Annotated in this window: 56 protein-coding genes and 1 tRNA gene (2 of these 57 cut by a window edge); 20 read left to right on the forward strand and 37 right to left on the reverse strand. The window is 62.1% G+C overall.

The window, feature by feature from the left end; genetic code table 11:
- The 4 genes in view from purC to dapA are tightly spaced (at most 17 nt apart) and all read right to left on the reverse strand, a layout consistent with a single transcriptional unit that may run on beyond the window.
- Positions 1 to 370: the 5' portion of a phosphoribosylaminoimidazolesuccinocarboxamide synthase gene (gene purC, locus UCMB321_RS21325; RefSeq protein WP_040070449.1), read on the reverse strand. 341 nt of this gene lie to the left of the window's left edge; only the first 370 of its 711 coding nucleotides appear in the window; the start codon lies at positions 368 to 370; the stop codon falls past the left edge of the window.
- The gene (locus UCMB321_RS21330) at positions 357 to 1,157 is read right to left on the reverse strand and encodes an MBL fold metallo-hydrolase (protein WP_040070451.1); all 801 of its coding nucleotides are present in this window, start codon (positions 1,155 to 1,157) and stop codon (positions 357 to 359) included. The genes purC and UCMB321_RS21330 overlap by 14 nt, the downstream gene beginning before the upstream one ends.
- A 4-nt stretch (positions 1,158 to 1,161) precedes the next feature.
- Positions 1,162 to 2,265 carry an outer membrane protein assembly factor BamC gene (gene bamC / locus UCMB321_RS21335; protein ID WP_040070452.1) on the reverse strand — a complete coding sequence of 368 codons (1,104 nt, stop codon included), beginning with the start codon at positions 2,263 to 2,265 and terminating at the stop codon, positions 1,162 to 1,164.
- Positions 2,266 to 2,282: 17 nt separating this feature from the next.
- Positions 2,283 to 3,161: a 4-hydroxy-tetrahydrodipicolinate synthase gene (gene dapA / locus UCMB321_RS21340; RefSeq protein ID WP_040070453.1), complete on the reverse strand. Its 879-nt coding sequence runs from the start codon at positions 3,159 to 3,161 to the stop codon at positions 2,283 to 2,285.
- Positions 3,162 to 3,487: 326 nt separating this feature from the next.
- On the opposite strand from dapA, the gene UCMB321_RS21345 reads away from it, so the two are divergent.
- Together UCMB321_RS21345 and UCMB321_RS21350 are read left to right on the forward strand one after the other, a co-directional pair.
- Complete coding sequence (locus UCMB321_RS21345; RefSeq protein ID WP_040070454.1) at positions 3,488 to 4,048, forward strand: glycine cleavage system transcriptional repressor; 561 nt, start codon at positions 3,488 to 3,490, stop codon at positions 4,046 to 4,048.
- Positions 4,049 to 4,058: 10 nt separating this feature from the next.
- Complete coding sequence (locus UCMB321_RS21350; RefSeq protein ID WP_040070456.1) at positions 4,059 to 4,532, forward strand: peroxiredoxin; 474 nt, start codon at positions 4,059 to 4,061, stop codon at positions 4,530 to 4,532.
- A 14-nt stretch (positions 4,533 to 4,546) separates the two neighbouring features.
- Here UCMB321_RS21350 and UCMB321_RS21355 read toward each other — a convergent pair whose 3' ends face one another.
- Positions 4,547 to 4,786: a sulfurtransferase TusA family protein gene (locus UCMB321_RS21355; RefSeq protein WP_040070458.1), complete on the reverse strand. Its 240-nt coding sequence runs from the start codon at positions 4,784 to 4,786 to the stop codon at positions 4,547 to 4,549.
- Positions 4,787 to 4,913: 127 nt separating this feature from the next.
- Here UCMB321_RS21355 and UCMB321_RS21360 point away from each other — a divergent pair, with 127 nt between their 5' ends.
- Positions 4,914 to 6,347, forward strand: coding sequence for a M48 family metalloprotease (locus tag UCMB321_RS21360; RefSeq protein ID WP_040070459.1), 1,434 nt, complete (start codon positions 4,914 to 4,916; stop codon positions 6,345 to 6,347).
- 146 nt (positions 6,348 to 6,493) lie between these two features.
- On the opposite strand, the gene nadA is transcribed toward UCMB321_RS21360, so the two are convergent.
- Positions 6,494 to 7,552: a quinolinate synthase NadA gene (gene nadA / locus UCMB321_RS21365; protein ID WP_040070460.1), complete on the reverse strand. Its 1,059-nt coding sequence runs from the start codon at positions 7,550 to 7,552 to the stop codon at positions 6,494 to 6,496.
- A 278-nt stretch (positions 7,553 to 7,830) separates the two neighbouring features.
- On the opposite strand from nadA, the gene coaA reads away from it, so the two are divergent.
- Positions 7,831 to 8,733 carry a type I pantothenate kinase gene (gene coaA, locus UCMB321_RS21370; protein ID WP_245220836.1) on the forward strand — a complete coding sequence of 301 codons (903 nt, stop codon included), beginning with the start codon at positions 7,831 to 7,833 and terminating at the stop codon, positions 8,731 to 8,733.
- Positions 8,734 to 8,735: 2 nt separating this feature from the next.
- Positions 8,736 to 8,978, forward strand: coding sequence for a co-regulatory protein PtrA N-terminal domain-containing protein (locus UCMB321_RS21375; RefSeq protein ID WP_040070463.1), 243 nt, complete (start codon positions 8,736 to 8,738; stop codon positions 8,976 to 8,978).
- 25 nt (positions 8,979 to 9,003) lie between these two features.
- Here the strand turns inward: UCMB321_RS21375 and UCMB321_RS21380 are convergent, their stop codons facing one another.
- The 19 genes from UCMB321_RS21380 to UCMB321_RS21470 all read right to left on the reverse strand — a co-directional run bounded on the left by UCMB321_RS21380 (position 9,004) and on the right by UCMB321_RS21470 (position 25,475).
- Entirely contained in the window at positions 9,004 to 10,977 is a 1,974-nt protein-coding gene (locus UCMB321_RS21380) for a putative bifunctional diguanylate cyclase/phosphodiesterase (RefSeq protein WP_052451331.1), read from the reverse strand.
- 183 nt (positions 10,978 to 11,160) lie between these two features.
- Positions 11,161 to 12,381, reverse strand: a complete 1,221-nt coding sequence (locus tag UCMB321_RS21385; protein WP_084615124.1) for a serine hydrolase domain-containing protein — start codon at positions 12,379 to 12,381, stop codon at positions 11,161 to 11,163.
- Positions 12,382 to 12,517: 136 nt separating this feature from the next.
- Positions 12,518 to 12,593 (reverse strand) — tRNA-Lys (locus UCMB321_RS21390).
- Between the two features lie 63 nt (positions 12,594 to 12,656).
- On the reverse strand, positions 12,657 to 13,346 hold the full coding sequence (queC, locus tag UCMB321_RS21395; RefSeq protein ID WP_040070464.1) for a 7-cyano-7-deazaguanine synthase QueC: 690 nt from the start codon (positions 13,344 to 13,346) through the stop codon (positions 12,657 to 12,659).
- A 1-nt stretch (position 13,347) separates the two neighbouring features.
- The gene (queE, locus tag UCMB321_RS21400) at positions 13,348 to 13,995 is read right to left on the reverse strand and encodes a 7-carboxy-7-deazaguanine synthase QueE (protein ID WP_040070465.1); all 648 of its coding nucleotides are present in this window, start codon (positions 13,993 to 13,995) and stop codon (positions 13,348 to 13,350) included.
- Between the two features lie 166 nt (positions 13,996 to 14,161).
- A complete protein-coding gene (ybgF, locus tag UCMB321_RS21405; protein WP_040070466.1) occupies positions 14,162 to 14,995 on the reverse strand; it encodes a tol-pal system protein YbgF in 834 nt (277 codons plus the stop codon).
- A gap of 6 nt (positions 14,996 to 15,001) precedes the next feature.
- A complete protein-coding gene (pal, locus tag UCMB321_RS21410) occupies positions 15,002 to 15,499 on the reverse strand; it encodes a peptidoglycan-associated lipoprotein Pal (protein ID WP_040070467.1) in 498 nt (165 codons plus the stop codon).
- A 54-nt stretch (positions 15,500 to 15,553) separates the two neighbouring features.
- The gene (gene tolB, locus UCMB321_RS21415; RefSeq protein ID WP_425338595.1) at positions 15,554 to 16,804 is read right to left on the reverse strand and encodes a Tol-Pal system beta propeller repeat protein TolB; all 1,251 of its coding nucleotides are present in this window, start codon (positions 16,802 to 16,804) and stop codon (positions 15,554 to 15,556) included.
- A 47-nt stretch (positions 16,805 to 16,851) separates the two neighbouring features.
- Positions 16,852 to 17,916: a cell envelope integrity protein TolA gene (gene tolA / locus UCMB321_RS21420; RefSeq protein ID WP_040070471.1), complete on the reverse strand. Its 1,065-nt coding sequence runs from the start codon at positions 17,914 to 17,916 to the stop codon at positions 16,852 to 16,854.
- On the reverse strand, positions 17,916 to 18,368 hold the full coding sequence (tolR, locus tag UCMB321_RS21425; RefSeq protein ID WP_040070472.1) for a protein TolR: 453 nt from the start codon (positions 18,366 to 18,368) through the stop codon (positions 17,916 to 17,918). Before tolR ends, tolA begins: the two co-directional genes overlap by 1 nt.
- A gap of 14 nt (positions 18,369 to 18,382) precedes the next feature.
- Positions 18,383 to 19,078, reverse strand: coding sequence for a protein TolQ (gene tolQ / locus UCMB321_RS21430; RefSeq protein ID WP_040070473.1), 696 nt, complete (start codon positions 19,076 to 19,078; stop codon positions 18,383 to 18,385).
- A complete protein-coding gene (ybgC, locus tag UCMB321_RS21435) occupies positions 19,068 to 19,535 on the reverse strand; it encodes a tol-pal system-associated acyl-CoA thioesterase (protein ID WP_040070474.1) in 468 nt (155 codons plus the stop codon). The genes tolQ and ybgC overlap by 11 nt, the downstream gene beginning before the upstream one ends.
- Before the next feature lie 137 nt (positions 19,536 to 19,672).
- Positions 19,673 to 20,731, reverse strand: coding sequence for a Holliday junction branch migration DNA helicase RuvB (gene ruvB / locus UCMB321_RS21440; RefSeq protein WP_040070475.1), 1,059 nt, complete (start codon positions 20,729 to 20,731; stop codon positions 19,673 to 19,675).
- Positions 20,732 to 21,346 carry a Holliday junction branch migration protein RuvA gene (ruvA, locus tag UCMB321_RS21445; RefSeq protein ID WP_040070476.1) on the reverse strand — a complete coding sequence of 205 codons (615 nt, stop codon included), beginning with the start codon at positions 21,344 to 21,346 and terminating at the stop codon, positions 20,732 to 20,734. It abuts the gene before it with no gap.
- 114 nt (positions 21,347 to 21,460) lie between these two features.
- Positions 21,461 to 21,985, reverse strand: a complete 525-nt coding sequence (gene ruvC, locus UCMB321_RS21450) for a crossover junction endodeoxyribonuclease RuvC (RefSeq protein WP_040070478.1) — start codon at positions 21,983 to 21,985, stop codon at positions 21,461 to 21,463.
- A gap of 16 nt (positions 21,986 to 22,001) precedes the next feature.
- Positions 22,002 to 22,748 (reverse strand): YebC/PmpR family DNA-binding transcriptional regulator, encoded by a 747-nt coding sequence (locus UCMB321_RS21455; protein ID WP_040070479.1) that lies wholly within the window; start codon positions 22,746 to 22,748, stop codon positions 22,002 to 22,004.
- 143 nt (positions 22,749 to 22,891) lie between these two features.
- Positions 22,892 to 24,667: an aspartate--tRNA ligase gene (gene aspS, locus UCMB321_RS21460; protein WP_040070480.1), complete on the reverse strand. Its 1,776-nt coding sequence runs from the start codon at positions 24,665 to 24,667 to the stop codon at positions 22,892 to 22,894.
- Positions 24,668 to 24,750: 83 nt separating this feature from the next.
- Positions 24,751 to 24,972, reverse strand: a complete 222-nt coding sequence (locus tag UCMB321_RS21465) for an FmdB family zinc ribbon protein (RefSeq protein ID WP_040070481.1) — start codon at positions 24,970 to 24,972, stop codon at positions 24,751 to 24,753.
- Positions 24,973 to 25,136: 164 nt separating this feature from the next.
- On the reverse strand, positions 25,137 to 25,475 hold the full coding sequence (locus UCMB321_RS21470) for a ribbon-helix-helix domain-containing protein (protein ID WP_040070534.1): 339 nt from the start codon (positions 25,473 to 25,475) through the stop codon (positions 25,137 to 25,139).
- A gap of 429 nt (positions 25,476 to 25,904) precedes the next feature.
- Between UCMB321_RS21470 and UCMB321_RS31625 the strand changes: the two genes are divergently transcribed.
- Positions 25,905 to 26,510 carry a cold-shock protein gene (locus UCMB321_RS31625; protein WP_040070483.1) on the forward strand — a complete coding sequence of 202 codons (606 nt, stop codon included), beginning with the start codon at positions 25,905 to 25,907 and terminating at the stop codon, positions 26,508 to 26,510.
- 63 nt (positions 26,511 to 26,573) lie between these two features.
- On the opposite strand, the gene UCMB321_RS21480 is transcribed toward UCMB321_RS31625, so the two are convergent.
- Both UCMB321_RS21480 and UCMB321_RS21485 read right to left on the reverse strand, forming a co-directional pair.
- The gene (locus UCMB321_RS21480) at positions 26,574 to 26,780 is read right to left on the reverse strand and encodes a SlyX family protein (RefSeq protein WP_040070485.1); all 207 of its coding nucleotides are present in this window, start codon (positions 26,778 to 26,780) and stop codon (positions 26,574 to 26,576) included.
- Positions 26,777 to 27,208, reverse strand: a complete 432-nt coding sequence (locus tag UCMB321_RS21485; RefSeq protein ID WP_040070486.1) for an HIT domain-containing protein — start codon at positions 27,206 to 27,208, stop codon at positions 26,777 to 26,779. The genes UCMB321_RS21480 and UCMB321_RS21485 overlap by 4 nt, the downstream gene beginning before the upstream one ends.
- Before the next feature lie 945 nt (positions 27,209 to 28,153).
- Between UCMB321_RS21485 and UCMB321_RS21490 the strand changes: the two genes are divergently transcribed.
- On the forward strand, positions 28,154 to 29,497 hold the full coding sequence (locus tag UCMB321_RS21490) for an OprD family porin (RefSeq protein WP_040070487.1): 1,344 nt from the start codon (positions 28,154 to 28,156) through the stop codon (positions 29,495 to 29,497).
- Positions 29,498 to 29,903: 406 nt separating this feature from the next.
- Here the strand turns inward: UCMB321_RS21490 and UCMB321_RS21495 are convergent, their stop codons facing one another.
- Positions 29,904 to 30,746, reverse strand: coding sequence for a mechanosensitive ion channel family protein (locus UCMB321_RS21495; RefSeq protein WP_040070488.1), 843 nt, complete (start codon positions 30,744 to 30,746; stop codon positions 29,904 to 29,906).
- Between the two features lie 122 nt (positions 30,747 to 30,868).
- Positions 30,869 to 31,354 (reverse strand): YajQ family cyclic di-GMP-binding protein, encoded by a 486-nt coding sequence (locus tag UCMB321_RS21500; RefSeq protein ID WP_040070490.1) that lies wholly within the window; start codon positions 31,352 to 31,354, stop codon positions 30,869 to 30,871.
- A gap of 118 nt (positions 31,355 to 31,472) precedes the next feature.
- Here UCMB321_RS21500 and UCMB321_RS21505 point away from each other — a divergent pair, with 118 nt between their 5' ends.
- From UCMB321_RS21505 to UCMB321_RS21520, 4 genes are all read left to right on the forward strand, one after another.
- Positions 31,473 to 32,426, forward strand: a complete 954-nt coding sequence (locus UCMB321_RS21505) for a diguanylate cyclase domain-containing protein (protein ID WP_040070492.1) — start codon at positions 31,473 to 31,475, stop codon at positions 32,424 to 32,426.
- Positions 32,426 to 33,343, forward strand: a complete 918-nt coding sequence (locus UCMB321_RS21510) for a putative 2-dehydropantoate 2-reductase (protein ID WP_040070493.1) — start codon at positions 32,426 to 32,428, stop codon at positions 33,341 to 33,343. Before UCMB321_RS21505 ends, UCMB321_RS21510 begins: the two co-directional genes overlap by 1 nt.
- A 137-nt stretch (positions 33,344 to 33,480) precedes the next feature.
- Positions 33,481 to 35,517: a sensor histidine kinase gene (locus UCMB321_RS21515; RefSeq protein WP_040070494.1), complete on the forward strand. Its 2,037-nt coding sequence runs from the start codon at positions 33,481 to 33,483 to the stop codon at positions 35,515 to 35,517.
- 2 nt (positions 35,518 to 35,519) lie between these two features.
- Positions 35,520 to 36,104, forward strand: a complete 585-nt coding sequence (locus UCMB321_RS21520) for a cob(I)yrinic acid a,c-diamide adenosyltransferase (RefSeq protein WP_040070495.1) — start codon at positions 35,520 to 35,522, stop codon at positions 36,102 to 36,104.
- A gap of 236 nt (positions 36,105 to 36,340) precedes the next feature.
- Here UCMB321_RS21520 and UCMB321_RS21525 read toward each other — a convergent pair whose 3' ends face one another.
- The 3 genes from UCMB321_RS21525 to secA form a co-directional block, all read right to left on the reverse strand.
- Complete coding sequence (locus UCMB321_RS21525; RefSeq protein ID WP_040070496.1) at positions 36,341 to 37,282, reverse strand: Nudix family hydrolase; 942 nt, start codon at positions 37,280 to 37,282, stop codon at positions 36,341 to 36,343.
- 26 nt (positions 37,283 to 37,308) lie between these two features.
- Positions 37,309 to 38,526, reverse strand: a complete 1,218-nt coding sequence (argJ, locus tag UCMB321_RS21530) for a bifunctional glutamate N-acetyltransferase/amino-acid acetyltransferase ArgJ (protein ID WP_040070497.1) — start codon at positions 38,524 to 38,526, stop codon at positions 37,309 to 37,311.
- A gap of 125 nt (positions 38,527 to 38,651) precedes the next feature.
- Positions 38,652 to 41,387: a preprotein translocase subunit SecA gene (secA, locus tag UCMB321_RS21535; RefSeq protein ID WP_040070498.1), complete on the reverse strand. Its 2,736-nt coding sequence runs from the start codon at positions 41,385 to 41,387 to the stop codon at positions 38,652 to 38,654.
- Positions 41,388 to 41,695: 308 nt separating this feature from the next.
- Between secA and UCMB321_RS21540 the strand changes: the two genes are divergently transcribed.
- Complete coding sequence (locus UCMB321_RS21540; RefSeq protein WP_040070500.1) at positions 41,696 to 42,151, forward strand: DUF721 domain-containing protein; 456 nt, start codon at positions 41,696 to 41,698, stop codon at positions 42,149 to 42,151.
- Between the two features lie 353 nt (positions 42,152 to 42,504).
- Positions 42,505 to 44,394 (forward strand): methyl-accepting chemotaxis protein, encoded by a 1,890-nt coding sequence (locus UCMB321_RS21545; RefSeq protein ID WP_040070501.1) that lies wholly within the window; start codon positions 42,505 to 42,507, stop codon positions 44,392 to 44,394.
- On the opposite strand, the gene UCMB321_RS21550 is transcribed toward UCMB321_RS21545, so the two are convergent.
- Together UCMB321_RS21550 and purU are read right to left on the reverse strand one after the other, a co-directional pair.
- Positions 44,384 to 44,581 carry a hypothetical protein gene (locus UCMB321_RS21550; protein WP_040070503.1) on the reverse strand — a complete coding sequence of 66 codons (198 nt, stop codon included), beginning with the start codon at positions 44,579 to 44,581 and terminating at the stop codon, positions 44,384 to 44,386. The two genes, UCMB321_RS21545 and UCMB321_RS21550, sit on opposite strands and share 11 nt — an antisense overlap.
- A 30-nt stretch (positions 44,582 to 44,611) precedes the next feature.
- A complete protein-coding gene (gene purU, locus UCMB321_RS21555; RefSeq protein WP_040070504.1) occupies positions 44,612 to 45,460 on the reverse strand; it encodes a formyltetrahydrofolate deformylase in 849 nt (282 codons plus the stop codon).
- Positions 45,461 to 45,807: 347 nt separating this feature from the next.
- Between purU and mvaT the strand changes: the two genes are divergently transcribed.
- Entirely contained in the window at positions 45,808 to 46,185 is a 378-nt protein-coding gene (gene mvaT, locus UCMB321_RS21560) for a histone-like nucleoid-structuring protein MvaT (RefSeq protein WP_040070505.1), read from the forward strand.
- Positions 46,186 to 46,276: 91 nt separating this feature from the next.
- On the opposite strand, the gene sbcB is transcribed toward mvaT, so the two are convergent.
- Positions 46,277 to 47,713: an exodeoxyribonuclease I gene (sbcB, locus tag UCMB321_RS21565; protein ID WP_040070507.1), complete on the reverse strand. Its 1,437-nt coding sequence runs from the start codon at positions 47,711 to 47,713 to the stop codon at positions 46,277 to 46,279.
- A 171-nt stretch (positions 47,714 to 47,884) separates the two neighbouring features.
- Between sbcB and UCMB321_RS21570 the strand changes: the two genes are divergently transcribed.
- The 6 genes from UCMB321_RS21570 to UCMB321_RS21595 are packed head-to-tail and all read left to right on the forward strand — an operon-like array spanning position 47,885 to position 54,627.
- Positions 47,885 to 48,610, forward strand: coding sequence for an RDD family protein (locus tag UCMB321_RS21570; protein ID WP_040070509.1), 726 nt, complete (start codon positions 47,885 to 47,887; stop codon positions 48,608 to 48,610).
- Positions 48,607 to 49,587 carry a stage II sporulation protein M gene (locus tag UCMB321_RS21575; RefSeq protein ID WP_040070536.1) on the forward strand — a complete coding sequence of 327 codons (981 nt, stop codon included), beginning with the start codon at positions 48,607 to 48,609 and terminating at the stop codon, positions 49,585 to 49,587. The genes UCMB321_RS21570 and UCMB321_RS21575 overlap by 4 nt, the downstream gene beginning before the upstream one ends.
- Positions 49,574 to 51,109 (forward strand): DUF4129 domain-containing protein, encoded by a 1,536-nt coding sequence (locus UCMB321_RS21580; RefSeq protein WP_040070510.1) that lies wholly within the window; start codon positions 49,574 to 49,576, stop codon positions 51,107 to 51,109. Before UCMB321_RS21575 ends, UCMB321_RS21580 begins: the two co-directional genes overlap by 14 nt.
- Complete coding sequence (locus tag UCMB321_RS21585; protein WP_040070512.1) at positions 51,106 to 52,269, forward strand: DUF4350 domain-containing protein; 1,164 nt, start codon at positions 51,106 to 51,108, stop codon at positions 52,267 to 52,269. Before UCMB321_RS21580 ends, UCMB321_RS21585 begins: the two co-directional genes overlap by 4 nt.
- Entirely contained in the window at positions 52,266 to 53,282 is a 1,017-nt protein-coding gene (locus UCMB321_RS21590) for an AAA family ATPase (protein ID WP_040070513.1), read from the forward strand. Before UCMB321_RS21585 ends, UCMB321_RS21590 begins: the two co-directional genes overlap by 4 nt.
- Positions 53,283 to 53,295: 13 nt before the next feature.
- Positions 53,296 to 54,627 carry a DUF58 domain-containing protein gene (locus tag UCMB321_RS21595; protein ID WP_040070515.1) on the forward strand — a complete coding sequence of 444 codons (1,332 nt, stop codon included), beginning with the start codon at positions 53,296 to 53,298 and terminating at the stop codon, positions 54,625 to 54,627.
- A 7-nt stretch (positions 54,628 to 54,634) separates the two neighbouring features.
- Here UCMB321_RS21595 and UCMB321_RS21600 read toward each other — a convergent pair whose 3' ends face one another.
- Together UCMB321_RS21600 and UCMB321_RS21605 are read right to left on the reverse strand one after the other, a co-directional pair.
- Positions 54,635 to 54,994: a PilZ domain-containing protein gene (locus UCMB321_RS21600; RefSeq protein WP_040070538.1), complete on the reverse strand. Its 360-nt coding sequence runs from the start codon at positions 54,992 to 54,994 to the stop codon at positions 54,635 to 54,637.
- A 224-nt stretch (positions 54,995 to 55,218) separates the two neighbouring features.
- Positions 55,219 to 55,512, reverse strand: the 3' portion of a protein-coding gene (locus UCMB321_RS21605) for a tetratricopeptide repeat protein (RefSeq protein ID WP_040070516.1). The gene runs 81 nt beyond the window's last position; the window shows 294 of its 375 coding nt (coding positions 82-375); the start codon falls outside the window, past its right edge; the stop codon is at positions 55,219 to 55,221.

Below are 55,512 nucleotides of genomic sequence, written 5' to 3' on the forward strand. Positions count from 1 at the left end.
CCTTGAGGAACAGTTCGAAGGTGTAGGGGTTGAGCTTCAAGCCCTCTTCCACGCCCAGGCGCTTGACCAGGCTGCCGGCCGCGTAGTTGCGCACCACGCATTCCACCGGGATCATGTCGAGCTTCTTCACCAGGCATTCGTTGTCGCCCAGCAGCTTGTCGAACTGGGTCGGGATACCGGCCGCTTCGAGCTTCTGCATGATGAAGGCGTTGAACTTGTTGTTCACCATGCCCTTGCGGTCCAGCTGCTCGATACGCTTGCCGTCGAACGCCGAGGTGTCGTTGCGAAACAGCAGGATCAAGCGGTCGGCGTCGTCGGTCTTGTACACCGACTTGGCTTTGCCGCGGTAGAGTTCTTCACGTTTTTCCATGATGGGCTCCGCTTGTTAAGTTGTTGGGCCAGGCGATATGTCGCCAGTCGAGCCCTGAATCTTGATCGGCCAGTTGCAGCCAGTCCGGGTCGCACCCGAGGGTGTCGACAAAACATTGCCGGGCCAGCCGCGGCAGGTTGTTCTTGCTACTGAGGTGGGCCAATACCAGGTGTTGCAGGTCTTGCCAGCCCAACTCGGCCACCAGGCTCGCGGCCTGGTGGTTGTTCAAATGTCCCTCTTCCCCGCCCACCCGCTGCTTGAGAAAGGCCGGGTAATGTCCACGGGCAAGCAGGTCGCGGCAATGATTGGCTTCGATCATCAAGGCATCGAGACCACTGTAGCTGTTCATGACCCTGCCACAATAGGAACCCAGGTCGGTGAGCAGGCCGAAACGCCGCCGACCGTCGCTGAACACGTACTGCGTCGGCTCCAGGGCATCGTGGGCCACCGACACCACCTCGATACTCAAGGCCCCGACCTGCAAGGTCTCGCCGCCCGCCACGAAGCCCGCGGGCTCGATGGGCTTGCGCAGGCCGCGCAAGGTGCCACGGCTCAGGTACACCGGTAGATTGTAACGCCGAGACAGCAAACCCACGCCATGCACGTGGTCGGCATGTTCGTGGGTCACCAGAATCGCGCTCAACTGCGCCGGACTCACCCCAAGGCGCGCCAGGCGTCGCTCGGTTTCCCGTAGCGAGAAACCACAATCGACCAGGACCAGCGTGTCTTCACTGGCGACCAGCGTGCCGTTCCCTTGGCTACCACTGCCGAGAACGGCAAACCGCACCGGATCAGCCCAGGTTGTCTTGAATCACACCCAACACCCGACGGGCCACGTCGGCCGGCGCCACGGTGTTGATGTCCTTCTCGACGGTGACCTGGACGCTGTCGCCCACCTTGCTCAGGCGAACCTGATAACGCACGGCACGGGTCTCGATCTCTGCCTTGGTCGGCTTGCTGCCGAACAGGCTGCCGAAGAAACCGGGCTCGTCGCCCTTCTTCTCGGCTTTTTCCGCCAGGTTGATGTAGTACAGGCCCAGGCTGCGGTTGATGTCCTCGACACGCCAGTCGCCCCGCTCCAGCGCACGGCCGACGCTCGACCAGGCGCGGTCCAGGTCTTCGCCGACGTTGAGCACCGGGTTGCCGCTGCCGTCCTGGCTCAGGCTGACGCGGTTCGGGGTATCAAAATCACGCGCAGCCAGCAACGACACCGAACCGCCCTTCTCGGCGCTGCGACTCATGCTGGAAAGCATCTCGTCGACCAGGGCCGCATCCACGCCGGTATTGACCGAACGTGGCGTGAAATCGACGTTGGCGGTGCTGCCGGCCGGGCGCTGGGCGCTGACCACATAGACTTCACTGGTATTGCGCTGCACGCCCGGTTCGATACGGACCCGCACGCGGGTTTCGTTGTCACCGACCGCCAGGCGCTTGCCCATGGCCGTCGACAGTTCGTCGGAACGCTGCCAGGCGGTGGTGAATTCACCGGTCTGCGGGCGTTGCGCGTCGATACGGAAACCGTTGTCCTGGAAGAACTGCAAGGCCACCGGCCAGACTTCGGCCGGCGCATGCTGGGCCATCACCCAACTCGAATCGCCGGTTTTCTGCAGGCTGTAGTCGCTGGCGCTGGCCGCGGCCTGCAACGGCTGCGGACGCGGTACTTCGAACTCGCCCTTGGCGGTACTGTCGGCGACGTTGCGCGGAATCGGCAACAAGGGGTCAAGACGCTTGCCGGTGGCGACATCCGGCGGCAACTGCATGGCCGGCGTCTGTTTCGAATCCAGGTAGTCGCTGCCGCGGTCGCGGAAATAACCTTCCGGGCCCCACAGCCAGGCGCAGCCACTGGTGCTGGAGATAATCAAGGCAAGTGCGGAAAGTCCGGCCAATCGCTTCATGCGGGGTATTTCCTCAATTAAACCAGGACGCCGGACTGGCGCATGGCCTGCCGCAGCGGTTCGTGACAGGCAGCGCTGAGCCAGGTGAGCGGCAGACGGATACCGTCCGGCATCAAGCCCATCTCATGCAGCGCCCATTTCACGGGGATAGGGTTGGATTCGATGAACAGGGTCTTGTTCAGCGGCATCAGTTTTTCGTGAATCGCCCGGGCCTCGTCGGCCTTGCCGGCCATGGCGGCGGCGCACAGGTCGCTCATCTGCCGTGGCGCGACGTTGGCGGTCACCGAGATGTTGCCCTTGCCGCCGAGCAGGATCAGCTCGACCGCCGTGGCGTCGTCACCGGAATACACCAGGAAATCGCTGCTCACGCCGGCCAGAATCGCCTTGGCCCGCTCCAGGTCGCCGGTGGCTTCCTTGATCCCGATGATGTTCGGCACGCTCGACAGGCGGATCACGGTCTCGGCCTGCATGTCGCACGCGGTGCGGCCCGGCACGTTGTAGAGGATCTGCGGGATGTCGACGGCTTCGGCGATAGCGCGGAAATGCTGGTACAGGCCTTCCTGGGTCGGCTTGTTGTAATAAGGGGTCACCAGCAGGCACGCGTCGGCACCGGCAGTTTTCGCATTGGTGGTCAGTTCGATCGCTTCGCGCGTCGAATTGGCGCCCGTACCGGCAATCACCGGGATACGCCCCGCCACCTGGTCGACCACGCGACGGATCACTTCGATATGTTCGTTCACATCGAGGGTGGCCGACTCACCTGTAGTGCCGACCGCGACAATGGCGTTGGTGCCGTTTTGCAGGTGGAAGTCCACCAGTTTGCTCAGGCTGTCCCAGTCAAGACGCCCCTGTGCATCCATGGGTGTGACCAGTGCCACCATACTGCCCGCAATCATGCAACCGCTCCTGCCGGAAAAAGAGAGCGGTAATGGTACTGGCGCCATCAGGCTTGTACAAGCGAAGTACTGCCTATGAGCATTCCCCTGAGCGCAGGTTTTCGCTACCCTTCAGACTTTGATCGGTACTGAGTCGCTCACGTGCCGGGTTCCAGCCTCCATTTTCGCTGCCCGAAGCCCGCTCCGGCCTGGCCGCCGCCCGTCCTCTGCGAGGCGGCACCCGGCGCCAGCGCTCGATTCCAGGCCTCGCCATCCGCATCCGGACACCCGAACCCAGCTCGCCAGCGCCCCAAGCTACCGACCGCTCATCGCTTTAGGAATGCTGCATGTCCACCCCCACAGTCCGCGAACAATTCCTTGTCATCAGTGCCCTCGGCGCCAACCCCATGGAGCTGACCAACGTCCTGTGCCGCGCCAGCCATGAAAACCGCTGCGCCGTCGTGACCTCGCGCCTGACCCGCCATGGCGAGTACAGCGCGCTGGTCCTGCAGATTTCCGGCAGCTGGGATGCCCTGGCGCGCCTTGAAGCCGGCCTGCCGAACCTGGCGAAGAAGCATGCCTTCATCGTCAACGTGGTGCGCAGCGGCGCTCTGGAGAACCGTCCCCAGGCACTGCCGTACGTCGCTTATGTCAGCTCGGCCTACCGCTCGGACATCATCAACGAGCTGTGCCAGTTCTTCATCGACCATAACGTCGAGCTGGAAAACCTGACCTGCGACACGTACCTGGCGCCCCAGACCGGCGGCACCATGCTCAACGCCACCTTCACCGTGACCCTGCCTGCCGGCGTGCAGATCAGTTGGTTGCGCGATCAGTTCCTGGACTTCGCCGACGCGATGAACCTCGACGCCCTGATCGAACCGTGGCGCCCACAGAACCCAATGTAAGGAAACATCCATGGCCGTCGTCATCGATCAACCCGTCGCCGATTTCCAGGCTCCGGCCACCAGCGGGCAGACCGTCAGCCTCGCGGGCCTCAAGGGCAAGCAGGTGGTGATCTACTTCTACCCCAAGGACAGCACCCCGGGCTGCACCACCGAGGGCCAGGGCTTTCGTGACCAGTACGCCGCCTTCCAGGCCGCCAACACCGAAGTCTTCGGTGTGTCCCGCGACAGCCTGAAGTCCCACGAGAACTTCAGGTGCAAGCAGGAATTTCCGTTCGAGCTGATCAGCGACAAGGACGAAGCCGTCTGCCAGCTGTTCGACGTGATCAAGCTGAAGAAGCTCTACGGCAAGGAATACCTGGGCGTTGACCGCAGTACCTTCCTGATCGATGCCCAGGGCGTTCTGCGCCAGGAATGGCGTGGCGTGAAGGTCCCCGGTCATGTGGATGCCGTGCTGGCGGCGGCCCAGGCGCTGAACAAGGCCTGAGCCGGCGCTGTACGTCAGGCCTTGCGCAACCAGTAGCGATACACGCCGGACGCTTCCTCTTCATGGATCAACGCATGTCCGGCGAGCCTGGCGAACGTGCGAAAGTCACGCTGCGATCCGGCATCGGTGGCAATCACCTTGAGCACCGCGCCGCTGGCCAGGCGATTGAGCTCCAGCTTGGCCTTGAGCAGCGGCAGCGGGCAGTTCAGGCCACTGGCATCCAGCTCGGCGTCGTGCTCTACAACTTCGGTCATTGCTTCACTCCTGGCGTTGCGCCGGATGGTCGGTTCGGAGCCTCTAGGATACCCCAAGTGAGAGCGGCTCTGGTCGCCAGCCCAGTGTCCGGCTACAGTAAGGACTTTGCCGACCAGAGCCCTGTGCATGACCTTTCTGCGCCCCACCCTGTTGACGCTCGCTTGCTTGCTCGCCTCCCCTGGCTTCGCCAACGACCTGCCGTCACTCGGTGACGCCAGTTCCGCCATCGTCTCCCCGCAACAGGAGTTCCAGCTGGGCCGGGCCTGGCTGAGCCTGTTGCGCAGCGAGGTCAAGCAACTCAATGACCCGCAGCTCAAGGATTACGTCGAGACCACCGTCTACAAGCTGGCCGAGACCAGCCAGGTCCAGGACCGTCGGCTGGTGTTCATCCTGATCGACAGCAACCAGCTCAACGCCTTCGCCGCCCCCGGCGGGATTGTCGGGATCAACGGCGGGCTGTTCCTCAACGCCCAGACCGAGGGCGAATACGCCGCGGTACTGGCCCACGAACTGGCGCACTTGTCGCAACGCCACTTCGCCCGTGGCGTGGAAGCCCAGCAACGCATGCAAGTGCCGATGATGGCGGCGCTGCTGACCGGGATCGTCATCGCGGCGGCGGGCGGCGGTGACGCCGGTATCGCCACCATCGCCGGTACCCAGGCCGCGGCCTTCCAGGAGAAACAGCGCTTCTCCCGCCAGAACGAACAGGAAGCCGACCGCATCGGCATCCTCAACCTGGAAAAAGCCGGTTACGACCCACGGGCCATGCCGACCATGTTCGAGCGCCTGATGCGCATCTACCGCTTCGACGCCAAGCCGCCGGAATTCCTGCTGACCCACCCGGTCACCGAATCGCGGATCGCCGATACCCGCAACCGGGCCGAGCAATCCAAGCCCGGCGGTATCGAGGACAGCCTGCGTTATCAGCTGATCCGGGCCCGCGTGATGCTGTCCTATGAGGACTCCCCGGGCCTGGCGGCCAAGCGCTTCCGTGCACAGCTGGACGAGAATCCCAAGTCCGACGTGGCCCGCTATGGCCTGGCCATCGCGCAGCTCAAGGGTGCCCAGTTGAACGAGGCGCGCGCGACCCTCAAGCCGCTGCTGGACAAGTCGCCCAACGACATCACCTACAACCTGGCCCAGATCGACCTGGACTCGGCGGCCAGTCGTTTTCCCGAAGCGCTGCAACGGGCCGACAAGATGCTGCTGCAATTCCCCGCCAGCTACCCGCTCAAGCAGGCACGCATCGACCTGCTGATCAAGCAGAATCGCCCCGCCGAGGCGGAAAAGGCGCTGGATGCCTTGTTGAAGATCCGTCCGGAGGATCCGGACGTCTGGTATCAGCTCGCCGAAACCCGTGGACAGTCCGGCAATATCATCGGCTTGCACCAGGCGCGGGCCGAGTACTTTGCACTGGTGGGCGACTTCAAGCAGGCGATCCAGCAACTGGACTTCGCCAAGCGCCGCGCGCCGAACTTCCAACTGGCCTCACGCATCGATGCGCGTCAGAAGGAGTTGATCGATCAGGAACGCATGGTCAAAGAGATGATGGGTGGCTGAAAACACCGCTTCTCCTGTAGGAGCCGGCTTGCCGGCGATGAGGCCCTTGAGCCTTGCGGCGCACGTTCGGCCGCCATCGCCGGCAAGCCGGCTCCCACAGTGGTATGTCGTCGGATACAGATTTCGCGTACGACACAAACCCTGTGTCAGGCATTACCCGCCAGTTTCAAGCGCGCCGCCTGGGTGAAATCCAGCATGCGCTTGAGCGGGCGAACGGCGCGGGGAATCACCGCCGGGTCGACGAAGATCTCGTTGCTGCCCTCACGCAGGCACTGCAAGGTGCGCTCCAGGGTATTCATCGCCATCCACGGGCAATGCGCGCAACTGCGGCACGCCGCGCCGTTACCGGCAGTCGGTGCCTCGATGAACACCTTGTCCGGGCACAGCTGCTGCATCTTGTAGAAAATGCCGCGGTCGGTCGCCACGATGAACGTCTTGTTCGGCAGACGCTGCGCCGCCGCGATCAACTGGCTGGTGGAACCCACCGCATCGGCCAGTTCGATCACCGACTCCGGCGATTCGGGGTGCACCAGGATCGCCGCCTCGGGATACAGCGCCTTCATGTCCTCCAGCTGCTTGGACTTGAATTCCTCATGGACGATGCAAGCGCCGTCCCAGAGCAGCATGTCGGCGCCGGTTTCCCTCTGGATATAGCGCCCCAGGTGCTTGTCCGGCGCCCAGATGATGGTCTCGCCGTTGTCCATCAGGCTCTCGACGATCTCCAGTGCGCAACTGGAGGTCACCACCCAGTCGGCCCGCGCCTTCACCGCCGCCGAGGTGTTGGCGTACACCACCACCGTACGCTCGGGATGCTGGTCGCAGAACGCGGAAAACTCATCCACCGGGCAGCCCAGGTCCAGCGAACAGGTGGCTTCCAGGGTCGGCATCAGGATGCGTTTTTCCGGGGTGAGGATCTTGGCGGTTTCGCCCATGAAGCGCACGCCGGCCACCAGCACGGTCTTGGCCGGGTGCGCGGCACCGAAGCGGGCCATTTCCAGGGAATCGGACACACAGCCGCCGGTTTCCTCGGCCAGCGCCTGGATCACCGGATCGCAATAGAAATGGGCCACCAGCACCGCGTCCTGGGCCTTCAGCTCGGCGGCGATAGCCGCACGCAGCTGCGCCTCTTCGGCGGCACTCAGGGGTTTGGGTTGCTTGGCGTCAAGGTGGGCTTGAACCAGAAGGCGTTCGGAAATCTGCGTCATGTTCGCAAGACCTGCAGGCGCGAGAGCGCGAAAGTCAAGTATACCCCGGCCGCCGTCCCTTTCCGAGACCGGATAGAGGGTCTGCCTAGGTGCAACGTACGGACCGGGAGAGTTAATCCATCAGGCATGGACTGCTTTACAGCCGCGCAAGGCTACAGAATATCCAATGAATTCAAAAGATTATTCTGATCTTCGGACAAGTGGGGGCAAAGCGTTGGATAATCGACCCATTGAAGAGGCCTGGACGGCAACCGATGATATCCGATGACTACCTCGTAATGACCCGCAACGAGTGGGCAGAACTGCGTGCCAGCACGCCTCTGACCCTCTCGGAAGACGATCTGTCGGCATTACGCGGCGTGAACGAAGACGTCTCCCTGGAAGATGTCGCCAACGTCTACCTGCCGCTGTCGCGGCTGATCAACCTGCACATCGGCGCCGCCCGCCAACTGACGGGCATCCGCGATACCTTCCTGGGGCGCCCGACCCACCGGGGCCCTTACATCGTGGCCATCGCCGGCAGCGTCGCCGTCGGCAAGAGTACCTTCGCCCGCGTCCTGCAGGCCGTGATGGCGCGCTGGCCGGATCACCCGAACGTCGCCCTGGTCACCACCGACGGCTTCCTCTACCCCAACAGCAAGCTGGTGGCCGATGGCATCATGCACCGCAAGGGCTTTCCGGAGAGCTACGATCGCAAGCACATGGTCAAGTTCCTCGCCGCCGTGAAGGCCGGCGAGCGCAACATCAAGGCGCCGATCTACTCCCACGTCAGCTACGACATCGTGCCCGACCAGTACCAACTGATCGACCAGCCGGATATCCTGATCTTCGAAGGCCTCAACGTCCTGCAGACCGATGGCGTCGACGGGCAGAAGCCCTCCACCATCGTCTCCGACTTCTTCGATTTTTCGGTGTACCTGGATGCCGATGAACAAGACATCGAGCAGTGGTACGTGGCACGCTTTCTCATGCTGCAGAAAACCTCGTTCCGCGCACGCGGGGCGTACTTCCGCAAACTCGCCGACCTGACGCCCGAAGAGGCGCCCGAAGCCGCGCGCCAGATCTGGCGGGATATCAACCGGGTCAACCTGTTGGAAAACATCCTGCCGACCCGTGAGCGTGCGGACCTCGTACTGCGCAAGGCGGCGGATCATTCAGTGAGCGAGATCTGGCTACGTTGATCATGAAGCCCTTCAACCTGTTGTTGAGCCTCACCCTGTTGAGCGTACCCGTAACCACCCTCGCCGAAGGCGGTGGGGGCCGGGTCATCGCCCGCATGCAAGCCCGGCGTGACGAGTCCATGGCACGCTTTCTGGAGCGTGAAGATGCCAAGGCGATCGTCAACGCCCAGGAAGCCGCCAAAACCCTTTCAAGAGCCCAGGCGTCGAACTCGGGACAGGTCGAAAGGTCCGTAGACCAGCCCTGAGGCCCCCCATGGGCGCGTGATCGGGTCACGCTCGACTCAACATCTCCCCGGCCTCCCATTGCCCTCTCCGCGCCTCGGTCTGCGCCAACCAGGCCAGGGTGTCGGCGAAAGCCACGGGACGGCTGAAGAAAAAGCCCTGCACCTGCATAGCCCCCAGGCTACGCAAGGCATTGAGCTCCTCCTGGGTCTCGACCCCCTCGACCACGCACTCCAGCTCCATGTCGAGGCTCAGGGTCACCAGCGACTTGACGATCTTGTAGCTCGCGGGGTTGAGATGAATGTCGGTGATAAAGCTGCGATCGATCTTGAGTTTCGTCAGCGCCAGGGCATGCAACTGGCTCAGGCTTGAATAGCCCGTACCGAAATCGTCCAGCGAGATACCGCAGCCCAGCCTGCGAAACTGTCCGATCGCCCATTGCACCTGGGAGATGTCCTGCATCACGACGGTTTCGGTAATTTCCAGGTCCAGATACGCCGGGTTGAAGCCGCTGACCCTGATCACATCGATGATCGACTGCACGCTATCGGCGGAGCCGCAGTCATGGACCGACAGATTGAATGAAAGCCGCATGCCTTCCGGCCAGAGCCGCGCCATACCCAGCGCCTGCCTCAACAAAGGCAACGTGAGGCGACCGATCAGACCGATACGCTCGGCAATCGGAATGAACTGCCCCGGGGAAACCAGGCCCAGCTCCGGGCTGTCCCAGCGGGCCAATGCCTCGAAGGCGACCGTCTCTCGACTGCCGCTGTCGAGAATCGGCTGGAACAGCACGAAAAACTCCTTGTCCAGCACCGCCCTGCGCAACGCCTGCTCGGTGATGGCGTCGCGATGCAACTGCTCGCGATGGCCGCTCGAAAACAGGCACATCGACCCCGGGTTATGGCGCTTGCCTTGGTAAAGCGCATAGTCCGCGTATTCGAAAAGCTGCATGGCACTGGTGGCGCCTTGGGGAAACGTGGCCATGCCCAGGGTGGCGCCGATCTGGATCGGCACATCCACCAGCAGGAACTCGACGCGCAACTGCTCGCACACGGTCTTGCCGAAAGTGTGCAAATCCTCGTCGCTGAGATCGCCTTCGAGCACCAGGGCGAACTCATCCCCACCCAGCCGCGCCACATGCACCGTCCTACCGACCAACTCCAGCAGACGCTGACCGACCATGATCAGAATCTTGTCGCCGACGCCGTGGCCGTACAGATCGTTGACCGGCTTGAACCCGTCGAGATCGAGGATCCCCACTGCAAGGCGCTTTTCCCCGGCGATTGCCTGCCGCATGGCGCTCTCCAGGGTGGTGAAGAACTGTCGCCGGTTGGGCAGCCCGGTCAGGCTGTCCTGATTGGCCAGTTGCAGGTTCTCGTTGCTCAGCTGTTCGGTCCGCGCCTGCACATTCACCAGACGGGTGAAGTCGCGGTAGTGATGTTGCAGGATGACCAACATGGCCAGCGACACCAGCAGGATATTCACCGCCGTGGCAATGAAGGCCGGGTTGTGGGTGGAGGCGAAGAAAATCACGAACGCGACGTTGACCACGAGCGTGGCGATCAGCGCCGCGGGCCGCAGGTGCATCATGCAAAAAATGCAGACGATCACCGTAATCCCCATGAAAAAGGCCACCTGGGACTGCGAATAGGCATCGCCGTAGGGATACAGGGCCAGGGACCAGGAGGTGAAGGCGCCGGCAATGATGGGCACCAACTGATTGGTTCGCCGCAGGGAGGCCAGGATCCGCGTATCGGCAGGCAGGTACCTGGAGCTACGCAACCAGACGCAGGCGCGCACCACGCAGATCACCGTCATGCCCAGCGGGATGGCGCATGTCAGCCACAAGGGCGCGGTGGGCAGGTGAGTGGCGGCCAAGGCCCACATATTCAGCAGCAAGACCAGGTACATCAGCGGCAGCTGACGAGACAAGGCAACGTACTGAGCCCGGAGCAGCTTGGGATTGTCATGGGGTACGGACATGAGGGTCCGCAGGGTAGCCAGGAGTTTTCTTGTCATCGCGAGGCCTCTCCTCTCTGTCTGCGCAGTGAAGGCGTGCAGCGCTCGTCCCTTTCAAGTAGCCGACCAAAAATGAAGATGTAGCCAATACAATTGTCGGCGCAGGCGTGCTTTTCTTTAGAGCCTATAGCCACCACTCTCATGTCTTCGGCGCAGGCACTGGCAACGATCACGAAGCAATGCTTACCCGGGCGGCGCTGAAGAGACCGCTTTGCTGACCGCTTCAAAGAACGCCTGGCGCTCTGCAAAGCGCCCCTTGTCCGAGGCACTGGGCCACGAGCCGAGGACCACCACCAGCAACTCATGGCGGGGGTCGAAGTACATGGCCTGACCGAAGATACCGAGCGCCTGGTAAGTTCGGTCTTCGCCGACCCACCACTGGAAGCCATAGCCAAGATTCGCCGTATCACCCCGAACAGCCCAATGGGTCGCTTCACTCACCCAGTTCGCCGGCAAGACCTGCTGGCCTCCCGCGTGGCCGCCATCCATGAAGAACAGGCCAAAGCGAGCATAGTCCTCAAGCGTCATGCTCAGGCAGCAACCGGACAGCTCGCTGCCGCTTGCATCCAACGCCCAGACCGCATCACGGGCCATCCCCGCGTGCGACCAGATTTTCTCCGAGAGATAGTCTGCAAGCCCCTTATGGGTTGCACGACTGACCAGCAGCCCGATCAGATCGGTCTCGCCGGTCTTGTAGACGAATCGCGTCCCCGGCTGCGCCTCGCGCTTGAGTCCGGCCATGTAACCCAGGACCGAATGGCCCGAATGCTCCGACAAGTGCGCGAACTGGTTCACATCGGAGTGCGGGTCACGATAGTCCTCGCTCCAGCGCACACCCGAGGTCATGGTCAGCAATTGACGGAGTGTCACAGCGTCGTAAGCACTGCCGGACAACTCAGGCAAATAGCGCGTAACAGGGTCTTCGATACTGTGAATGAAGCCATCCTGGATGGCGGCGCCCACCAGGGTGGAGGTGATCGACTTGGCCACGGACCAGGAAGTCCAGCGCTCATTCGCCGTCAGGTCCGCGCCATAACGCTCAAGCACTACACGCCCGTGAACCATCACCAACAGCCCCTCCACGTTGGTGTCACGCATAAAGGCGTCGGTATCCACGGGTTGGCCATTGTGTACGAAGTTCAAGGGCAGCTCGCCCTTGGCGCGCGGCAGCTCTGCAATAGCGGCGCTGCCACGCGAAACAACGCGCGTCGGGAAAATGCGCTCCATATTGCGGTAGCCGAATTTTTGCTCCGCGGGCGTCCAGAAGAGAAAGCGGCCAGGTTCCGGCCGGACGTCAACAACAGCGTCATCAGGTTGCACAGAGGCTGGTGCGACAGTGGAGACAAGCCAAGCTGCAAGTATGAAACCGACCACCCCGCCTGTCCGCTGAAGCCATCTGTTCATTACGTCGGTCCTTGATACGTAGGGACTTAAAACTAGTTCAGTCCCATATCAGAAAACAACGATTTTCTGGCAGGCAAAAAAAAATCCGGAATTCCTCACTTTCGTGGGCGTTCCGGATTTTCTTCTACAACAAATATGGTGGGTCGTGTGGGATTCGAACCTACGACCAATTGGTTAAAAGCCAACTGCTCTACCAACTGAGCTAACGACCCGCTGTGTGGTGGCGCGTATAATACTGATTTCTAACGGGAATTCAACACCTTAAATGAAAAAAATCAAAAATAACGTGTCGGATCACTGATTCCGGCCGCTGCGAAGCCTTCGGCACGCAGTCGGCAGCTGTCACATTTCCCACATGCAAAGCCGTTAGCATCCGCTTGATAGCAGGATACGGTCAGCGAATAGTCGACCCCCAGCTTGACCCCGGCCTGGACGATATCGGCCTTGCTCAGGTTCTGCAGCGGCGCCTGGATACGGAAACCCTCGCCCTCGACACCGGCCTTGGTCGCGAGATTGGCCAGGGTTTCGAAGGCCTCGACAAACTCGGGACGGCAGTCCGGATAACCGGAGTAGTCCACCGCGTTGACGCCGATAAAGATATCCCGGGCGCCGAGCACCTCGGCCCAGCCCAAGGCCAGCGACAGGAACACCGTATTGCGCGCCGGTACGTAGGTCACCGGAATTCCTTCGCTCGGAGCCTCGGGCACATCGATGCTGCTGTCGGTCAAGGCCGAGCCACCGATGCCGTTGAGGTTCAGGCCAATCACCTTGTGCTCGATCACCCCGAGGTCACGCGCCACCCGCTCGGCGGCCTGCAGTTCGGCACGGTGACGCTGACCATAGTCGAAACTCATGGTGTAGCAGCTGTAGCCCTGGGCACGTGCCATGGCCACCACGGTGGCCGAGTCCAGGCCGCCGGAGAGAAGGATTACCGCTTTCTTTTCAGTGCTCGCTTGAGTGGTCATATCAGCGCCCCGGCTCGTCATTCCATAGATATTTGTGCAACTGCATCTGCAGGCGCACCGGCAGGTTGTCCGCCACGATCCAGTCGGCCAGCTCACGGGCCGGCAAGTCGTGGTGGCTCGGCGAGAACAGGACTTCGCCGGCACGTTTATCCAGGCCGTACTGAATCAGCTTGGACACCGCCCAGTCATAGTCCTCCCGCGAGCAGATCACAAACTTGACCTGATCGTTGGGGGTCAGCAACTCGATGTTCTCGTAGCGGTTGCGGTGCGATTCCTTCGAGCCCGGGGTCTTCAGGTCGAGCACGCGGCTGACCCGCGTGTCCACCGCCGAGATATCCAGCGCGCCACTGGTTTCCAGGGACACGCTGTAACCGGCATCACAGAGCTGCTTGAGCAAGGGAATGGCATTGGGCTGGGCCAGCGGTTCGCCGCCCGTCACACAGACATAGCGCGGACGGTAACCGGCCACCTGCTCCAGGAGGCTGTCCAGGGTCATGAGCGTGCCGCCGCTGAAGGCATAGGCACTGTCGCAGTACTGGCAGCGCAGAGGGCAGCCGGTCAGGCGCACGAAAACGGTGGGCAGGCCAGCCGTTCGCGTTTCACCCTGCAAAGAGTAAAAAACTTCGGTGATTCTCAATGTGTCTTGCATAGTCGCCACGGGCGTAACAGCTAAACAGGCCGTCCGCCTCAGTCAGGCACTGCAATGAACCTGCGATCGCACAGTCCAGAACAGCGTGTTTCATAAAAAAGGGGGATGAATTCTAACGAAAAAACCCGCGACAAGCGCGGGTTTCTTCAAGCCGGGCGTCAAACCCTCACATACGCTGCAGATCGCGCTGTGCCAACTGAGCCGCGGAAGTCCCCGGATACTGGGAAACCACCTGCTGCAGAATGCCCTTGACCTTGTCGGTATGGCCCAGGCGACGCTCGACGTCCGCCAACTTGTACAGCGAGTCCGGCACCTTGGCGTGCTTGGGGTACAGCTGGCTGACCTTGGCAAACGCCTGGCCGGCGCCTTGCAGGTCGCCCTTGGCCAGGTTCACTTCGCCCAGCCAGTACTGCGCGTTACCGGCGTACTGGCTATTGGGGTACTTACGCAGGAAAGCGCTGAAGGCCTGGCTGGCCTTGTCGAAGTCCTTGGCCTTGATCAGGTCGAAGGCAGCGTCGTAGTAGAGCTTTTCCTTGGCCGGATCACCCGGCTCGCTGCTGGCCGCGGGGGCCTGGGCAGCCGATGCACCAGCTGCAGCACCGGCGGCGGCATTCGCATTGCCACCGGCAGAAGAATTTTCAGGAGCCGCAGCCGCCGGAGCGCCGCCACTGCCTATGCGCCGATCAAGATCCTGGTATCGCTCCAGGTTTTCCTGCTTCATGCGCGCAATATCGTTTTGCAGAACTTCGATCACGCCTTGTTGCTGCGAGAGTTGTTCCTGCATGCGTTGCAATTGATTGAACAGTTCGCCCTGTGCCGAGACAGGGGCCGAAACCCCTCCCCCGGCATAGGCGCCGTTCGTACCGTAACCCGCTGGCGGATAACTTCCACCGCTATTGTTATAGCCGGAGTTGTCATCGACCACAGGAACCGCAGCCCACGCCGCAAGCGGCATCAGGCTGAGAGCCAAAACAGTTACAGCACGACGGCACGTTCGCATGACGAATTACTTACGCAGTTCGACGCGACGGTTTTGAGCCCAGGACTGCTCGTCGTGGCCAGTGGCAACTGGACGCTCTTTACCGTAGGAAACCAGTTCCAGCTGAGCTGGGGCAACACCTTGCAGTACCAGGTAGCGTTGAACGGCTTTCGCACGACGCTCGCCCAGTGCCATGTTGTACTCGCGAGTACCACGTTCGTCAGTGTTACCTTCCAGAACGACGTGAGCGCCGTTAGCTTTCAGGTCCTTGGCGTGAACGTCCAGGGAGCGCATGGCTTCTGGCTTCAGGTCCGAGCTGTCGTATTCGAAGTAGAAAGTGGTGATTGCGCGCAGAGCAGCTTCTTCGCTCAGGGAGCCGTCAACTGCACCGGTGTTAGCACCGTAACCAGCGTTTGGGTCTACAGCGCCTTGACCGGCATTGTCGCCGCCTTTGGACGAGCAACCTACAGCTACAGCCATGGCCAGAGCCAGCGCAGCAAATTTACCAAACTTCAGCATTTCCATCGTAAAACTCCTAATGAACCCCAGTGTGTTAAGCAAAATCTTTAAAGCGCCGCGTCAGTTCAGGTAAGGGGACCAGGAAGGTTCTCTGACTTCGCCTTGAGCGGTAGGAAGCGGGAGCCTTACGCGTCCGTTGATGGACACGAGCATCAAGACTCCCCGGCCCTGCTGGGCGGTGGCGTAGATTACCATGGTGCCGTTAGGCGCGACAGTGGCTGACTCATCAAGGTTGGTGTCTGTCAGTATCTTTACACTGCCGCGTTGCAAATCCTGAGCCGCCACACGGAAATTGGTAAAGCCATCCTGACGGTGGATCATCACCAGTGTTTTTTCATCCGCCGACAGTTTCGGGTTGGCGTTGTAGTTACCGATGAAGGTCACGCGCTCGGCACCGCCGCCATTGACGTTGGTCTTGTAGATCTGTGGCTTGCCGCCGCGATCGGAGGTGAAGTAGATGGTCGAGCCATCCTTGCCCCAGAACGGTTCGGTGTTGATGCCCTGGCCGCTGGTGACGCGACTCATCTGGCGCGAGGCCATGTTCATCACGTAGATGTCCGGGTTGCCGTCCTTGGACAGCACGAACGCCAGGCGCGAGCCATCCGGCGACCAGGCCGGTGCACCGTTGAGGCCTTCGAAGTTGGTGATCTGCTCACGGCGGCCAGTGTCGATGTGCTGGACGAAGATGCGCGGACGCTTCTGTTCGAACGACACATAGGCGATACGCTTGCCATCCGGAGCGAAACGCGGCGACAGGATCGGCTCGCGCGATTGCAGCAGGGTCACGGCGCGGGCACCGTCATAGTCCGAGCGCTGCAGGGTGTAGCGGGTGTTGTTCACCGAGAAGCGTTCAGCCGTGACATAGAGCATGCGCGTGGAGAACGCACCCTTGATGCCGGTGAGCTTTTCAAACGACTGGTCGGAGATGTAGTGCGACATGTCGCGCAACTGCTCGGCCGTACCCGACACGCTGCCGGTCAGCACCTGCTGCTCGGTGGCGACGTTGAACAGCGCGTACTGCACCTGCAGGCGACCGCCTGCCGGAACGATGCTGCCGACCATGATGTACTGGGCGCCCAGGGCCTTCCAGTCACGGTAGATGACTTCGCTGGCCTGGGTGGGCAGGCTGATCATGTTCTGCTTCGGAATCGGCGAGTAGTAACCGGAGTTACGCAGGTCGTCGCCGATGATCTGGGCCATGTCGTCCGGCAGGACGCTACCGCCCTGCCAGCCGAAGGGAACGACCGCGATGGGCGTGGCCCGGTCGCTGCCGCTGGTGACCAGAATGTTCTTTTCATCTGCCATCGCCATCCCTGCCAGGCAGCAGATCACGACAAGCATTGTTCGAAGAAGGTTTCTCACAAGGCTAGATCCTCAGGTGTGAATGTCATCTTGAAGGAACGATAGGGAGCAAAGTCGCTCGGTTTCATTCCCTGCATTTCCGTCAAACGACCAATATTTTTGACCGCTGCTACCGCCGAGGCGTCAAACGGGCCGTCGCCACTGGACTTGGCCACCGAGACCGTGGTCACGGTACCGTCCGGCAACATGCCGATTTGCAGCACCACTGTCATGCCTTTGCGTGCCGAAGGAGGACGAGCCCAACCTTCTGCCGCCCGCGCACGAATCAGATCGTCGAAACTGCCAGCGGTTTCATCGCCCTGCTCATCGGCCAGGGCCTGCTGGCGCTGCGGCGTGTCGGAAAGCAAATCTGCCAGGGCCTGCGCCTTCTTGTCTTCGGCAGCTTTACGCGCCGCATCCTGCGATTTCTTCTTCGCAGCATCGGCAGCGGCTTTCTTCTTCGCCTCTTCAGCGACTTTCTTCTTCGCCTCTTCAGCCTCGGCTTTCTTCTTGGCGTCCTCGGCCGCTTTCTTCTTGGCGTCTTCGACGATCTTTTTCTTCGCCTCGTCAGCTGCCTTCTTGGCCTCTTCTTCCGCGGCCTTCTTGGCTTCGTCTTCGGCTTTTTTCTTGGCTATATCGGCCAATTCCTTTTTCGCCTCGGCCGCCTTCTTCGCGTCGTCGGCTTTCTTGGCCTCTTCGGCCTTTTTCGCCTCGTCCGCTTTCTTGGCTTCGTCAGCCTTCTTGGCTTCGTCGGCCTTTTGAGCCGCTTCCTCTTTCTTTTGTTCCGCAGCCTTCACCGCTTCCTGCTCGACCTTCTTCTGCTCCATCTGCTCGACTTCGGTCTGGCGCGCGGCGGATTTCTTCGCCTCACCCGCAATCTTCTGATTGGTCTGGGTGGTCGCCTGACTTTTCGATTTCAGCTGATACAGGGTCGCCTGGACAATGGGCTTGGCCGGCGGCAGTTCCGGAGTCAGGGCAAAGCTGACAAACAGCATGCCGAAAATCAGGATATGCAGGCCAATCGCCCAGACGCTGGGCCAGAAGTAGCTTTCCGAAGCGGACGGCTCTCGCTGTTGGTGCATCAGGGAGCCTCGGTAATCAAGCCAACATTACCGACGCCGGCCTTCTGCAGACCGCCCATGGCACCCATGACGGCCCCATAGTCGACGGTCTTGTCACCGCGAATGAACACCTGGGTATGCTTGCCGCCTTCGTTGCCGGCGCGAATGATCTTGGTCACCGCGTCGGTCATCTGCGGCAGGGTCATGGCCCTGTCCTGCTGTTTGTCGGTGTCGACTTCGCTGCCAAGGTTCCAGTAGTAGGTCTTGTCAGCCTTGATCGAAATGGTCAGGACCTGGGTGTTGTTGTCCTGCGGCAAGGCTTCGCTGGAAACCTTGGGCAGATCAACCTTCACGCCCTGATTGAGCATCGGCGCGGTCACCATGAAGATAACCAGCAGCACCAACATCACGTCGATGTAGGGCACCACGTTCATCTCGGCGACCGGCTTGCGTTTGTGGCGAACTCGGGCCATGGGGATTTACCTGCTCACTCTTCGCTGGTGTGCACTTTGCGGTGCAGGATCGCCTGGAACTCGTCGGCGAAGGTGTAGTAGCGGCCGATCAGGTTCTCGCCACGGGCCGCAAAACGGTTGTAGGCGACAACGGCCGGAATGGCGGCGAACAGGCCGATGGCGGTGGCCACCAGCGCTTCGGAAATACCCGGGGCCACGGTGGCCAGGGTTGCCTGCTGGGCGGTGGCCAGGCCACGGAAGGAGTTCATGATCCCCCAGACGGTACCGAACAGACCGATGTACGGGCTGACGGAGCCGACGGTGGCCAGGAACGGCAGGCTCTGCTCGAGCTTTTCCTCTTCACGGGAGATGGCCACGCGCATGGCGCGGGACACCCCTTCCATGACCGCTTCCGGATCGACGCCCGATTGCTGGCGCAGACGGGAGAACTCCTTGAAACCGGCACGGAAGATCTGCTCGACACCCGAATCCGGATCCGGGTTGCTGCCGGCCTGACGGTAGAGTTTGGACAGGTCGATGCCCGACCAGAAGCGCTCTTCGAAGCTCTCCAGGGCGCGGCGACCGGCGCGCAGCAGGTTGCTGCGCTGAAAAATCATGATCCACGAGGTGACCGAGGCGGCCACCAGGATCAACATGACCAATTGCACCACGATGCTGGCATTGCTGACCAAGCTCCACATGGAGGAATGGTCGACGGCGTTAGCTTCCACGCTTTATCTCCTGCTCTAAGTGAGTACCCGCGCCGCTTGTGTCGGCAAAGGCCGAACGCAAGGCTTCTGGAATGGCCCGGGGTTTTAAACTATCGGCGCGCACACAGGCCACCAGGAACTGCCCTTCGCAGAGCAGCGTTTCATCATCAGCCCGCCTGACCTGCTGCTTGAAGCGCAGGCTTGCACGGTTCAGCTCAATCACCTCGGCGCTGATCGAAAGCTCGTCGTCCAATCGCGCCGGCGCGTGGTAGCGCGCTTCGCTGGAATGCACGACGAACAACAGGTTCTCCCCTGCCAGCGACGATTGGGCAAAGCCCAACTCCCGTAGCCGCTCGGTTCGAGCCCGCTCCATGAACTTAAGGTAATTGACGTAATACACGATGCCGCCGGCATCGGTGTCCTCGTAATAAACGCGACAGCGATGTGCGAACGACTGAACCCCGTTTTGCGCGCGCATACTCTAGTGCTTACTCCTCAGGTTGCCAATCGGCCAGGCAACTGTTTTTCGTCCTTCGACGACTTTTTGCATGAAGATTCGTGACACGTGCCCTTCGGACAACGCAAACCGCGAATAAATCAGCCCCGATCCTGCCTTTACTCGTCCAGCGCATCAAGAAACTCGTCTACCACGGGCATTTCGCCCAAGCGCGACGGAATGTTCAAACCGAAGTGCAGATAGGCATGCCGGGTCACCACCCGTCCACGGGGGGTGCGCATGATATAGCCCTGCTGGATCAGGTAGGGCTCGAGCACATCCTCGATGGTGTGCCGTTCCTCGCTGATCGCCGCCGCCAGGCTGTCCACGCCCACCGGGCCGCCGTCGAACTTCTCGATCATGGTCAGCAGCAGGCGCCGGTCCTGGTGATCGAAACCGTGCTCGTCGACATCCAGCAGGTTCAAGGCTAGGTCCGCCACGGGCTTGGTGATATGTCCCTTGGCCCGTACTTCGGCGAAGTCGCGCACCCGGCGCAACAGGCGGTTGGCGATCCGCGGCGTGCCCCGCGCCCGCCGGGCGACCTCGAAGGCGCCGTCAGGGTCCAGCGGCAAGCCGAGAATCCCCGCCGAACGGCTGACGATGGTTGCCAGGTCCGCGGTGCTATAGAACTCGAGACGCTGGACGATACCGAAGCGGTCACGCAACGGGTTGGTCAACATGCCGGCGCGGGTGGTGGCGCCGACCAGGGTGAAGGGTGGCAGGTCGAGCTTGATCGAGCGCGCCGCCGGCCCTTCGCCGATCATGATATCGAGCTGGAAGTCCTCCATCGCCGGATACAGGACTTCTTCGACAATCGGCGACAAACGGTGGATTTCATCGATGAAGAGCACATCATGGGGCTCGAGATTGGTCAGCAGCGCCGCCAGGTCGCCCGCCCGCTCCAGCACCGGTCCCGAGGTGCTCTTGATCGACACGCCCATCTCCTGGGCGATGATATTGGCCAGGGTGGTCTTACCCAGGCCCGGCGGACCGAAGATCAGCGTGTGATCCAGGGATTCGCCGCGCCCGCGCGCGGCCTGGATGAACAGCTCCATCTGCTCCCTGACCGTCGGCTGGCCGATGTACTCGGCCAGGCTCAGCGGCCGGATGGCACGATCCTGGACTTCCTCGCGGTCACGCCCGCTGGAGGCGGTAATCAAACGGTCGGCTTCAATCACTTAGATCATTCCCTTCAGGGCGCGACGAATCATGTCTTCGCTGCTCAGGCCTTTGTCTTTGATGGCCGACACCGCCTTGCTCGCCTCCTGGGGCTTGTAGCCCAGGGAAATCAGCGCACTGACCGCATCGGTTTCAGCGCTGGCCACCGGCACCGCAGGTGCGCCGTCCGGCTGGTTGGGCACCAGGGCAAACATGCTCGGCACGGTTTCCCAGGCCTTGAAGCGGTCCTTGAGTTCCACCAGCAGGCGCTCGGCGGTCTTCTTGCCGACGCCCGGCACCCGCACCAGCGCCGAAGTGTCCTGGGCCTGCACGCAGCGCACCAGTTCATCGACCTCCAGGCTCGACATCAGCGCCAGGGCCAGCTTCGGTCCGACGCCGTTGAGGCGGATCAACTCGCGGAAAAAGTCGCGTTCACGCTTGCCGACGAAGCCATAGAGTAACTGCGCATCCTCGCGCACGACCAAATGCGTGTGCAAAGTCAGCGGCTCGCCGACCGACGGCAGGCGGTAAAGCGTGGTCATCGGCACTTCCAGCTCGTAGCCGAGGCCATTCACATCAAGGATGAGGTGCGGCGGCTGTTTTTCAGCCAGGGTGCCGCGCAAACGTCCAATCACGTATCAGATCCTTATTTCTGGCCAGACCAGGGGCTGACGACTTGGAACCATGGCGCACTACCTTATCCGGCGGGGCGCTATCGGCAAGCAAAACTGTTTGAGGCGATGATGCTATCAGAGACGCAGGCGACCACCACGGCTACGTGCAGCGCCCAGGCCATGGGGCAGGAGGCTTGCGCGGGTATGCGCATGGCACAGGGCGATCGCCAGGGCGTCCGAGGCGTCGACTTGCGGCTTGGTGGTGAGCTTGAGCAAATGCATGACCATCATCATCACCTGCTCCTTGTTGGCGCCCCCCGTGCCGGCCACGGCCTGCTTGACCTGGGTGGCGGTGTACTCGGCGATCTCGAGGTTTTCCTCGGCCCCGGCGACGATGGCCGCGCCCCGCGCCTGGCCGAGCTTGAGCGCCGAATCGGCGTTTTTCGCCATGAACACCTTTTCGATGCCCATGGTCACCGGCCCGTAGGTCTGGATCACCTCGCGCACACTGCGGTAGACGATCTGCAAACGCTCGTGCAGTTCGCCGCTGCCGGTGCGGATACAGCCCGAGGCGACGTACACGCAGCCGCGCCCGGTATCGCGCACCACACCATAGCCGGTGATGCGCGAACCGGGGTCGATACCAAGAATTAAAGTCATAGCGCCTGCGTTTGGGTCAGCCGAGCTGTTCGGCCACCGACTCGGGAATATCGGCATTGGAGTAGACGTTCTGCACGTCGTCCAGGTCCTCGAGCATGTCGATCAGCTTGAGCACCTTTTCCGCGCCCTCCAGATCGAGTTCGGCACTGGTGGTCGGCAACATGACGATTTCCGCGTCAGCCGCCTTGAAGCCCGCCGCATCCAGGGCGTTACGTACCGCATAGAAGCCGGCAAACGAGGTGAACACGTCGATCGAGCCGTCTTCGTGGGTGACCACGTCATCGGCGTCGGCTTCCATCGCCGCTTCCATCAGCGCATCTTCATCGATGCCCGGCGCGAAGGACAGTTGCCCCTTGCGTTCGAACAGGTAGGCCACGGAACCATCGGTCCCCAGGTTGCCGCCACACTTGCTGAACGCGTGGCGCACGGCCGCCGCGGTGCGGTTGCGGTTATCGGTCATGCATTCGACCATGATCGCCACGCCGCCGGGGCCGTAGCCCTCGTAGCTCAGCTCGACCATGTCGTCGGTGTCGGCCGCACCGGCACCGCGGGCCACCGCGCGATCGATGATATCGCGGCTCATGTTGGCGCCGAGGGCCTTGTCCAGCGCCAGGCGCAGGCGCGGGTTGGAGCCCGGATCACCGCCGCCCTGACGAGCGGCGACGGTCAGCTCACGAATCCACTTGGTGAAGATCTTGCCCTTCTTGGCATCCTGACGTTCTTTGCGGTGCTTGATGTTCGCCCACTTGGAATGACCTGCCATAACTCGCTCCGAATGCTCTTTGAACCATTGTCTTGAAACAATGCCTTGAAACATTGCCCGCGCAGCCCAAGGGCTGCCGCCGGCAATAAAAAGTCTCGACCTTGAAAAAAGGCGCATCCAGTGGATGCGCCCTCGGGTCCGTCTTACTCTGCCTTGGGGGTTTCGCGCAGGCGGATATGCAACTCGCGCAACGCCTTGGCGTCCACCAGGCCCGGTGCCTGGGTCATGACACAGGCCGCGCTCTGGGTTTTCGGGAACGCGATCACTTCGCGGATCGACTGGGCGCCGGTCATCAGCATTACCAGGCGGTCCAGGCCGAAGGCCAGGCCACCGTGGGGCGGAGCACCGTATTTCAGCGCGTCGAGCAGGAAGCCGAACTTCTCTTCCTGTTCCGCTTCGCCGATGCCCAGCAGACGGAACACCGCCTGTTGCATTTCCTTGCGGTGGATACGGATCGAACCGCCACCCAGCTCGGTGCCGTTCAGCACCATGTCGTAGGCGCGGGACAGCGCGGTGGCCGGGCTGGCCGCCAGCTCTTCAGGCGAGCACTTCGGCGCGGTGAACGGGTGGTGCAAGGCGGTGAAGCTGCCGTCTTCGTTCTCTTCGAACATCGGGAAGTCGACGACCCACATCGGCGCCCACTCGCAGGTCAGCAGCTCGAGGTCGTGACCGACCTTGATCCGCAGCGCGCCCAGGGCTTCGCTGACGATCTTGGCCTTGTCGGCACCGAAGAACACGATATCGCCATCGACCGCGCCGACGCGATCGAGGATCACGTTGAGGTTGGCCTCGGGGATGTTCTTGACGATCGGCGACTGCAGGCCTTCCACGCCCTTGGCGCGTTCGTTGACCTTGATGTACGCCAGGCCCTTGGCACCGTAGATGCCGACGAACTTGGTGTAGTCGTCGATCTTGCTGCGCGGCATGCTCGCCGCGCCCGGGACGCGCAAGGCGGCCACGCGGCATTTCGGGTCGTTGGCCGGGCCGCTGAACACCTTGAATTCAACGTCCTTGAGCTGGTCGGCGACGTCCACCAGTTCCAGCGGGATACGCAGGTCCGGCTTGTCGGAGCCGTAGCGACGCATGGCCTCGTCCCAGGTCATGTGCGGGAATTCGCCGAATTCCAGACCCAGCACTTCCTTGAACAGGTTGCGGATCATGCCTTCGGTCAGGCCCATGATGTCCTTTTCATCGAGGAAGCTGGTCTCGATGTCGATCTGGGTGAATTCCGGCTGGCGGTCGGCGCGCAGGTCTTCGTCGCGGAAGCACTTGGCGATCTGGTAGTAACGGTCGAAGCCGGCCACCATCAGCAGTTGCTTGAACAGCTGCGGCGATTGCGGCAGGGCGAAGAAGCTGCCGGCGTGGGTGCGGCTCGGCACCAGGTAGTCACGGGCACCTTCCGGGGTCGCACGGGTCAGGATAGGCGTTTCGACGTCGAGGAAGCCGTTTTCGTCCAGGTAGCGGCGGATGCTGGTGGTCATGCGCGAACGCAGGCGCAGCTTCTCGGCCATTTCCGGGCGACGCAGGTCGATAAAGCGATAACGCAGGCGGGTTTCCTCGCCGACGTCGGAGTATTCGTTGAGCGGGAACGGCGGGGTTTCCGCTTCGTTCAGCACTTGCAGCTCATAGCCCAGCACTTCGATGGCACCGGAGGCCATGTTGGCATTGCCGGCACCGGCCGGACGCAGACGCACCTTGCCGGTGATCTTGACCACGTACTCGCTGCGCACGCGATCGGCGGCGGCGAAGGTGTCGGCGCGATCCGGGTCGAAGACCACCTGGGCCAGACCTTCGCGGTCACGGATATCGAGGAAAATCACCCCGCCATGGTCGCGACGACGGTGGACCCATCCGCAAAGGGTGACTTCCTGGCCTTCCAGGCTCTCGTTCAGTTGGCCGCAATAATGGCTGCGCATCATGGTCGTGGTTCGCTTCTAGTCATTCGAATTCGGTGGAGGTCTTGTCTTGGCAACGCGACAAGTGCCCGCTCGTGTCGCTTATTTCAGTCGGCTTTATCGCCACCTGCCAGGTTTTTCTTGCTGCCGGTCTTGAAATCCGTCTCGTACCAGCCGGTACCGCTCAGGCGAAAACCCGGCATGGAGAGCATTTTTTTCAATTGCGGTGCCTGGCAGGCCGGGCAGTCGACCAGCGGTGCATCACTGATCTTTTGAATGGCTTCCAGTTGATGACCGCAGGAAGCGCATTGGTAGTCGTACATGGGCATGGGGCGTCTCGGCAATCGGATAACGACATCACTGCTGCCCGAGCCCGGGACGGGCCATGCAGCAAAGAGCGGGATTATATCCGTTAAATCGAGCCTTTGCAGCCGTGGACCGGTCAGCGCACCCGCCCGGGGCCTGGCGAATCCCCCGAGACGCCCGGCCAGGCCTAGATCGCCCGGGACAAACCGCCCAGCGTCAGCAGGTGCACGACACACACCACCCGAATCAGGCCGCTGAAATTCTTCACCCCGCCATAACGCAGGTGAACCTCCATATCCACATTGGACAGCAAGGCATTGACCGTACATTCATGGGTATTGGCGATATCGGCCAATACCTTCCAGTAAACCTCCTCCAGACGCAAGCAGGTGGCAAAACCATTCAAACGCACCGAACGCGAAACCGGCTTCGCCAACCCAATATCGAAATCCAGCAACAGGGGATCCACCCGGGTCTTGCGCAAACAACCGGAACTCCCCACCTCATGCCCCACCCACTGAACCATTTTCATCGCACTCCGTCGCTGCACGCCTTTGAATAAAGGCGTTCCTGGCAAACCTCCTGACATAAAACATTAAGTAAAAAACCCTATCCAGCAGACTGCACTACAGCCACTGTAGGAAGGGTCCATTAAATAAAGAAGAACAACGAAAAGCCCGGGAGCGGGCACCTGCGAACGCCTGCAAGCGTCTGGCCCGCGGACTTTGCCGACAGCGGCCCTGCCCCGCTGCAAGTTCTCCGACAGCGGCCCGGCGTCGAAGTTTGAGAAGGCCTGGGCTTTGCTGTTAAATAGAGACGGTGTCGTCGCTGTCGAATCTCTGGCAGTGGCGCATAGGCGGATGATCACACGTGTCCAGCGCCTCACCTTTTTTCAGAAGCGAACCGTGTGCCACCCGCTCTTCCTTGTGATCCGTCTTTGAGTGAGTCAATAAAAATGTTGAAAATCGTCCACCTGCTAACGGGCGCTGTCGCCCTGCTGCTGTCCTTTATCCCCAGCCTGCGATCCGAAGCCCTGCCTTACCTGCAACAACCCGATGCGCTGTACCTGGCATTCTTCGGCTTGCTCAACCTCACCCTCGCGCCAGTCATCCCCTACTGGAACAAGGGTCCACGGCATCAACTGCAAATCCTGGTCAGCATCCTGCTGATCGTCGCCGTGGCGCTGCAAATCCTCACCCTGCTCGCCCCCCTGACCCAGATCGGCGGCCAACCCGCCGTGCTCCTGAGCCTGCTGGCCGCCGTGATTGCCGTACTGCTGCACCTGGCGGTGAGTTTCTACAAGAAATCCTCCCCGGCGGCGGCACCGCACAACTACGACATGAGCAATCGCGATACCGGCACCGTGAAGTGGTTCAACACCTCCAAAGGGTTCGGCTTTATCTCGCGCGATTCCGGCGATGATATTTTCGTGCACTTTCGCGCCATCCGTGGCGAAGGCCACCGCGTACTGGTCGAAGGCCAGCGCGTGGAGTTCTCGGTGATGAACCGGGACAAGGGCCTGCAAGCCGAAGACGTGATCGCAGCCCTGCCGCGTCGCTGATCGGCCACAAAAAAACGCGAGGCAGCCGGGCTGCCTCGCGTTTTTTTATGTCGACGGATTGACTTAATAATGAGGCGGCGGCGCGTCCTCTTCGAAAGAACCGAACTGCCCCATCATTTCTTCATGGCGCTTGAGCAGGGCCGCCATCTGCAATTGCAGACGCTCGACCACGCGCTGCTGCTCCACCAGCACATCATTGAGCGACTGGATCGTGTCATCCTGAAACGCCAGGCGACTTTCCAACTCGGTCACGCGATCTTCAAGGTTCATACAACCGCCTGCACAAAACGCGGGTCATGCTGGAAGGCCACGCGCAACTTTTCGCGAATCCGCGCAACTTCCTCATCGCTGTAAGGCTGGGCCGGGTGCTTGCCCCAGACCGGTGCCGGCCATGCCACATCGTCGCGCCGACGGACAATCACATGCATGTGCAACTGGCTGACCACATTGCCCAAGGCCGCGACATTCATCTTGTCCGCCTGGAAGACCGATTGGAGCAACTGCGCCAACTCCGTGGTCTCTTGCCACAACTGCAACTGATCGGCTGCCTCCAGTTGGAACACTTCGCTGATATCCGCACGCCGTGGCACCAGGATGAACCAGGGATAGTTCGAATCATTGGACAGCAGCACTCGGCACAACGGCAGGTCGCCCAACGGCAAGGTGTCTTGTTGAAGACGCGAATCGAGAACGAACACCGTGAATACTCCTGCATGACTGATAGGTTTACAGGCCGTCAGGATACCCGTGATCAGCCGCCGATTCACGGCCCAGGCAAGCGACACCGGCAAATGGGCGAATACGGGGCACTAGTGCTCCAGAATGGAACAGTCAACGTTTTCCCGGAACCAGAAAGACCACAAAATTACACACCAGCCAGAAAAAGCCCCAGATCGCCACAAAAATGTCACCTTTGTCTGAAATCCTTTGCCTACGTCATCGAGGGCGGTGCCTGACTCAAGGGACAAAAAAGCACACCTTGCTGTTACCCGCCGCCCCCGTCGACACTGCGGATCAGTTTTTTGCACCAAAACCGCACACTACGACTACTATCAGTGCACGCCTCACCCACCGACTACCCAGTCGGAGTGTGGACCGGTAACATTTTTTGCTTTCCATGGATTTTCAACGGATTAGCAGCACAAGGAAAAGCAGTACGTCAAGTGCCCGCGCAAACGCCGCCGTCCCTAGGTTTCATAAGGGTTTCAGCGCGATGACGGTGCCTGATAATTTTTTTTCTTACATTTTTTTCACTTTGTGCATGCTTGTTGCATTACTGAATCAATAGTCGCGACAGAGGGTCTGCCCGGAAGCTGAAGCTCCTGCGACATCGTAACAACGCTGCACAGTGCGCCCATGGAGAGTTCAGGGCTTGAACATAGACAGACCCTTTGCTTCTATGCTCATGCGTTTGAAACAGCGCTGAAGTTGTACAGCCCGTAGCAAAAGGGCTGTGAATTTGCGACATGGAGCTAGCTTTTTGCGACAGGCTCGTAAAGAAGCCGCAAGGATAGGTGTGCAAGTATCGCCAAGTTTGTCGACGTGATATAAGTTTGCGCCGACACAAAAAAGAAAGAGCCGCCCAGACAAAAATACAGGTGGGACGGCAGTACTCTTCCTAAAAACCAAAGGAGCAAATCACGATGCGCGTGATGAAGTGGAGCATGATCGCCCTGGCTGTTACCGCAGCAGGCTCGCAAGTGGCTATGGCCGACCCGTTCGTAACCCCTCAGTCCGATGCCAAGGGTTTCGTTGAAGGTTCTTCGTTTGGTGTGAATCTGAAGAACTACTACTTCAACCGGGACAAGAAAGATGGTGGCGTCGACCAGAAAGACTGGTCCCAAGGCGTACTGGGCAAATTCAGCTCTGGCTATACCCAAGGCACCGTCGGTGTAGGTGTCGACGCCTTTGGTGATGCTGGTTTCAAGCTTGACGGTGACAACACCCACGTGGGTACCGGCAACCTGAGCCATGGCGCAAATGGCGTCAACAACAGCTTTGGTAAAGCAGGCGCGGACGTCCGCGTTCGCATCTCCAAAACCGAGCTGAAATTCGGCGACTTCACTCCTACCACGGCACCAGTATTCGCCGTCGGCGGCAGCCGTCTGTTCCAACAGACCGCTCGTGGCTTCCAACTGCAGAGCAGTGAAGTTAAAGACCTGGATCTCGAAGCCGGTCATTTCTATGCCGGTAGCAGCTCGGACTACACCTCGCTTCAGGGCAACCTGTTTGCCACCTATGCAGGTGTTACGGCCAAGAGCATCGACTATGTTGGCGGTAAGTACGCCATCAACGACAACCTGACTGCCTCCCTGTACGGTGCCAAGCTCAAGGATATCTGGAACCAGTACTACACCAACGTCAACTACACCCTGCCACTGGCTACTGACCAGTCCTTGAACTTCGATTTCAACCTGTATCATACAGACGATGCCGGTGCGGCGAAGGCAGGCAAGATCGACAACAACGCTTTCTCGCTGGCAGCCGCCTATTCGTTCCTGAAGGCACACACCATTACTGTGGCGTTCCAGAAGGTTAACGGCAACACCCCATTCGACTACATCGGTGTGGAGCGTGGCAAGGGGAACCAAGGTGGTGACTCGATCTTCCTGGCTAACTCGATTCAGTACTCCGACTTCAACGGCCCAGGCGAAAAATCCTGGCAGGCCCGTTATGACATTAAAATGGCTGAGTACGGCGTCCCAGGTCTGAGCTTCATGGCTCGTTATGTCCACGGCCAAGGCATCGACGGCACCGGTGCAGACGTTAACGGTGCATATCGCGATAGTAAGGGCAACCCTATCTATGGCGCAGACGGCCATCACTTCGAAACCAACCTGGAAGCCAAGTACGTTGTCCAGTCTGGTCCTCTGAAGGATCTGTCCTTCCGTGCACGTCAAGCTTGGCACCGTGGCAATGCTGACGATGGCGAAGGCAATATCAACGAGTTCCGCCTGATCACCGAGTACCCAATCACCATCCTGTAATCACCCGATTACTTGCTGGATGATGTGACACTCGTTTGAAGAAAGGCCCATCCTGGTGATGGGCCTTTTTTATTGCGTCGTGATTGAGCAGAGCAACTTGATAGCCAGCTAATAAATAGCAAGCGTGATAGTTATCCCTCTCTTCCCTTAACTACGGGCACAAAAAAAGGGCTTTCGCCCCAGTACCGGTCCGCTGAATAAGTGAAACCTTGAAAACGCCGCAAAACCCTGTAGGAGCCAGCTTGCTGGCGATGAGGCCCGCAAGGCCTGCATCGATCTTGCGGGCCTCATCGCTGGCAAGCCAGGCTCCTACAAGGGCCAGTGTGCTTTCGAATGGGTATTCACAACATGAGACCTGAACGCTGATCCTTGATGCCCCCTCACCGGCCAGGCATCAAGACCTCGATCACTTCACCGACTCTTCCTGCACCATCCGCACCACCTGCTGCGGAAACGGAATATCGATCCCCGCCGCTTTCAGGCGGTCCCGCGCCTGCTCATTGAACATGAACAGCACGTCCCAGTAATCGGGCGTATTGACCCACACCCGCAGGGACACCGTGATCGAGTGAGCCCCCAGCGTAGCCACCACGACCACTGGCGCCGGATCGGCCAACACCCGCCGGTCCTTCGCCATCTCCAGCAGCACCTCGCGGGCCTCCTGCAGATTCGCCTGGAAATCCACGCCGACGTCGAACACCACCCGACGAGTCAACTGACGGTTGTAGTTGGTGATGATCCCGTTGGACAGGTTGCCGTTGGGCACCACCACGGTCTTGTTGTCCCCAGTGCGCAGGATGGTGTGGAAAATCTGGATACTGTCCACCGTTCCGCTGATGCCCTGGGCTTCGATCCAGTCACCGATACGAAACGGCCGGAACAGCAGAATCAACACCCCGCCGGCAAAATTCGCCAGGCTGCCCTGCAACGCCAGGCCGATGGCCAGGCCCGCCGCACCGATGGCTGCGACGAAGGAGGTGGTCTCCACGCCGATCATCGACGCCACGCTGACGATCAACATCACCTTGAGGCCGATGTTCGCCAGGCTGCTGATAAACCCCTGCAATGCCAGGTCGGCATTGCGCAATGCCAGCAACCTGCCCACGCGGTGGGTCAGGCCGTTGATCAGCCACCAGCCGATACACAAGGTGACGATGGCCAGCAGCAGACGGCTGCCGTATTGCATGATCATCGGGATCCAGGCCTCTGAAACCTTGACCCAGTGATCCACTTGCGCGTTCAAATCCATTGTTCTCTCCGGTTACCCTACGATGACCCGGCGAAACGACGGCCGCACTGCGCAACCCATCGTTTCACCGTGGTTGGGCCCTCCGACGCTGATAACTCCCAGAGGTTCCCTGACAGACTAGATCAGTCGCGGAAATTGTTGAATTGCAGCGGCACGTCGAACTCCTTGGCCCGCAGGTTGGCAATCGCCTCCTGCAGGTCGTCGCGCTTCTTGCCGGTGACCCGCACCTGCTCGCCCTGGATGGCGGCCTGGACCTTGAGCTTGGCGTCCTTGATATGGGCGACGATTTTCTTCGCCGTGTCCTTGTCGATCCCTTCCTTGAAGGTCGCTTCCTGCTTCATGACCTTGCCGGACGCATAGGCGTCCTTGATTTCAAGGCACTTGACGTCGATCTTGCGCTTGACCAGGGCCATGCGCAGGATCTCCAGCATGGCTTCGAGCTGGAACTCGGCCTCGGCGGTCAGGATCACGGTCTGCTCTTTGTCCTTGAACTCGAAGGAACCCTTGCCCTTGAGGTCATAACGACGGTCCAGCTCCTTGACGGCGTTCTCGACGGCGTTGGTGACTTCGTGCTTGTCCAGTTCGGATACCACGTCGAACGACGGCATCGTATTTCTCCAAAATAAAGTCGGCGCGGCTCAATACCGATGGAGCGCGCCTGGTTTGACGGTTAAAATCCGGGGGCATTATAGCGGTTCTTCCCACTCAATCACTTGTGAGCGACCCATGCCGAACCCGGATCTGAGCATTTTGCTGGTGAGCGATGAGAAGCTGGCCAGCAGTACGCTGGGCAGCAGCCTCCAGCGCATGGGTTATCAGGATATCCGCCAGGCCAATGACAGCGTCCTGGCACTGGAGCAACTCGACCAGCGGGCCGCCGGCCTGCTGATCTGCGCAGGAAGCGCAGGTCTGGCGCTGGCCGCCAAGGTCCGACAACGGGACGAGATGAACAATCACTACACCTACGTGATCCTCATCAGCGAACAATCGCCCGCGCTGTTGCTGGACGAGACCTCGGACAACGACATCGACGACCTGCTCGCCCCGGCCGATGTCGACCGCCATCTGCAGACCCGGGTACTCGCCGCCGACCGCCTGTGCAACACCCTACAGCGCCTGCGCCAGGAAAACCGCCTGCTGCGCCAGAACATCGCCAGCCTCGAACAGCGTAACCTGGTGGACTCCCTGACCGGCCTGGGCAATGCCCGCTATCTGCGCCAGAAGCTCACCGACAGCCTGCGCCAGGTCCAGGCCCGCGGCGGTGCCATCTGCTACCTGCTGATCGGTATCGAACAGGCCGAGTCGCTGCAACGCCAGTATGGCAACGACCTCTACGACGAGCTGCTGCAAGCCATCGCCCGCCGCCTGCAACAACTGGTGCGCCCGCTGGATGTGCTGGCCCGCCTGGACGAGCGGCATTTCGTCCTGATGACCCTGCCGCCCGACCTTCAGGAGTGCGCCCCCAGCAGCTTCAAGCGCCTGCACGACGGCCTGAACCTCAAGACCTTCATGACCAACGCCGGCTCCATCGAGCTCAAGGCCGGCATCAGCCTGGTCGGCCTGGACAGCAAGTGCTTCCCCCTGGACCCGCAGACCCTGATGGACGAAGCCGAGGGACTGCTGCTCGAATCCTATGCCGGCGGCGTGGTCAGCGCCAAACGCCTGCCGGCCCGCAGCTGATGAGCACCCACTGGCATGTACTGGGCGCCGGCAGCCTGGGCAGCCTGTGGGCCACCCGGTTGGCCAGGGCCGGCCTGCCGGTCAAGCTGATCCTGCGTGACGCCGCGCGGCTGGCGGCGTACGAAGCGGCGGGCGGCTTGACCCTGGTCGAACAGGGCCAGGAACAACGCTTTGCCATTGCCGCCGAGACCCTCGACGCCGACACCCCCATCGAGCGTCTGCTGGTGGCGTGCAAGGCCTACGACGCCGAAGCGGCGGTCACCCGCCTCGCCTCACGACTCACCCCCGGCGCCGATCTGCTGCTGCTGCAAAACGGCCTCGGCAGCCAGGACGCGGTGGCGGCCCGGGTACCGCACGCGCGCTGCCTGTTCGCCTCCAGCACCGAAGGCGCCTTTCGCGACGGTGACTGGCGCGTGGTGTTCGCCGGCCACGGTTTCACCTGGTTGGGGGACGTCGCCCATCCCCAGCCACCTTACTGGCTCGATGACCTGACCCTCGCCGGCATCCCCCACGAATGGAACACCCAGATCCTCACCCGGCTCTGGCGCAAGCTGGCGCTCAACTGCGCCATCAACCCGCTGACGGTGCTCTACGATTGCCGCAACGGTGGCTTGCTGGAACATCATTGCGAAGTCGCCACGCTCTGCGCCGAACTGGCCGAACTGCTCGAATGCTGCGGCCAGCCGGCCGCCGCGCTGGACCTGCCCAGCGAAGTGGAACGGGTGATCCAGGCCACGGCGGCGAACTACTCCTCCATGTACCAGGACGTCGCCCAGGGACGGCGTACCGAAATCGGCTACCTGCTGGGCTATGCCTGCGCGGCCGCCGCACGGCATCACCTCAACCTGCCGCACCTGAGCCGCCTGTACAACCGACTGGTGGCCCACCTGACGGCCAAAGGCCTGCCCAGCACCTAAGCCGGTAAACATGAGCGCGTCAACATGAGCCGAGCCGCGCAAAAGACCCGGGCCAAACCGACGGTTTGATACACTCAAGGATGGCTGGGCGATCGAACCCCGCCCGCCTCTCCCCGTCTCTCGAAACAGGACAACCGATGCCTCTGCGCCAGCGCCTTGAAAACCTGCCGGTCGGCCAGAAACTCCTCGCGGCCCTGTTGGTGCTGCTGACCACCGTGCTGCTGGTCGCCAACCTGACGTTCATCAGCGCCGCCTATTGGATTTCCCAGGAAAGCATGGCACCGCAGGCCTTGCAGACCATCGGCCGGCTGGTGGCGAACCCGAGCCTGGTCAGCCAGGCCCTCGACTCCCCGCAAGCCGCCGAAGCCCTGCTCAAGGAACTCGACAGCTACTCGCCGCTACGCGCCGCCGCTATCTATGACGGCCCGGGCGATCGCATGGCGCAGCTGCAACATGGCGATCACCTGAAACTGCCGGAACGCTTTCGTCACATCGAAGCCTGGCGCCTGACGGAGTTTCGCAGCAACCAGGTGATCGAGATGCCGCGCCCGGGCTCGGCGCCCGGACACCTGTTGCTGGTGGCCAGCAGCGAACTGCCGGTGGCGTTCTACACCGGCACCTTGACCGCCAGTCTCGGCATCCTGATCTTCAGTATCCTGCTGTGGCTGGTCATCGCCCGCCAGATCAAGCGCCTGATCACCCGGCCGATCCACGAGCTCGAGGAACTGTCGCGCCAGGTCACCCGTGAAGAGAACTACGCGTTGCGCGCCCCACGTGGCAACCACGACGAAATCGGCAGCCTGGCGGAAGCCTTCAACACCATGCTGTCGCGGATCGAGGCCCGCGAGCAGCAGCTCAAGCGCGCCCGCGACGACGCCCAGGCCGCCTACGACCAGGCCCAGGGTCTGGCCGAGGAAACCCGCCACACCAACCGCAAGCTGGAACTCGAAGTCCAGGTGCGCAGCAAGATCGAGAAAAAGCTCACGGGATTCCAGAACTACCTCAACAGCATCATCGACTCCATGCCCTCGGCCCTGATCGCCCTGGACGAGCAGCTCTATGTCACCCAGTGGAACCAGGAAGCCAGCGCCCTGTCCGGCACACGGCTGGACGAAGCGCTGAACCAGCCGATCTTCCTCGCCTTCGAACCGCTCAAGCCGTTCCTGCCGCAGCTCAAGGAAACCGTCGAGCAGCACAGTGTGGCGAAGATCGAGCGGGTGACCTGGATCAAGGACGACGAAGCCCGTCACTATGCCCTGACCTTCTACCCGCTGATGGGCGGCGCCGGACGCGGCGTGGTGATCCGCATCGACGACATCTCCCAGCGCCTGTCGCTGGAAGAAATGATGGTGCAATCGGAAAAAATGCTGTCGGTGGGGGGGCTGGCCGCGGGCATGGCCCACGAAATCAACAACCCCCTGGGCGCCATCCTGCACAACGTGCAGAACATCCGCCGACGCCTGTCGTCGGAGCTGCCGAAGAATCAGGAGTACGCCCAACAGGCCGGCATCGACCTGGATATCGTTAACCGCTACCTGCAAAGCCGCGAAGTACCGCAACTGCTCGACGGTATCCAGCAGGCCGGCGCGCGGGCGGCGAAGATCGTCACCCACATGCTCAGCTTCAGCCGGCGCAGCAACCGCGAGATGGCCCCCTGCGACCTGCCGGCACTGATCGACCAGGCCGTGGAGATCGCCGGCAACGACTTCGACCTGACCATCGGTTTCGACTTCAAGGGCCAGGCGATTCTCCGCCAGTTCGACCCGCAACTGGGCCCGGTTCCCGGCACCGCCAACGAGTTGGAACAGGTGTTGCTGAACCTGCTGAAAAACGCCGCCCAGGCCATCCACCAGCGTGAGGACGAGCGCGAACCCGGGCGCATTATCCTGCGCACCCGCCTGAATCCGCCCTGGGCCGAGATCCAGGTCGAGGACAACGGGGTCGGCATGCCGGAGCACATCCGCAAGCGGACCTTCGAACCCTTCTTCACCACCAAGGAAATCGGCCAGGGCACGGGCCTGGGCCTGTCGGTGTCCTACTTCATCATCACCAACAACCACAAAGGCCAGATGGAAGTGCAATCGGCGCCGGGCGCAGGCACCTGCGTGACCCTGCGCCTGCCGTTGGCCGGCAGCCAGGCGGCGCTTCCCGAACCGAGCAAAGCGGAGTCTTGAGCATGGGTTTTCGTCTGTCGAAGATTTACACACGCACCGGCGACGCCGGGGAAACCGGACTGGGAGATGGTCGTCGGGTACCGAAAGACCATCCGCGGATCGAAGCCATCGGCGAGGTCGACATGCTCAACAGCCAGTTGGGGCTGCTGCTGGCCGGGCTGGCGGAGCTGGTGGTGATCCATCCGGAACTCAGTGAACTGATCGAAGTGCTGGCGCCGATTCAGCATCGGTTGTTCGACCTGGGAGGCGAACTGGCAATGCCGACCTACCAGGCCCTCGACGCCGCCGAGGTCCAGCGCCTGGAAACCGCCATCGATCGCTGGAACGAAGAGTTGGGGCCACTGGAAAACTTCATCCTGCCCGGCGGTTCGATGCTGATTGCCCAGGCCCATGTCTGCCGCAGCCAGGCACGCAGCGCCGAGCGGCGTTGCCAGCAGTTGAATGCGGTCGAACCCTTGGGGGGTGTTGGGCTGGCCTACATCAACCGACTGTCGGACCTGCTGTTCGTGGCGGCGCGCTTGATAGCGCGACGCGAGAAGATTGCCGAGATATTGTGGGAGGCGGCCAAGAAGCCGGTCGCCCACTGATACAGAACCTGTAGGAGCCGGCTTGCTGGCGATGGCGGCCGGACAGTCGATGCAAGGCTCAAGGGCCCCATCGCTGGCAAGCCAGCTCCTACAAGGGGTCTGGGCTTGACGGTATTTCGCGGTGACACACCGTACTGTGGGAGCCGGCTTGCTGCGGGCGGCGTTCCGACGATGGCGGCCGGACAAGCGATGCAAGACTTGAGGGCCTCATCGCTGGCAAGCCAGCTCCCACATCACTATTGCGGCCAGAACGCCCGAATACCGGCCACGCCCTGCGCGCCGGTTTCCCAGGCGCGCTGCAACTCGTTCGGCCCGACACCACCCAGCAGATACACCGGTTTGTTGAACCCGGTGATCAACTGCCCGGCCTGCTCCCAGCCCAGCGGCTGCGCCTCGGGGTGCGTCTGCGTCGGCTGGACCGGCGACAGCGTGACGAAATCCACACCCATCTGTTCGGCCAACGCCAACTCTTCAGCATCATGGCACGAAGCGCCCAACCAGCGATCCGCCGGCAACGGACGCCCGGCACTGGCGTACTTGCGTAACTGCGCGGACGTCAGGTGCCAGCCCGCCGATGGGAAATCCCCCAGCCACTCGAAAGGCCCCTTGAGCATCAGTTGCGCCTTGCCCGCACAGAGCCCCACCGCGTCCACCGCCAGATCGCGGTATTGCGGGTCATAGCCGTTCGGCGCCCGCAGCTGGATCAGCTTGATCCCTCCGGCAATCGCCTTCTGGATGCCCTTGAGCAACTGCGGCGTCTCCAGGCCGTCCGGCGTGATCAGGTACTCGGCCGGCAAACGGGCCGCCGCGACAATCGGCTGGTTGGCCGCCGGAAACTCGTAGTCCGCCAGCTCCCGCGCACTAACCCAGGCCAACGGCTGCCCCTCGGCACCATGGGGTTCGCCGGTAAAGGCCGAAACCTCCCAGACATCCAGCAAGACCTGTTTGTCCGGGTAATCGTGCCGCACCTTGATCAAGGGGCGGGCGGCGCTGACCGCGATGCCCAGTTCCTCCTGAAGCTCGCGAGCCAGGGCCACCTGGACGGCTTCGCCGTCCTCGACCTTGCCGCCGGGAAACTCCCAGAGACCGCCCTGATGCTGACTGTCCGCGCGGCGTGCAATCAGGATGCGACCGTCGACGCCACGGATAACCGCGGCCGCCACATGGATGCGCTTCACGTTGAAACCTCCTGCAGGGAGCTGGTTCAGGTACGGTATTCCGCGTTGATCTTCACGTACTCGTGGGACAGGTCGGTGGTCCAGATGGTTTCGCTGCACTCGCCGCGACCCAGCTCGATACGAATACCGATCTCTTCCCGAGCCATGACCGCCGAACCCTGCGCCTCGGTGTAGGTCGCGGCACGGGCACCCCGGCTGGCGATGCACACTTCGCCGAGGAACACGTCGATCTTGCTCACATCCAGTTCCGGCACGCCGGCACGGCCGACAGCCGCGAGGATACGGCCCCAGTTCGGGTCGGAGGCGAACAGCGCGGTCTTGATCAGCGGCGAATGCGCCACGGTGTAGCCGACATCCAGGCACTCCTGGTGATTGGCGCCGCCGTTGACTTCGACGGTGACGAACTTGGTCGCCCCTTCGCCGTCGCGGACGATGGCCTGGGCCACCTCCATGCACACTTCGAACACGGCCTTTTTCAGCGCCTCGAACAACGCACCGCGGGCCTCGGTGATTTCCGGGAGCGCCGCCTGGCCGGTGGCGATCAGCATGCAGCAGTCGTTGGTCGAGGTGTCGCCGTCGATGGTGATGCGGTTGAACGACTTATTGGCGCCGTCCAACATCAGGTTGTGCAGCACCTCGCGGGAAACCTTGGCGTCGGTGGCGATGTAGCCGAGCATGGTCGCCATGTTCGGCCGGATCATCCCCGCTCCCTTGCTGATCCCGGTAACGGTGATGGTCACGCCGTCATGCTGGAACTGGCGGCTGGCGCCCTTGGGCAGGGTGTCGGTGGTCATGATGCCGGTGGCGGCCGCGGCCCAGTTGTCCACGGACAGGTCATCCAGGGCCGCCTGCAACGCCCCTTCGATTTTTTCCACCGGCAACGGCTCGCCGATCACCCCGGTGGAGTACGGCAGCACCGCGCTTTCGTCGACACCGGCCAGTTCGGCCAGCTTGGCGCAGGTCCGCGCCGCGGCGGCCAGGCCTGGCTCGCCGGTGCCGGCGTTGGCATTGCCGGTGTTGGTCAACAGATAACGCACGGTGCCCTGGACACGCTGCTTGGCCAGGATCACGGGAGCGGCGCAAAACGCGTTGAGGGTGAACACCCCCGCCACCGTGGAGCCTTCGGCACAGCGCATCACCACCACGTCCTTGCGCCCGGGGCGCTTGATACCGGCCGAGGCGATACCGAGTTCAAAACCGGCAACCGGGTGCAATGTGGGCAAAGGACCAAGACCAACAGCCATGAATGCGCTCCTTTCAATGTGATGTCTGCACTGCCGTCACAACGGGCAGTGTTGCAAATGGAAAAACGCCGCGACGGCAGTACCGGTCGCGGCGCGGATATTACAAGGTTCAGACCCGCAAGGGTTTAGCTGATCTGACCGTGACAGTGTTTGTACTTCTTGCCCGAACCGCAGTAGCACAGTTCGTTGCGGCCCAGCTTCTGCTCGTTGCGGACCGGTGCGGCGGCCAGGGCGACGTCGACTTCTTCACCCAGGAGTTCCGGCTCTTCCAGACCCGGCACTTCAGCGTGCTGGAACTGCATGCGCTGGGCCAGGGCCTCGGCTTCCTGACGCAGGCGCGCCTCCTCCTCGGCCGGATCTTCGCGACGCACCTGAACGTGGGACAGCACGCGGATCGAGTCGCGCTTGATGGAGTCCAGCAGTTCGGAGAACAGGGTGAACGACTCGCGCTTGTACTCCTGCTTCGGGTTCTTCTGCGCATAACCGCGCAGGTGGATACCGTGACGCAGGTGATCCATGGTCGACAGGTGCTCTTTCCACAGGTCGTCCAGCACACGCAGCACGATCTGCTTCTCGAAGGTACGCAGCGCTTCGGCGCTGGCCTGCTCTTCCTTCTCGTTGTACACCGCCAGCAGCTCGTTGAGCAGCTTCTCGCGCAGGGTTTCTTCGTACAGGTGATCGTCTTCGTCGAGCCACTGCTGGATCGGCAGCTTCACGCCGAAATCGTTCTGCAGGGCCGATTCCAGGCCCGCCACGTCCCACTGCTCGGGCAGCGATTGTGGAGGAATATGGGCACTGACGGTGGCGCTGAGCACGTCCTGGCGGAAGTCGGCGATGGTTTCGCCGATATTGTCGGCGGCCAGCAACGTATTACGCATGTGATAGATCACTTTACGCTGTTCGTTGTTGACGTCGTCGAACTCGAGCAATTGCTTGCGGATGTCGAAGTTGCGGCCTTCGACCTTGCGCTGGGCCTTTTCGATGGCGTTGGTCACCATGCGGTGCTCGATCGCCTCGCCAGGCTGCATGCCCAGGGCCTTCATGAAGTTCTTCACCCGGTCCGAGGCGAAGATGCGCATCAGGCTGTCTTCCAGGGACAGGTAGAAACGGCTGGAACCGGCGTCACCCTGGCGACCGGCGCGACCGCGCAACTGGTTGTCGATCCGACGCGACTCGTGACGCTCGGAGGCGATGACCTGCAGGCCACCCGATTCGAGCACCTGCTGGTGACGTTTCTGCCAGTCGGCCTTGATCTGGGCGATCTGCTCGGGGGTCGGGTTTTCCAGGGCCGCCACTTCGACTTCCCAGTTACCGCCCAAGAGGATGTCGGTACCGCGACCGGCCATGTTGGTGGCGATGGTCAGGGCGCCAGGGCGACCGGCCTGGGCGATGATTTCCGCTTCTTTCTCGTGGAACTTGGCGTTGAGGACCTTGTGCTCGATACCTTCCCGGTTGAGCAGGCTGGACATGTGCTCGGAGGTTTCGATGGTCGCCGTACCCACCAGCACCGGACGGCCCTGGGCCAGGGAGTCCTTGATGTCGGTGATGATTGCCGCGTACTTCTCGTCGGCGGTGAGGAACACCAGGTCGTTGTAGTCCTTGCGCGCCAACGGCTTGTTCGTCGGGATGACCACGACCTGCAGGCCGTAGATCTGGTGGAACTCGAAGGCTTCGGTGTCGGCGGTACCGGTCATGCCGGACAGCTTGGTGTACAGGCGGAAATAGTTCTGGAAGGTGGTCGACGCCAGGGTCTGGCTTTCGGCCTGGATATTGAGGTTTTCCTTGGCCTCGATGGCCTGGTGCAGGCCCTCGGACAGACGACGGCCCGGCATGGTACGGCCGGTGTGTTCGTCCACCAGGACCACCTGGCCTTCCTGGACGATGTATTCGACGTTGCGGTTGAACAGCTTGTGGGCGCGCAGGCCGGCATAAACGTGGGTCAGCAGGCCCAGGTTGTGCGACGAATAGAGGCTCTCGCCCTCGGCCAGCAGGCCGACCTGGGTCAGCATCTCTTCGATGAACTGGTGACCGGCTTCGTTCAACTCCACCTGACGGCTCTTCTCGTCGATGGTGAAATGGCCTTCCTTGGTCACCACGCCTTCCACTTCCTCGATGTGCTGCTTGAGGCGCGGGATCAGCTTGTTGATCTCGGTGTACAGGCGCGAACTGTCTTCGGCCTGGCCGGAGATGATCAGCGGGGTACGGGCTTCGTCGATCAGGATGGAGTCGACTTCGTCGATCACGGCGAAGTTCAGCTCGCGCTGGAACTTCTCTTCCATGCTGAACGCCATGTTGTCGCGCAGGTAGTCGAACCCGAATTCGTTGTTGGTGCCGTAGGTGATGTCGGCGGCGTAGGCGGCACGCTTCTCTTCCGGCGGCTGGAACGGCGTGACCACGCCGACCGTCAGGCCGAGGAATTCATAGAGCGGGCGCATCCAGTTGGCGTCGCGGCGGGCCAGGTAGTCGTTCACCGTCACCACGTGCACGCCCTTGCCGGACAGCGCGTTGAGGTAGACGCCCAGGGTTGCCACCAGGGTTTTACCTTCACCGGTGCGCATTTCCGCGATCTTGCCTTCGTGCAAGGTCATGCCGCCGATCAACTGCACGTCGAAGTGGCGCATGCCCATGACCCGCTTGCCGGCCTCACGGGCCACCGCGAAGGCTTCGGGCAGGAGTGTGTCGAGGGTCTCACCTTGGGCTATGCGGGCCTTGAACTCTTCGGTCTTGGCACGCAACTGCTCGTCCGAAAGGGCCACCATTTGCTCTTCGAAGGCATTGACGATCTGTACCGTCTTGAGCATGCGTTTGACTTCACGCTCATTCTTGCTTCCAAAAAGTTTCTTTAACAAAGGCGCAAACATATCGGCAGGTTCTTCCACACATAGGGATGGAGGGCGGCCCCGGTGAGTCGCCCGAGCAGCCCTCATGGCCGCATGCGAACGAGTATTCTACCCGGAAACGACGGTGAGGAAAGTGGCGTTGATCCACGATACTGGCACAGCGCTTTGACGGGGCCACTCTAAAGTAAGGTCTTTTTCCCGAACTTCAAGCCATCGGGAGCAGACGTTAGCCGCGGACTTTAGGGCCAAAGACGATTCACATCAATGGCCGCCGATGCCGCAGGCGCTTCTGCTACCATGGCGACTCTGTTTCTTCAGGTGTCTGAATCATGGCATTTCGCCCTCTCACGGCCCGGGCACCCGCCGTCCTGCTTCGCGAAGCCAAGCCGCTGAAAGCGATTTTTGGCCATGCCCAGCGCCTCGCGCATTTGCAGCGACTGCTGGAAAGCCAGCTGCAACCCGCCGCCCGCGAACACTGCCATGTGGCCTCGTGGCGCGAAGGCAGCCTGCTGCTGATCGTCACCGACGGGCACTGGGCGACCCGCCTGCGCTACCAGCAAAAACGCCTGCAACGGCAATTGCAGGCGTTCGACGTCTTCAGCGGCCTGACCCGCATCCTGTTCAAGGTGCAGCCACCGACCGTCCCGCAGGGCGCGGCGGGCCACACCATGGATCTGTCCGTCAGTGCGGCGCAAACCATCCAGGACACCGCCGACGGCATCAGCGATCCGAACCTGCGCGCCGCCCTGGAGCGCCTGGCCAGCCACGCCAGGCCCAAGGCCTGAGCTGCCCCTCCCCCCTGACGCCGCTTATATTGAAAACACCACGTAACCTGTAGGAGCCGGCTTGCCGGCGATATCGTTCGCATAGGCACCGCAAGACTCAAGGGCCTCATCGCTGCGGTGCGGCGTCCCGACAAGCCAGCTCCTACAAGGGCAGCGCAGCCCTGCGCTAATCTTTGCGCCTGCACGGTCGATAGCAAGAGCGCCACACAGAACACAATCAAAACAACAATCCGGCTCTCCCCTGAGCAGAGCCCCTAAGGAGTAGAGGAAGTATCAGCTTGCGTTCAACCTTGTCCGGCGCGCGCCCTCCTTGCCTGCCTGGACAGCAAAAACCTTAGCGGACCTCGAGAGCCATGAACAAAAACCTCAAATTCAGTCACAAGATCCTGCTGGCTGCGTCGCTGATCGTGCTGACAGCCTTCGCACTCTTCACCCTGTACAACGACTACCTGCAACGCAATGCGATCCGCGATGACCTCAACAGTTATCTGCATGAAATGGGTGGCGTCGCCGCGAACGACATCCAGACCTGGCTGACCGGCCGCAGCCTGCTGATCGAAAACCTCTCCCAGTCGGTTGCCCTCAACGCGGACCCGGCCAACGTCTCCAACCTGTTGGAACAGAAGGCCATCACCGCCACCTTCATGGGCGCTTTCCTGGGCAACAAGGACGGCAGCTTCATCATCCGCCCGGACAGCAAGATGCCTGACGGCTATGACCCACGCGCCCGGCCCTGGTACAAAAGTGCCGAGAACAGCAGCGGCTCGGCCCTGACCGAACCCTATATCGACATGGCAACCGGGCAGTTGGTGATCTCCGTCGTCAACACCGTGCGCAAGGCCGGCCAGAGCATCGGCGTGGTGGGCGGCGACATGAGCCTGCAAGCCATCGCCGACAGCCTCAACGCCTTGCGTTTCGACGGCAACGGCTACGCCTTCCTGGTCAGCGCCGACGGCAAGATCCTGGTGCATCCGGACAAGGCCCTGGTGATGAAAAGCCTCGGCGATGCCTATCCGCAGAACACCCCGCGCATCGGCAACGAGATCAGCGAAACCGACGTCAACGGCAAGACCCGCATCGTCGCCTTCGCCCCGATCAAGGGCCTGTCCTCGGTGAACTGGTATGTCGGCCTGTCGGTGGACAAGGACAAGGCCTTTTCGATGCTCAGCAAGTTCCGCAGCTCGGCGGTGGTCGCCACCACCGTCGCCGTGCTGATCATCATCGCCCTGCTCGGCCTGCTGATCCGCGCGCTGATGCAACCGCTGCACGTGATGACCCGCGCCATGCAGGATATCGCCGACGGCGAAGGCGACCTGACCCGGCGCCTGGCGATCGAGTCCCAGGACGAGTTCGGCATCCTCGGTGCCGCTTTCAACCGCTTCGTCGAACGCATCCACACCTCGATCACTGAAGTCTCCTCGGCGACCCAGCACGTCAACGAAGTGGCCCTGCGGGTGGTCAGCGCCTCCAACTCGTCGATGCTCAACTCCGACGAACAGGCCAGTCGCACCAACAGTGTCGCCGCGGCCATCAACCAGTTGGGCGCCGCCGCCCAGGAAATCGCCCGCAATGCCGCCCAGGCCTCGAACCAGGCCAGCGACGCCCGCGGCCTGGCCGAAGACGGTCAGCAGGTGGTGGAACGCAGCATCAAGGCCATGCACCAGTTGTCGGAAATGCTCGCCACCTCAAGCACCAACATCGAGTCGCTGAACAGCAAGACGGTGAACATCGGGCAGATTCTCGAAGTGATCACCAGCATCTCCCAGCAAACCAACCTGCTGGCCCTCAACGCCGCCATCGAGGCGGCCCGGGCCGGTGAGGCCGGACGCGGCTTTGCGGTGGTGGCAGACGAGGTGCGCAACCTGGCTCACCGCACCCAGGAGTCGGCCCAGCAAATCCAGACCATGATTGAAGAACTGCAGGTCGGCGCCCGGGAATCGGTCGGCACCATGGGTCATAGCCAGCGCCACAGCCTCGAAAGCGTGGAAATCGCCAACCTGGCCGGCGAGCGCCTGAGCAGCGTGACCCAGCGGATCGGCGAGATCGACGGCATGAACCAGTCCGTCGCCACGGCCACCGAGGAGCAGACCTCGGTGGTCGAGTCGATCAACATGGACATCAACGAGATCAACACCCTCAACCAGGAAGGCGTGGAGAACCTGCAATCGACGTTGCGGGCCTGTTCCGACCTGGAACAGCAGGCCGCACGGTTGAAGCAGTTGGTGGGTAGCTTCAGGATTTAAGCGACGCTGAAGAGTCTGTGGGCTTGTCTGCCTCCGACTCTTCCTGCAATTGCTGCCAGAGCTCGGCGGCACCGGGAAACTCGGTGCCGTCCTCGCCAGTCAGCGCTTCGCTGTCGTAACGGCTCAGACAGCCTTCACCCACGGTCGGCGGCGCCTTCGCGGTCGCCTTGTCGAGCGGATCGGCCATTACCCAACCTCCACGCCCGCCAACGGGCTGTCAGAACACCACGGTCTTGTTGCCGTGCACCAGCACACGATCTTCCAGGTGATAACGCAGGCCACGGGCCAGCACCATTTTCTCGACATCGCGGCCGAAACGCACCATGTCCTCGATGCTATCACTGTGGCTCACGCGCACCACGTCCTGTTCGATGATCGGGCCGGCATCCAGTTCTTCGGTCACGTAGTGGCACGTTGCCCCGATCAGTTTCACGCCCCGCAGGGACGCCTGGTGATAGGGCTTGGCGCCGACGAACGACGGCAGGAAGCTGTGGTGGATGTTGATCACCTGGTGGGCGTACTCGCGGCACAGCTCCGGCGGCAGGATCTGCATGTAACGCGCCAGTACCACCACATCGGCTTCGTGATGCTTGACCAGGCGCGACACTTCGGCAAACGCCGGTTCCTTGTCCTGCGGGTTCACCGGCACGTGGTAATAAGGAATGCCATGCCACTCGACCATGCTGCGCAGGTCGTCGTGGTTGGAAATCACACAGGCGATCCGGCAGTCCAGTTCGTCGCTGTGCCAGCGGTGCAGCAGATCCGCCAGGCAATGGGATTCACGGCTGGCCATCAACACCACACGCTTCTTCTGCTCGGTGTCGGTGATGCGCCAGGTCATGGAAAATTCTTCGGCGATCGGGGCAAACGCCTCACGAAACGCGTCCAGGCCAAACGGCAGGCTGTCGGCACGAATCTCGTGACGCATGAAGAACCAGCCACTGAGGTTGTCGGAGTGATGGCTCGCTTCGGTGATCCAACCGTTGTAAGACGCCAGAAAGTTACTGACTTTGGCGACGATGCCAACGCGGTCGGGACAGGCAATCACCAGCCGGAAAGTGCGCATGAGGGGGAAACTCCAGAACTTCGCAAAGGTCGTCATTCTAGCGAGTACGCGGAAAAACTGCAGTATTCGTTGCACAGCGCGCCCATTCCCGGCCCGGCGCCGAACCCTCCCCCGGTGTGTAGTGGCGTTGCGAGTGACACGCCGCAGAGCACCGATAATTCAAACATCCGCACAACAAGACCGCTCTTGGCCGCCGCGCCGAAAACATCTAAGTCCGCGACAAGCGCCCGCCTAAGTTTCAAATTAAATGCAATAAACCCTCTATTAAATGTTTACTTGCCCAAACACTCTGACTACTATTGCGTCACTGCATCCCTGTCGTCCTGACTCATCATAAGGTAGTGTCCATGTCCCTGATCCAGAAATACCACGCCACCCAGGAAGCCATCAAAGAACTGCAAGCCCAAATGGCTGCAATGGAAAAAGACGGCGCGCTGAAAAAAGAAATGGAATTCGAAAGCAAACTGCGCACTCTGCTGGGCGAGTACAACAAGGCACTGCCAGATGTCATCAACATTCTGGACCCACAGGCCAAAGCCGGCAAAGCCGTTCGTGGCGCCGTGAAAACCACCGGCACCAAACGTGCGCGCAAGGTCAAGCAATACAAGAACCCGCACAACGGTGAAGTGATCGAAACCAAAGGCGGCAACCACAAGACTCTGAAAGAGTGGAAAGCCAAGTGGGGCGGCGACGTGGTTGAAGGCTGGGCAACCCTGCTGGGCTAAGCCAAGCCGGTCACGGACGCTATTCGCGATCCACAAAAAAACGCCAGTTCACTGGCGTTTTTTATTGCCTGCCATTTAATCGCCCGGGTGTTTAACCGACCGCCATGTTAAAACCCATGCACAAAGACTGTGCATAGTCCTGCCACTGCTCCAGCACCTGACGCTGCGCCGGTGTCGCATCCGGTAAACACTTCATCAGCTGCTCGGTAAAATCCGCCAGGGTATTCGGTGCGCCCCAGGCAGCCTCGCTCAGACGCTGTCGGCAGAATGTCCGCCAACGTTGCTGCTCTTCTTCACTCAAGCTGCCGGGAAAGTTGCGCGCGCGATAACGGAATAATAATTCCGGCAAGCGTTCATCATCGAACGGCCATTGCATCCGCGCCAACTGCTCGGGGTCGGCACTGCGAACTTGCTCACACAATCGCCGGTCGCGGTCGCCGATAAAGCCGTCGTATAACTGCTGCTCCGGATCCTCGCTGGGGGTGAAATCTTCGCCGGCATAAAGGGCCTGGACTTTATCCCGCCAAACTTCCTGGGTATCACTCAGTTGCTGGCGACGCGCCTCATAAAGCGCCATGTCCAATTGCAGGCGTTGCTGATCTTCGCCCCGCAATACCTTCAGCGGCGCCACCACCGGACAACGGTTGACATGAATCAACTTGAGCGGCACCGGCAGTTGCCCTTCGCCCCGCTCCTCATGACGGGTGTACAGCTGCTGACGCAGGGTATCGGCATCCAGATCCAGCAACGGCCGCGGATCCTGGGACAGATCGCAGACAATCAGGGCGTTGCGGTTACGCGGGTGCCACGCCAGCGGCAGGACCACCCCCAGGTAATGGCGCGCGGCAGAAAAGCGTCCGGAGATATGCACCATCGGCTGTAACAGGCGAACCTGGTCCAATACCCGCTGTTTGCTGCGCAGTTCAAACAGCCAGTCATACAACTTCGGCTGTTTCTCGCGGATCAACCGTGCCAGGGCAATCGTGGCGCGCACATCGGACAAGGCTTCGTGGGCGTGACCATGATCGATGCCATTGGCGGCGGTCAGGCGTTCGAGCCTGAGGGTCACGCGCCCGTCCTCCTCGGGCCAGACGATCCCTTGCGGACGCAGCGCATAGGCCGCACGCACCACATCGATCAAGTCCCAACGGCTGTTGCCACCCTGCCACTCCCGCGCATAGGGATCGAAAAAGTTGCGATACAGGCTGTACCGGGTCACTTCGTCATCGAAGCGCAAGGTGTTGTAGCCGGCGCCGCAGGTCCCCGGACGAGACAGCTGGGCGTGCACGCGGGTCATGAAGTCGGCCTCCGCCAACCCCTGCTCGGCGAGTTGCCGCGGGGTGATGCCGGTGATCAGGCAAGCCGCCGGGTGTGGCAGGATATCCTCGCTCGGACGGCAATACAGGTTGACCGGTTCATCGATCTCGTTGAGCTCGGCATCGGTACGGATGCCCGCCACCTGCAAGGCGCGGTCGCTGCGCGGATTGATCCCGGTGGTTTCGTAGTCGTACCAGAAGATAGAGGTCACGGCGGGTTCCTGAACAAAAGACCGACGCAGTCTAGGCGTTCAGCGCCCCCTCGGACCAGCTTCCCGTAACAACTGGATGCAAGCACTTCGATACCGTTCATTACAGAGTTCAGTTGCTTAGCCGGCCGCCGCTGGCTAGCATCGGGCTTCTGTCCGCAAGGACCCGCCACCATGCCATCGATTTCAGCACTGACAAGGAAGACTGCGCTGCCAATCCCCCTGGACACCCGCTACCGGGTCGAAACCCCGGAAGGCATCGACCTGCCCCTGCGTCCGGCCGGCCTGCCCGTGCGGGCAGTGGCGTTCGCCATCGACCTGGGCGTACGCGGCATTCTGCTCGGCACCCTGTTGAGCGGCCTGATGCTGCTGGGCAAGCTGGGCCTGGGGCTGGGCTCGATCGTGCTGTTCCTCGTCAGTTGGTGGTACATGGTGCTGTTCGAAGTGCTGAATCAGGGACGCTCCCCGGGCAAGCAGATGATGGGCCTGCGCGTGGTCCATGACGACGGCACACCGATCGGCTGGGCCGCCTCCCTGACCCGCAACCTGCTGCGTTTTGTCGACATGCTGCCGTTCGGCTATTTTCTCGGTGCCATCAGTTGCCTGCAGCACCCGACCTTCAAGCGCCTCGGCGACCTGGCCGGCGGCACGCTGGTGGTCTATCGCGAACAACCGCTGTCGCGCCCCACCCTGCCCCAGGCGACACCGCGCACGGCGCCCTTCGTCCTGCGCCTGGCGGAACAGCGGGCGGTGTTGAGTTTCGCCGAGCGCCAGGGCGAACTCAGCGGCGAACGCAGCGGCGAACTGGCGGCGCTGCTGGCAACACCCCTGGGTGTGCCGGCGTCCCGGGCCAAGGCTGAATTGAACGGCATCGCCCATGGGTTGTTGGGTCCACTATGAAACAGAGCCTCTTCGAAAGCCGCCATCAGCCCGAGTGGCAACGTTTTGCCCAATGGCTCGACCAACTCGAGCGCGGCAAGGCCAAAGCCACCGACCTGAGCGAGTTCCCCGCCCACTACCGGCGCCTTTGCCAGCAACTGGCCCTGACCCAGGAACGCGGCTACAGCAGCCATCTGGTCGACGCCCTGCAACAGTTGGCCTTGCGCGGGCACCAGCAGCTCTATCGACACCGCAGCCACCTCGGCGCCTCGGTGCTGGGTTTCATCTTCGCCGGTTTCCCGCGCCTGGTGCGCGAGCAATGGCCCTTCGTCCTGGTCGCCGGCGTGCTGTTCTTCGCCAGCCTGGGACTGACCGGCGCGCTGGTCCATGGCTTTCCCGACCTGGTCTACAGCATCGTCAGCCCCCAGCAGGTCGCCGAGATGCAAGCCATGTACGACCCCAGCGCCAGCCGCCTGGGACGCACCGTCGCGCGGGCCTCCAGCGAAAACTGGGTGATGTTCGGCTACTACATCATGAACAACATCGGCATTGCCTTCCAGACCTTCGCCGGCGGCTTGCTGTTCGGCCTGGGCAGCCTGTTCTTCCTGCTGTTCAACGGCCTGACGATCGGCGCGGTGGCCGGGCACCTGACCCAGATCGGCTACGGCCAGACCTTCTGGTCCTTTGTCATCGGTCACGGCGCCTTCGAACTCAGCGCCATCGTCCTGTCCGGGGCCGCCGGCCTGCAACTGGGCTGGGCGCTGGTGGCGCCGGGACGCCTGCCGCGCGGCGAGGCCCTGCGCCTGAGCGCGCAGAAAAGCATCGGGATCATCGGCGGGGTGATCCTGTTCCTGCTGATCGCCGCCTTTATCGAAGCCTATTGGTCGTCCATGAACACGCTCGCGCCCACGCTCAAATATGCGGTGGGCGCGGGACTCTGGCTGCTGGTGGCCGCCTATCTGCTGTTGGCCGGAAGGAACGACCATGCGCCTGACTGACGCCAGCGTGGCCATTCGCCCCCGCAACACCTGGGAAGCCATGGACCTGGGTGTGCTGCTGGCCCGGCAGCATCGCGGTTTGCTGATGGGCAGCTGGGCGCTGGTCACCCTGCCAGTCTTCGCCCTCCTGAGCGTGCTCCTCTGGGACCACCCCTCCATCGCCATGCTGCTGTTCTGGTGGCTGAAACCAGCGTTCGAGCGCCTGCCGCTGCATATCCTGTCCAAGGCCCTGTTCGGCGACACCCCCAGCCTGAAACAGACACTCAAGGCCTGGCCGCGCCTGCTCAAGCCGCAACTGCTGGCGAGCCTGACCTGGCGCCGCCTGAGCCTGAGCCGCAGCTTCACCCTGCCGGTGCAACAGCTCGAAGGCCTGGACGGACAAGCCCGCCAGCAGCGGCTGCGGGTCCTCCTGCCCCAGGGCCGGCGGGCGGCCCGCTGGCTGACGGTGATCGGCGTGCACCTGGAATATGTCCTGTGGTTCGGCCTGCTGGGGCTGTTCTACCTGTTGGTACCCCGGCAGATCGAAATCGACTGGCACTGGCAGCAACTGGTGTTTGCGGCCCAGCATCAGGGGCTCTGGCTGCAACACCTGAGCAACGCGTTCTACGCGCTGATCCTGATCGTCTGGGAACCGATTTATATCGCCTGCGGGTTCAGCCTGTACCTCAATCGCAGGACCGTACTGGAAGCCTGGGATATCGAACTGATTTTCCGCCAGTTGCGCCAGCGCCTGATGCCGGTGGTCACCGCGCTGTTGCTCGGCGTGGGTCTCTTGTCGATGCCCTTCGCGCAACCGGCCATGGCCGCCGAACCCGCGGCCCCGGATACGCCCAGGCTGCTCAAGCAAGCGTTGACCAGCCAGGCCTCCCAGGACGCGATCAAGGCGCAACTGCAGGCGCCGCCGTTCAAGAATCCGGAAACCGTGACCCGCTGGCGGTTGGGCGAACCATCGAGCAAGGCCAGCAGCAAGCCTTCTTCCGGCTGGCTGAAGAGCCTGCTGGAGCATTTTGACAGCCGCATCGCCGGCACACTCACCCAAGGGTTGGAAATTCTGCTCTGGGCCCTGGTGTTCGGCCTGCTGGCCTGGTTGGTCTGGCGTTATCGGGACGGTCTGCTGACCTTTGTCGGCCGACGCCGCAGGCCTCGGGCAAAGCCCGCTCCGAGCCCCGCGCCGCAACTGTTCGGCCTGGCCCTGGGGATCGAGACCTTGCCCGACGACATCGCCGCCAGCGCCGAGGCCCTCTGGCCCCGGCAACCGCGCGAAGCCATGAGCCTGCTCTACCGTGGCCTGCTCAGCCGCCTGCTGCATGACTACCAGTTGCCCCTGAAGAACGCCGATACCGAGGGGCAGGTCCTGGAGCGGCTCGCCCAGTTGCAGGAACCGGCCCTCCAGGCCTTCAGCCAGGAGTTGACCGGCCACTGGCAGAACCTCGCCTACGGCCATCGCCTGCCGGCGGCCCACCAGCAACAGGCGCTGTGCGAAAGCTGGCGGCGGTTGTTCGGCCCGGGAGCGGTCCGATGAACCGGCGTCTTTCCTGGCTGATCGGCCTGGTCCTGCTGGCGTTGCTCGCAGGCGTCGGCCTCTATCTCTATCACAAGGCGATGCCCTACAGCGTAGTCATCGATCACGGCCCCTCGCCCGAGGCACGCGCCAACCCTTACCTGGCCGCCGAACAGTTTCTGCGCCAGCGCGGCCTGAAGGTCGAGCATGCCACCAGCCTGGACATTCTCCCCGGCCTGGACCCGCGCGGGCGGAGCCTGATGCTGCTGGGCGAGCGCTCGAACATGACCCCGCGCCAGGCCGACCAGTTGCTCAACTGGACCCGGGCCGGTGGCCGGCTGCTGTTCGTCGCCGAGGCCCTATGGGACCCCAGGACCGGGAAAAGCGGCGACCTGCTGCTCGACCGCGTGCAACTGCGCCAGGTACTGAGCAAGGACCTCAAGGGCGAAGGCCCGGAACCGGAAGACGACCGCTACCCCCTGTTGACCCGGATGTACCTGGAGGACGAGGACGCACCGGCCTACTTCAGTTTCGACACCGCCTTCCACCTGTCCGACCCGAAGAACCTGGCGCAATCCTGGGCCAACAGCGCGACCTCCACCCATCTGGTGCAAGTGGACTACGGGGCCGGCAGCGTCACCGTGCTGACCGACGCCGAGCTCTGGACCAACCACGCCATCGGCCTCTACGACAACGCCTGGCTGCTCTGGTACCTGGCCCAGGACAGCGACGTGACCCTGCTGTTCAACACCGACCACGACAACCTGCTCACGCTGTTGTGGCGCTACTTCCCCCAGGCCCTGGTCGCCCTCGCCGCCCTCCTCGGCCTGTGGCTATGGCATGTCGGACTGCGCCAGGGGCCGCTGCAGGTCCCCGCCTCGCGGGCGCGCCGACAACTGCAGGAACACCTGCGGGCCAGCGCCGACTTCCTGCTGCGCCGCAGCGGCCATGAGACCCTGCTCCAGGCCTTGCGACAGGACATCCTGCGCCGGGCCCGCAAGCGTCACCCCGGTTTCGAACGACTCGGCGTTGCCGAACAATGGCAGGTGCTCGCGCGCCTGACCCGCCAACCCACCAGCGCCATCAGCCAGGCCCTGCGCCCGCGACCGAAGCAACGCCTTTCCAGCGTCGACTTCAGCCGCCAGGTCGCCCACCTGCAAACTCTCAGGAATGCCCTATGAGCGAACAACAAGTCGAACCGACCAGCCCGGTCGACGCCGAGGTCCATGCCCAGCAGCAGCGCCAGCGCGCCAGCCAGCTGGCCCAGGCGGTGCGCCAAGAACTGCAGAAAGTGCTGATCGGCCAGGACACGGTGATCGACGACGTGCTCACCGCGCTGATCGCCGGCGGCCACGTGCTGCTCGAAGGCGTCCCCGGGCTGGGCAAGACCCTGCTGGTGCGGGCCCTGGCCCGCTGCTTCGGCGGCGACTTCGCGCGGATCCAGTTCACCCCCGACCTGATGCCCAGCGATGTCACCGGCCATGCCGTCTACGACCTGCAGACCGAACAGTTCAAGCTGCGCAAGGGCCCGCTGTTCACCCACCTGCTGCTGGCGGACGAAATCAACCGCGCCCCGGCGAAAACCCAGGCGGCGCTGCTCGAAGCCATGCAGGAACGCCAGGTCACCCTCGAAGGCCGCGCCCTGCCCATCGCCCAGCCGTTCATGGTGCTCGCCACGCAGAACCCGATCGAACAGGAAGGCACCTACCCGCTGCCCGAGGCCGAACTGGACCGCTTCATGCTCAAGCTGCGCATGGACTACCCCGATGCCCGGCAGGAGCTGGACATGGTCCGCCAGGTGACCCGCTCGACCAGGGCCGACATGCTCGAGGTACAGCCCCTGCGCACCCTGTTGCAGGCCAAGGACGTGCTGGTCCTGCAGCGAATCGCCGGCGAGCTGCCGTTGGACGAACAGGTCCTCGACTATGCCGTGCGCCTGGCCCGGACCACCCGCAGCTGGCCGGGCCTGACCCTCGGTGCCGGACCCCGGGCGTCCATCGCCCTGGTCCGCGGCGCCCGCGCCCGGGCCTTGTTGCGCGGCGGCGACTTCGTGATCCCGGACGACATCAAGGGTTGCGCCCTGGCCGTGCTGCGGCACCGGGTGCGGATCGCCCCCGAACTGGATATCGAAGGGCTGTCGGTCGACCAGGTGCTCAAGCAACTGCTTGACCAGGTCCCGGCGCCGCGCCAGTGAGGCGCCCGCGTCCATGAGACCTTCACCGCTGCTGTTGATCTGGCTGGGCGTCCTGCTGGGGCTGGACCTTGGGCTGGGCACACTCAGGGCGCTGGACGTCGAGCTGCCCGAGCGCCTCGGCGCGATTGGCTGGGGCTTGCTGCTGGCCCTGCTGCTGTTGTGCCTGGTCGATGGCGCCCGGCTCAGGCGCCTGCCATCGCCACAGCTCCAGCGCAAGCTGCCTGGCAGCCTGGCGCTGGGCCGCTGGGGCGAAGTGCGCATCGAGCTCAGTCACGACCACCCCACGCCCCTGCGGGTGCAGCTCTTCGACGGGGTGCCGGATGGCCTGGTGTTCGCCAACCTGCCTCAGGCCATCACCTTGCAACCGGGCGAACGCAGCGAACTGGGTTACCGCGTACGCCCCGTGAGCCGTGGCCATTTCCGCTACGAGCGTTGCGAAGTCAGCCTTCCCAGCCCCTTGGGCCTATGGACGGAACGACGCTACCTGGAGCTGCCCGACGCGACCCGCGTCTACCCGGACTTCGCCCGTCTCTATGGTGCCCAGCTGCTGGCCGTCGACAACTGGCTCAGCCAACTCGGTGTGCGCCAGCGCCAACGTCGCGGCCTGGGCCTGGAGTTCAACCAGTTGCGCGAGTTTCGCGAAGGCGACAGCCTGCGCCAGATCGACTGGAAAGCCACCGCCCGGCAGCGCACGCCGATCGCCCGGGAATACCAGGACGAGCGCGACCAGCAGATTGTCTTCATGCTCGATTGCGGACGACGGATGCGCAGCCAGGACGGCGAGCTGGCGCACTTCGACCACGCCCTCAACGCCTGCCTGTTGCTCAGCTACGTGGCCTTGCGCCAGGGCGACGCGGTGGGCCTGTGCACCTTTGCCGGCGAGCAGCCGCGCTTTCTCGCCCCGGTCAAGGGCCAGGGTCAACTCAACGTGCTGCTCAACAGCGTCTACGACCTGAACAGCAGCCAACGCCCGGCGGACTACCAGGCGGCGGCCAGCCAGCTACTGGCCCGGCAGAAACGTCGGGCCCTGGTGGTGCTGGTGACCAATCTGCGCGATGACGACGATGAGGAACTGTTGACGGCCGTCAAACGCCTGGGCCGCCAGCATCGGGTACTGGTCGCCAGCCTGCGCGAGGAAGTGCTCGATCAATTGCGCCAGGCGCCGGTGCAGACCCTGTCCGAAGCCCTGGCCTACTGCGGCACGGTGGACTACCTGAATGCCCGGGCGAGCCTCCATGAACGGCTGACCGCCCATGGCGTTCCGGTGCTGGACGCCCGCCCGAGCGAACTGGGTGCCGAACTGGTCAACCGCTATCTGAGCTGGAAAAGAGCCGGAACCCTATAGGTCCGCGCTAAGCGGAAGCCTCCAACGGATGAAAGCTGAAGTAATGCTGCAACGCCGCCACCAACTGGAGATACTCGGGAGATGCCTCCCGCAGCCTGAACCCCGAGTCGTAATAACCCGGGGAGGTTTCCTCATGGCACCACAGGCAGCGGCCGGTCAGATCGATCAATTGCCGGGTTCCATCGCTGAGCGGAAGCTTCAGTTGCAACTCGAACTCCGCCTTGACCAGCAACGGCAACTGACTGATCAGCATCAGCCCCTCTTCGCAGACATTGCCCAGGTAACCGATGGGCTTGTCGGTGTGGCGATTGAACACTTGCAGGAAATAAGGCAGCTGATGCCGCTCGATTCGACGGTCAGTAGGCATGGCAATGATCGCTGTAGAGGCCATTCAGCATGGCTACGCTAATGCTCCGGAGCAGACGAACGGCACTGCCCTCCCTTGGTCTCGGCGCGATAGCGGCACATCGCCCTATCGCCAAACCTCTACCGAGCCATGGTTTTCAACTCAAAAGAACTGATAAAACTGAAACCATACATCCGGATTTTAGCGCAAAGCTGGCAGAGAGCCAGTTCGTATTTCACCCATCATTACAAAGGCGCGGGACTGGTCTGCGCCGGCATCGAGACCTGCGCATGGCCCAGCTGACGCAGGGTTTCCAGGCGCGCGCGCGCGCGGAATGCGTATTCGCTGTAAGGGTACTGGCTGATGATGAACTGATAGGTCTGCGCCGCGTCGACGAAAAACTTCTGCCGCTCCAGGCACAGACCGCGCAGCATGGACACTTCCGGCTGGATATAGGGGCGGGCACGGCTCTCGCGGTCGACCTGGGACAACTGCAGCATGACGTCTTCACAATTGCCGCGATCATAGGAGCGATAGGC

The sequence above is a fragment of the Pseudomonas batumici genome, assembly GCF_000820515.1.
GTDB lineage: Bacteria > Pseudomonadota > Gammaproteobacteria > Pseudomonadales > Pseudomonadaceae > Aquipseudomonas > Aquipseudomonas batumici.

Coding starts and splice junctions, on each gene's coding strand:
- UCMB321_RS21510 (WP_040070493.1), top strand. CDS start 32,426: ATGAGCACCCACTGGCATGTACTGGGCGCCGGCAGCCTGGGCAGCCTG.
- UCMB321_RS21380 (WP_052451331.1), bottom strand. CDS start 10,977: ATGACAAGAAAACTCCTGGCTACCCTGCGGACCCTCATGTCCGTACCC.
- mvaT (WP_040070505.1), top strand. CDS start 45,808: ATGTCCCTGATCCAGAAATACCACGCCACCCAGGAAGCCATCAAAGAA.
- coaA (WP_245220836.1), top strand. CDS start 7,831: ATGACCCGCAACGAGTGGGCAGAACTGCGTGCCAGCACGCCTCTGACC.
- ruvC (WP_040070478.1), bottom strand. CDS start 21,985: ATGACTTTAATTCTTGGTATCGACCCCGGTTCGCGCATCACCGGCTAT.
- UCMB321_RS21455 (WP_040070479.1), bottom strand. CDS start 22,748: ATGGCAGGTCATTCCAAGTGGGCGAACATCAAGCACCGCAAAGAACGT.
- UCMB321_RS31625 (WP_040070483.1), top strand. CDS start 25,905: ATGTTGAAAATCGTCCACCTGCTAACGGGCGCTGTCGCCCTGCTGCTG.
- purU (WP_040070504.1), bottom strand. CDS start 45,460: ATGCGCACTTTCCGGCTGGTGATTGCCTGTCCCGACCGCGTTGGCATC.
- UCMB321_RS21580 (WP_040070510.1), top strand. CDS start 49,574: ATGCGCCTGACTGACGCCAGCGTGGCCATTCGCCCCCGCAACACCTGG.
- ybgF (WP_040070466.1), bottom strand. CDS start 14,995: ATGCGAACGTGCCGTCGTGCTGTAACTGTTTTGGCTCTCAGCCTGATG.
- pal (WP_040070467.1), bottom strand. CDS start 15,499: ATGGAAATGCTGAAGTTTGGTAAATTTGCTGCGCTGGCTCTGGCCATG.
- UCMB321_RS21545 (WP_040070501.1), top strand. CDS start 42,505: ATGAACAAAAACCTCAAATTCAGTCACAAGATCCTGCTGGCTGCGTCG.
- UCMB321_RS21360 (WP_040070459.1), top strand. CDS start 4,914: ATGACCTTTCTGCGCCCCACCCTGTTGACGCTCGCTTGCTTGCTCGCC.
- UCMB321_RS21470 (WP_040070534.1), bottom strand. CDS start 25,475: ATGGTTCAGTGGGTGGGGCATGAGGTGGGGAGTTCCGGTTGTTTGCGC.
- UCMB321_RS21600 (WP_040070538.1), bottom strand. CDS start 54,994: ATGCCTACTGACCGTCGAATCGAGCGGCATCAGCTGCCTTATTTCCTG.
- queC (WP_040070464.1), bottom strand. CDS start 13,346: ATGACCACTCAAGCGAGCACTGAAAAGAAAGCGGTAATCCTTCTCTCC.
- dapA (WP_040070453.1), bottom strand. CDS start 3,161: ATGATTGCGGGCAGTATGGTGGCACTGGTCACACCCATGGATGCACAG.
- UCMB321_RS21575 (WP_040070536.1), top strand. CDS start 48,607: ATGAAACAGAGCCTCTTCGAAAGCCGCCATCAGCCCGAGTGGCAACGT.
- UCMB321_RS21540 (WP_040070500.1), top strand. CDS start 41,696: ATGGCATTTCGCCCTCTCACGGCCCGGGCACCCGCCGTCCTGCTTCGC.
- UCMB321_RS21585 (WP_040070512.1), top strand. CDS start 51,106: ATGAACCGGCGTCTTTCCTGGCTGATCGGCCTGGTCCTGCTGGCGTTG.
- UCMB321_RS21550 (WP_040070503.1), bottom strand. CDS start 44,581: ATGGCCGATCCGCTCGACAAGGCGACCGCGAAGGCGCCGCCGACCGTG.
- bamC (WP_040070452.1), bottom strand. CDS start 2,265: ATGAAGCGATTGGCCGGACTTTCCGCACTTGCCTTGATTATCTCCAGC.
- UCMB321_RS21495 (WP_040070488.1), bottom strand. CDS start 30,746: ATGGATTTGAACGCGCAAGTGGATCACTGGGTCAAGGTTTCAGAGGCC.
- queE (WP_040070465.1), bottom strand. CDS start 13,995: ATGCAAGACACATTGAGAATCACCGAAGTTTTTTACTCTTTGCAGGGT.
- tolA (WP_040070471.1), bottom strand. CDS start 17,916: ATGCACCAACAGCGAGAGCCGTCCGCTTCGGAAAGCTACTTCTGGCCC.
- UCMB321_RS21590 (WP_040070513.1), top strand. CDS start 52,266: ATGAGCGAACAACAAGTCGAACCGACCAGCCCGGTCGACGCCGAGGTC.
- UCMB321_RS21520 (WP_040070495.1), top strand. CDS start 35,520: ATGGGTTTTCGTCTGTCGAAGATTTACACACGCACCGGCGACGCCGGG.
- secA (WP_040070498.1), bottom strand. CDS start 41,387: ATGTTTGCGCCTTTGTTAAAGAAACTTTTTGGAAGCAAGAATGAGCGT.
- UCMB321_RS21595 (WP_040070515.1), top strand. CDS start 53,296: ATGAGACCTTCACCGCTGCTGTTGATCTGGCTGGGCGTCCTGCTGGGG.
- UCMB321_RS21505 (WP_040070492.1), top strand. CDS start 31,473: ATGCCGAACCCGGATCTGAGCATTTTGCTGGTGAGCGATGAGAAGCTG.
- UCMB321_RS21500 (WP_040070490.1), bottom strand. CDS start 31,354: ATGCCGTCGTTCGACGTGGTATCCGAACTGGACAAGCACGAAGTCACC.
- UCMB321_RS21355 (WP_040070458.1), bottom strand. CDS start 4,786: ATGACCGAAGTTGTAGAGCACGACGCCGAGCTGGATGCCAGTGGCCTG.
- UCMB321_RS21385 (WP_084615124.1), bottom strand. CDS start 12,381: ATGAACAGATGGCTTCAGCGGACAGGCGGGGTGGTCGGTTTCATACTT.
- argJ (WP_040070497.1), bottom strand. CDS start 38,526: ATGGCTGTTGGTCTTGGTCCTTTGCCCACATTGCACCCGGTTGCCGGT.
- UCMB321_RS21350 (WP_040070456.1), top strand. CDS start 4,059: ATGGCCGTCGTCATCGATCAACCCGTCGCCGATTTCCAGGCTCCGGCC.
- nadA (WP_040070460.1), bottom strand. CDS start 7,552: ATGACGCAGATTTCCGAACGCCTTCTGGTTCAAGCCCACCTTGACGCC.
- aspS (WP_040070480.1), bottom strand. CDS start 24,667: ATGATGCGCAGCCATTATTGCGGCCAACTGAACGAGAGCCTGGAAGGC.
- UCMB321_RS21515 (WP_040070494.1), top strand. CDS start 33,481: ATGCCTCTGCGCCAGCGCCTTGAAAACCTGCCGGTCGGCCAGAAACTC.
- UCMB321_RS21570 (WP_040070509.1), top strand. CDS start 47,885: ATGCCATCGATTTCAGCACTGACAAGGAAGACTGCGCTGCCAATCCCC.
- UCMB321_RS21465 (WP_040070481.1), bottom strand. CDS start 24,972: ATGCCCATGTACGACTACCAATGCGCTTCCTGCGGTCATCAACTGGAA.
- UCMB321_RS21345 (WP_040070454.1), top strand. CDS start 3,488: ATGTCCACCCCCACAGTCCGCGAACAATTCCTTGTCATCAGTGCCCTC.
- UCMB321_RS21490 (WP_040070487.1), top strand. CDS start 28,154: ATGCGCGTGATGAAGTGGAGCATGATCGCCCTGGCTGTTACCGCAGCA.
- UCMB321_RS21375 (WP_040070463.1), top strand. CDS start 8,736: ATGAAGCCCTTCAACCTGTTGTTGAGCCTCACCCTGTTGAGCGTACCC.
- ybgC (WP_040070474.1), bottom strand. CDS start 19,535: ATGCGCGCGCAAAACGGGGTTCAGTCGTTCGCACATCGCTGTCGCGTT.
- tolR (WP_040070472.1), bottom strand. CDS start 18,368: ATGGCCCGAGTTCGCCACAAACGCAAGCCGGTCGCCGAGATGAACGTG.
- tolB (WP_425338595.1), bottom strand. CDS start 16,804: ATGGCGATGGCAGATGAAAAGAACATTCTGGTCACCAGCGGCAGCGAC.
- UCMB321_RS21480 (WP_040070485.1), bottom strand. CDS start 26,780: ATGAACCTTGAAGATCGCGTGACCGAGTTGGAAAGTCGCCTGGCGTTT.